Raw genomic sequence first — 56009 nt, 5'->3', positions numbered from 1 at the left:
GGCCGCGGGGGAGGTCACTGACACGATGATCGGGTTGCGCGGCGGGGGCGACGCGTCCTAGAAAGCGGTCGGGTGGAGATATGCATCGCGGTGGCGGACTGGGCGAGGGGACTGACGGCCTGGGTCCTCGACGTGCCCGGCGGGGAAGGCACCGACGCGACGCTGAGGAAGCGAGCGAAGCAGGCCAGGCACGGGATGTACCGGGTGAGTCCGAGCGGAGCGACCGGCGGGGCGACCGCCGGGCCGAGCTGCTGGGGGCAGGGAGCGGGAATGGTGGTCGGGTGGGGGTGACGTACAAGTATTTCGGCGCGCCCGACGGCGCGACGGCGGCCCGCGTCCCGATCTCGATGCGCCCCGAGGAACTCGGTGGCGACGAACTCGGCATGGGCGGCATGTTCACCAAGATCAAGCCGGAGACGATGGCCGCCATGGTGCTGACCGGCATCGAGGGCGTGCCGCTGCACAAGGTGCCGCCGCTCGAGCTGGTCGTCCTGCACCCCGACTACGCGGTCGTGAAACTCCCGACGACCGCGGTGGACCCCCTGCGCGACATCGGCGAGGAAGCGGTCGGCGCGGCCGCCTTCATCTGGTCCACGGTCCCGGACCGCGGCGGCCCCCGCGACGCCTTCAACGTGTACCAGCTACTGCACGAGTGGCAGGACTTCTCGCACCGGCTGCATGAGGCGGGGCACCAGCCGTACTGCCTGGTGTGGCCCTGACCTGGGGTTTTATGCGGTTCGGGCGGGGCTTTCGGGTCCCGCCCTCGTCATGTGCCGGCGGGGGCCGTGAGGCGGCCAGGGCACATCGAGGGCACATCGGTTTCGGCGGGGGCACTGATGTGCCCTGGGTGACGGGCGCGTCCGGCGTCCGGCCGTCGTCTTCCTCTTCCGCCTCGACCTCGGCCTCGGCTTCGGCTTCGGCTTCGGTGAAGGCGTCGTCGATCGCCTTGCGGGTGCGGGTCTCGCTGGACGGCAGCAGGTGCGTGTACGTCCGCAGCGCGAAGCCCGGGTCCGAGTGACCGAGGTACTCCGAGAACGCCTTGATGCTCTCCCCCCGCATGGCAGGCCCGACGTTTCTCGTCGACGAAGAGCAGGCGGAAGATCTTCGGCTCACCGTCGGGCTTGGCCCAGGGCAGCGTGACCTCCACCGGTGAGAACTCCTTCATGTGGGCCTTGAGGGCGGCGGCAAGCTGACCGGGCAGAGGGACTGACCGGTGGAACGATTCCCGTGGACGGCGGCAACACCGCCAGGAAGGCGGCCACGCCTCCCGCCGTGCACAGCGCGCCCACCGCCTCCCTGCGGGTGAGTCGCTTCCTGCGGCGCCAGGCGACCATGGGCAGTGCGAAGACGAGGTCCAGCGCGGCCAGCGGCAGCACGAGCACGAGCGAACCGAACGCCAGGGCGACGCCCTGGATGACGTAGGAGAGGACCGACATCGCGGCCCCGCCGGCCACAGCGGTCTGCGCATCAGGTCCAGGAACAGGCGCGGGCGCAGGGACGCGCTCTCGGGCCCCGAGGCCGCGGCGGCCTGCTGCATGACGGCTGCGACGGCGAAGCAGCAGGCGGCTGCCAGTGCCGCAACCACCGCCACGACAGTCGCCATGAACCCGGCATGCCGCCTCGCACCGCCCCGGCACGCGCACGCCACCAGCGCGGCAGAAGAACCGGGGCGCCCGGCTCGTCACCCGAACGGCCGACGCGCAGGGCCTCGGTGACGGCACCGCGACGGAGGCCGTCGGCGGAAATCCGGTGCGGAGGGGCTTCTCCCGGGGCCCTCCGGAGCGGAGCGATAGCACGCGTGCGGGACATGCCGCACGCCGAATCCCAGCCACGTTCCGTCAGTCACCCGAAGGGGCTACTCCAAGGGAGCAACGGAGCACAGGTGCGGGTCGTATGGGGGCGGGGCGCCGTCACCCAAGAGGCCCCCAAAAGGAGGACATCGTGTTCCGCCATTCGACACGTACGTTCGTAGTGGGTCTGTGCGCGCTGGCCGCGGCGGCGCCGGCGGCGCCGGCCCTGGCCGGGGGTGATCCGGCCGGGGCGTCCTCAGCACCGCACGCCGCCGCCCGGGCTCTCCACGCGCAGACTCTCGCCGACCTGAACGCCGCCATGCGTGGCGAGGCGTACGCCTACGCCGCCTACAGTCTCTTCGCCGCCGAGGCCGACCGCCAGGGCCTCCCGGCCGTCGGCCGGCTCCTCCGCTCCACGGCGCGGACCGAGCTGAACGAGCACCTGCGCGAGGCGGCCACCCTCGCCGGCCTGGTCGGCGGCAACGCGGCCAACCTGCGCCAGGCCATCAACGGCGAGACCTACGAGCACCAGGTCATGTACCGCCGCTTCGCCGAGCAGGCCCGCGCGGACGGGGACCTGGAGGCCGCGAAGCTGTTCAGCGAGATCGCCGCGGACGAGGGACGCCACCGCGACGCCTTCAGCACAGCCCTCACCGCCGTGACCACCGGCCGCGGCACCATCCCGGCACCGCCGAAGGCCGATACGGTGCCGGTGCCCGCCCGGCTGCCGAAGGTGAAGGCCGCCCGCACCAAGGCCAACCTGGACACGGCCCTGCACGGCGAGGCCCTCGCCCACGCCAAGTACATGCTCTTCGCCGCCCACGCCCGGCAGACCGGCAACGCCGCGCTGGCCCGCCTGTTCGAGGGCACGGCCAAGGTCGAGCAGCAGGAGCACCTCGCCGGCGAGGCGGTGCTGGCCGGTCTGGTGCGCAGCACCAGGGACGACCTGCGCAAGGCCATCACCGGTGAGCACAACGAGGCGACCGCCCTGTACCCGGGGTTCGCCAGTCGGGCCACCGCCGTCGGCGACACCGCCGCCGCCCGCTACTTCCGCGACACCGCCGCAGACGAGGCCAAGCACGCCGCCGCCTTCCAGAAGGCACTCGACCAGCTGCGCTGACCACCCCGCACCCGCCCACCCGCCCCGCGCCGGGCAGGCCGCCCGTGCAGCATGACCGGCCGGGCGAACCGCGAACCGCCCGGCCGGTCCGGGTCACTCCTTGCCGCGGACCACGGTGACGGGGCAGTGCGCGTGGTGCAGCAAAGCCTGGCTGACGGAGCCGAGCAGGAGGCCCGTGAAGCCTCCGCGGCCGCGGGCACCGGTCACCAGCAGCTGTGCCTCCTGGCTGGCCTCGATCAGGGCCGGGCGGATCCGGGAACGCACCAGGCGCCGCTCCACGGTGACCTCGGGATGGCGCGCCTGCCAGGAAGCCACCGTCTCGTCCAGCAGCCGCTGCTCCTCCTCCTGGAGCCGTTCGACGTCGGCCACCATGTTCAGAGGATCACCGGGACCCTCGTAGGCGTGCTCGCTCCAGGTGTTCCACACGTGGAGCGCCACCAGGTCGGCGCCGCGCAGCGACGCCTCGGCGAAGGCGAACTCGACGGCTGCCTCGCCCGCAGGCGAGCCGTCCACCGTGAGCAGTACGGGACCGGCCGGGTCCGGCCTGCCGCGCACCACCAGCACCGGGCAGTGGCCGTGGGCGGCGAGGTGCACGGCGGTGGACCCCAGCAGCAGGCTGCCGAACCCGCCCAGCCCACGGCTGCCCACCACGACCAGCGAGGCGGTGCGCGACTCGATCTCCAGCACCATCAGCGGCTCGCCGACGGCGACCTCGCGCGTGATCTCCACGTCCGGTGCGGCGTCACGCGCCCGCCGCTCGGCCTCGGCCAGGGTGCCGTCCACCAGCTCGCGCAGCCCCGCCGTGTTCGGGTTCCACGGGTGCATACCGGGCGGGACGTGCAGCGACGGCCATCCGAAGGCGTGCACCAGCCGCAGCCCGGCCCCGCGCAGCGCGGCCTCGCGCGCCGCGGTCTCCACCGCCTCCAGACTCGAGGACGAGCCGTCCACTCCCACGACCACCGGATTCACCATGAAACACCCTTCCCTCGCACACCGTGACTGCCGCACGGCCGGCCGGCCACCGGCCCGCAACCGCGTCCTTGAGTCCCTCCAGCCTCCCCCACCATGCGGCGCGGCGCATCGGGCCGAACGGCCCCTGCCCGTCCCCCCGGGCGACGACGCATTGGTCGTGGAGGACGACCGCGGCATCGCGGAATCCCTGGTGCGCGGTCTGCGGCAGGCCGGATACACGGTCGAGGGCGTCCGCACGCCTACGTCTCCAGTGAGTCGACCTCACTGGTCCGCTGGCTCAACGGGGGCCCGGCCCGCCCGCAGGGCAGCCCACCGCGCACCCGCGAACGCGGCGTCGCCCGGCGCCCCACGCTCGTGAACAATGCCGAGACCCTCGCCCACCTCGCCCTCATCGCCCGCTACGGGCCCGACTGGTTCCGGCAGGCGGGGACCCCTGACGAGCCCGGCACCACCCTCGTCACCGTCTCCGGCGCCGTCGCCGCTCCGGGTGTCCTGGAGGCCGCGCTCGGCACGCCGCTCACCACGGTCCTCGACCGGGCCGGCGGGCCCACGGAACCCCCGACCGTGCCGTGCCCGACCACCTGCGCGTCCACGCCCGCCAAGCCGTTGCCGCCTGCCCCCGCCTGGCCCTCCACACCGACCGGGGCCGACCAGGCCGACCATGACCAGCACGCGCACGCACCGTCCGTCCGGCCCTGAAGCAGGGCCGGCCGTCCCCTGCCACACCCACCCGGTGATGCGATGCGATGGATGGGGACCGGCCCCACGATCGCCGCGCCGGACGCACCGAGGTACGCCATGACCCACCGCACCCGCACAACACGGCCGCGCCGCCCGACCGCGGCGGTCGTGTCCCCACGGCTCGAACCCGTCCTCCTGGCCATCACCGCGGCGGCCCTGACCGCCGGCGGTATCGCCTGGCTCACGGGTACCGGCGGTCTGGCCGACCTCCTCTGGGGGCTGGGCACCCTCTCCGCCATCGTCCCCGCGGTGGCATGGGTGCTCGCCGCACTGCGGCACGGACACGCGGGTGTGGACCTCATCGCGGTACTCGCACTCGGCGGCACCCTGGCCGTCCACGAGTACCTGGCCGGTGCCCTGATCGCGCTGATGCTGGCCACCGGCCGCACCCTGGAGGCGGCGGCCCAGCGGCGGGCCTCCCACGATCTGCGTGCCCTGCTGGAACACGCACCACGTTCCGCGCGCCGCCGCACCGATGCCGGAGTGGCCACGGTGCCGCTGGCCGAGGTCACCGTCGGTGACCTTCTCGTCGTCGGCCCCGGCGAGGTGGTTCCCGTCGACGGCCGTGTGGAGAGCTCCGCCGCCGTTCTCGACGAGTCGGTGCTCACCGGTGAGCCCCTCCAGGTCGAGCGGGCCCAGGACGAGACGGTGCGCAGCGGCGTGGTCAACGCCGGAGGCGCGTTCGAGCTGCGTGCCACGGCCACCGAGCGGGACAGCACGTACGCCGGGATCGTGCGGCTGGCACGGCAGGCCGGGGCCGAGTCCGCGCCCGTCGTGCGGCTGGCCGACCGGTACGCGGTCTGGTTCCTGCCCCTGTCCCTGGTGGTGGCGGGACTGGCCTGGCTGATCAGCGGCTCCGCGGTACGCGCGGTCGCCGTCCTGGTGGTCGCCACTCCGTGCCCCCTGCTGCTGGCCGCCCCGGTCGCCATCGTCTCCGGCCTCTCCCGCGCCTCCCGCCTCGGCGTCGTCATCCGCGACGGCGGCGCGCTGGAGAACCTCGGCCGCGCCCGCACCCTCCTGCTCGACAAGACCGGCACCCTCACCGGGGGACGCCCCCGCGTCGTCGACGTCACCGCCGCCCCCGGCCTCAAGCCCACCGAGGTCCTCCGCCTGGCGGCCTCGCTCGACCAGTACTCGCCGCACGTCCTGGCCCGGGCCATCGTCGACGCCGCCCGGGAACGCGGGCTGGATCTGTCGATCCCTTCCGACGTCACCGAGGAACCCGGCCGGGGCCCCACCGGGAAGGTGGACGGGCACCGGGTCTCCGTCGGCCGTCCGAACACCGCGGACGCACGGCCGGCCTGGGCCAGGGCGGTCGACAACCGCGCCCTCCTCGACGGCGCGGCCGTCGCCTGGCTCACTGTCGACGGACACCTGGCCGGCGCCGTCCTGCTGCGCGACCCCCTCCGCCACGACGCGCCGCGCACCCTGCGCCACCTGCGCGCGGCAGGCATCGCACGACTGCTGATGCTCACCGGCGACCGCGCCGCACCCGCCGACGAAGTCGCCGCCGTCCTCGGCCTGGACGACGTACGCGCCGAACTCAGCCCCGCCGACAAGGTCGCCGCCGTCCGCGCCGAACGCGAACGCGCCGTCACCGTCATGGTCGGCGACGGAGTCAACGACGCCCCCGCCCTCGCCGCCGCCGACATCGGCGTCGCCATGGGCGCCCACGGCTCCACCGCCTCCTCCGAAGCCGCCGACATTGTGCTGACCACCGATCGCCTCGACCGCCTCGCCGACGCCGTCACCATCGCCCAGCGCGCCCGGCGCATCGCCGTCCAAAGCGCCCTCGGCGGCATGCTGATGTCCCTGGCCGCCATGGCCGCAGCCGCAGCCGGCCTCCTCCCGCCCGCAGTCGGAGCCCTGCTCCAGGAGGGCATCGACGTCGCCGTCATCCTCAACGCCCTGCGCGCCCTGCGGGTCGACCAGACCGCACGGCCGGCCCTCACCCCCGCCGCCGAAGCCCTCGTCCACCGCTTCGCCGCCGAACACGACGACCTCCAGGACGTCCTCGAATCCGTACGCGACGCCGCCGACCGCCTCTCCGACAGCCCCGGCCCCGAGGCACTCGCCGCGGTGGAGGAGACCCACCGGCTGCTGACCGAACGGCTGCTGCCTCACGAGTACGCCGAGGAACACGAGCTCTACCCCGCCCTCGCACCGACGCTCGGCGGGCCCGAGGCGACCGCCACCATGAGCCGCGCCCACACCGAGATCGAACGCCTCTCCCGCCGCGTCGCCACCCACCTGCAACTGGCCCACACAGGCGGGGGCCTCTCCTCCGAGCAACTCGACGACCTGCGCTCGTGCCTCTACGGCCTGAACACCGTGCTGCGCCTCCACTTCACCCAGGAAGAAGAGAACTACTTCTCCCTCGCCCCATGAACGACGGCATGAGAAGGACTGCCGCACGCGGGGGTCCCGGCCGGGATCCTCGGACCCCTCACCCGACGTTCGCCGGCGTCCGTACTCCGCGCTGGGCCCCACCCGGCCAACGGCGGGTCCATCCCCTGCCGGGGGCAGAGGGCAGGTGCTGTTCGAAACCTCGCCGAACGGAGGTGGACACCGTGATGTACTGGAATCGCGGCCGGGCCTGGATCACAGAGGTCGACACGGACACCTGCACCGAGGCGCGCGAACGGCTCGCCGCCCACCGGCCGGGTTCGGGCGGGGCTTTCGGGTCCCGCCCTCGTCATGTGCCGGTGTTCCCGCCTCCTGACGGCGGCCGTCGCATTCCCCCGCCCCTCGTGCCGCATCCCGTGGCGACCTCGTCGCACGGGGCGGACAGTGGAACCAGTGGCATCAGGGAAGCGAGATGATCATGGATCGTTACCCGCCCATTGCCGACCACGGCCTCGTCGGCGACCTGCAGACCGCCGCTCTGGTCTCGTCCCACGGGGTGGTCGACTGGTTCGCGGCTCCCCGGTTCGACTCGCCCACCGTCTTCGCCGCCCTGCTCGACCACGACCGCGGCGGCCACTTCCTGTTCGCGCCGGAAAGCCGGAACACCGTTTACAAGCAGCTCTACTACCCGGACACCGCGGTCCTGGTCACACGGTTCATGTCGCCGGACGGGGTCGGCGAGGTCTTCGACTGCATGCCACCGGATCGCACCGGCACCCCCACGGACAGGCATGTGCTGATACGCGGCGTGCGGGCGGTGCGCGGCACGGTGCACTTCGCTCTGGAGTGCCGTCCGCGCTTCGACTACGGCCGTGCCACCCACCGTCTCGATGTGCGGGACGGTACCGCCACGTTCCACGCGCCGAACGTCACCGCCCATCTGCAAAGCACCTTCCCCCTGCGGCAGGACGGCAGGGACGTGCGGGGTGCGGTGACCTTGAGGCCGGGTGAAGTGGCCGCGGCGGTGTTCACCGTCGGTGGGCCCGATGGTGACCCCCCGCCGCCGGTCACCCCGGACCGGGCGGTGGAACGGTTCTGGGACGTGGTGGATTTCTGGCACGGCTGGTTGCGCCACTCCCGGTACCGCGGCCGGTGGCCGGGGGTGGTTCACCGCTCGGCGATCACGCTCAAGCTGCTCACCTACGCCCCCACAGGTGCTCCCGTCGCCGCCGCCACCATGGGTCTGCCCGAGCAGATCGGGGGCGAACGCAACTGGGACTACCGCTACACCTGGGTCCGCGACGGCTCCCTGTCCGTGCGCGCCCTCCTCGACCTCGGGTTCGCCGAGGAGGCGGCGCAGTTCACGCGCTGGATGGGCGACCGCCTCCAGGCCCGGGAGGGCGTCGACGGCGAGCCGCTGCAGATCATGTACCGCGTCGACGGGGATCCCGAGCTGCCGGAGGAGGTCCTCTCGCACTTCGAGGGCTACCGGGGTTCGTATCCGGTGCGGGTGGGGAACGCCGCGGCCGATCAGCTGCAGCTGGACGTCTACGGGGAGGCCCTCTATGCCTTGTCGGAGGGCCATGATGTCGCCATGGGAGGCAGCTACCACGGCTGGAAGAACATCGCGCGGACGCTGGACTGGCTGGCCGATTCCTGGGATCGCCCCGACGAGGGCGTCTGGGAGACCCGTGGCGGGCGCCAGGACTTCACCTTCAGCCGGGTGATGTCCTGGGTGGCATTCGACCGGGGACTGCGCCTGGCGAGAGAGTACAGCCGTCCCGCCGACGCCCCTCGTTGGACCGCGGCTCGCGACGCGATCCTCGAACAGGTGATGGAGCGGGGCTGGAACGAGAAGGAGCAGGCCCTCGTCCAGCACTACGGAAGCGATGTCCTCGACGCCTCGCTGCTGCTGGTTCCGCGCGCCGGGTTCCTGGCTCCCAGGACGGTGAGCTGGCTGTCGACCCTGGACGCGATGGAGCGCAGGCTCGTGTCGGACAGCCTCGTCCACCGCTACGACCCCGCGGCCTCCCCGGACGGTCTGCGGGGCTCCGAAGGCACGTTCAGTCTCTGCACCTTCCTCTATGTGGACGCTCTCGCCCGCGCCGGGCGGATTCGTCCGGCGCGCTACGCCTTCGAGAAGATGCAGACCTATGCAAACCACGTCGGCCTGTTCGCCGAGGAGATCGGCCCCAGTGGGGAGCAACTGGGCAACTTCCCGCAGGCTTTCACGCATCTGTCGCTGATCATGGCCGCCACCACGCTGGACGACGCCCTCGACCAGCAGCGCGACTGGGGGTGAGGAGCGAGCGGTTCAGCCGCCGGTGGCGAAGCCCGGGAAGAGGGTCATGCCGCCGTCCACGTAGAGAGTGGTGCCCACCACGTAGTCCATGAGGTCCGAGGCGAGCCCGACGACCGCGTGGGCGATGTCCTCCGGATCACCGACGCGCCCGTACGGAATCAGCCCCAGCAGATCCTTCTCGGCGTCGGGAGTGTCCCAGGCGGCGCGGTTGATGGGCGTCCTGATGGCTCCCGGAGCAACGGCGTTGACCCTGATCCTGCGGGGTGCGAGCTCCTGGGCGAGCGTCTCCATCATCATCCGCACGCCACCTTTGGAGGCCGCGTAGTTGACGTGCCCGGCCCACGGGATGAGCTGGTGCACCGAGCTCATGCAGATGATCTTCCCGGCTGCTCGCGACACCTCGGGGACGACCCCCCTTCTCAGGAACTCCTTCGTCGCCTCCCGAGCGCACAGGAACTGGCCGGTGAGGTTGACGTCCAGCACCTTCTGCCACTGGGCCGTCGTCATCTCGGTGAACGAAGCGTCGCGCTGCAGCCCGGCGTTGGCCACCAGGATGTCGATGGTCCCGAGCTCCCGAACCATCCGTTCGACCATCGCGACGACCTGGTCCTCCTCGGACACATCGGCCTCGTACGCCATCGCGCGCACTCCGAACGCGGAGATCTCCTCGACCACCCGCTCGGCCTCCTCGCGCCCGGCGACGTAGTTGACGACCACGTCGGCTCCGGCGCGTCCCAGGCCGATGGCCGTCGCCTTGCCGATGCCCGAGTTGGCGCCGGTGACGAGTGCCTTCTGGCCTTTCAGCAGATGCGCGGGGATGACACCCCGAGGGGCTCCCTGGGACACGCTCACGCCGGTTCTCCTCCTCGACAGGTCCGGTCAGAGCTCGTCAGAGCTGGTCAGAGCTGAACGGGCAGGTGGCGCGGACCGCGGAGCATGGCGCTCTGCCGGTAGGGGGGCGGGTCCTCGAGCAGGCGCGCCGTGCCCAGGTGGGGGATGAGCGCGCCGAGCGCCGCCTGGGCCTCCAGACGGGCCAGGGGGCCGCCGAAGCACAGGTGAATGCCACCGCCGAAGCCGAGGTGCTCGACGTCCGGGCGTGCGGGGTCGAACCGGTCGGGGTCGGGAAACCGTTTGGGGTCGCGGTTGCCCGAGGCCAGCGCGAGGACGACGGACGTGCCCTTGGGGAGCACGGTGCCCGCCATGTCGATGTCGTCGCGGGGGATGCGCTCGCGCATGTGGACCGGAGGTTCGTAACGCAGTAGTTCCTCCACCGCTCGCGGCAGCAGGCCGGGGTCGCCGCGCAGGCGGTCCAGATGCTCGGTGTGGCGCAGAAGGGTGAGCACACCGTTGGTGATCAGGTTGACCGTGGTCTCGTGTCCCGCGATGAGGAGCAGCACCGCCGTCTCCGCGAGTTCCTCCTGGGTGAGCCGCAGGGCCGGATCCGGCTCGTTGGCGAAGGCGGAGAGCATGTCGTCACCCGGGTGGCCACGGCGCTGCTCGGCGAGGTTCACCAGGTACCCGCCCATCTCGAGCCGCGCCTGCTCGCCCGCCTTGTCCGCCTCGGTGGTGTCCTCCCCGGGCCTGACGTCGGCGGCTGTGACCAGAGCGTCGGACCAGGCCCGGAACAGCGGCTCGTCCTCGCGCGGCACGCCCAGCAGGTGGCAGATCACCGCGACGGGCAGTGGGTAGGCGAAATCGTCGACGATGTCGATCTGCCGGCCGGCCTCCAAGGGCTCCGTCAGTTCCTTGGTGATCCGATCGATCTCACCGCGCATGCCGTCGACCCGGTCCGGGCTGTGCGGCGGTCCGAACGGCCGCATGGCCAGGGTGCGGAGCCTGTGGTGCTCCGGGTCGTCGAGCCGCAGGAAGGGCGGCTTGTGTGTCGCCTCGCCACGGAGGCGGGGATCGACACTCATCCGCGGGTCGTGGAGCAGAGCGGCGATCTCGTGGTAGGTGCCGACCAGGTAGCTGCCGTCCGCCTGCCGCACCGCGGGTCCGGACTCGCGGAGTTCCGCGTACAGCGGATAGGGGTCGGGGCGGCTGGCGTAGTCGGTGATCCGTGCCAGCAAGGTCTCGGAGTCCATGATGGCTCCTCGTCGTTGGACGGGACGTGCGTCAGCCCGTGGCTACACCACGGTCAGCCGGCGGTCGGGAAGGTAGCCGGTGAGCGCCACGGTGGGGCCGTGGGAGAGCCCCTTCGGGTCCGGCACGTCGGACGGAATCGGGACGTCGGCCGCGATCGCACGGTCCTGCGCACCGGGCGGGGGCGGGAAGGGAGCAGCCGTCTCGATCAGGTGCCGGTAGTAGTCGAGCGACTTGGCCATGTCGACGGTGACCGCGGCGGTGACCCGGCCCTGGTAGCCGTAGACCATCGCCAGACGACGCGCCTCCAGGGAGCCCTGGGCGATGACCACGTGGTCGGAGTAGGTCGGTACGCCCACCGACTTGATGTTGAGCCCGAACTGGGTCGACCAGAACGTCGGGACGGCCAGGTGCGGGCGCCGCAGAGGCCCGGGACTGACCATGTTGTGGGCCGCCACCCCGGCCTGCTCGACCGCGTTTCCCCAGTGCTCCAGGGAGAGCAGCTGGTAGCCGAACAGGGGGTGCGGGAAGCGGGAGACGTCGCCGGCCACGAAGATGTCGTCGGTGACGATTCCGTACATGTTGAAGGCGCGGCATCCGGCGTCGCAGGCGATCCCGCGCGGGCCCGCCGCCAGCCCGGACTCCGCCAGCCACTCGATGTTGCGGATTGCCCCCAGCGCGACGACGCACACGTCCGCGTCGACACGCGTGCCGTCGGACAGGTCCGCACCGGTGAAGCTGCCGTTTCCGCGCAGGGCGGTGACCGTCACTCCGGTGCGCAGGTCCACGCCGTGGTTGCGGTGCATGACGGCCGCGAGTTTCGACAGCGTGCCGCCGAGGGCGCCCACCAGCGGCGCGGGGCCGCGTTCCGCGACCGTCACCTCGATGCCCCGCTCCCGGCAGGCCGAGGCGATCTCCGAGCCGGTGAAGCCGGCGCCGATCACCAGCACCCGCTCCGGCCCGGCGGCCAGCCGCTCGGCCAGTCCCGCGGCGTCCTCACGCGTGCGCAGGGTGAACACCCCGTCCAGGGCGCCCTCGGCCGGATTGGGCCAGGGCCGCGCCCGGGTCCCGGTGGCGATCAGCAGCCGGTCGTACGGCAACGACTCCCCGTCGGCCAGCAGTACCCGCTTCTCCAGAGGGTCCAGGCCGGTGGCGGCCACTCCCAGCCGCCACTCGGCGTCCGGGTTCCGGCGCATCGGCAGCTCGGTGGTGTCCGCCGTCGCCTGGCCGAGCAGTACCTGCTTCGACAGTGGTGGCCGGTCGTAGGGTGGATGGGGCTCGTCCCCGACCACGGTGAGTGAGCCGGTGAAGCCCTCCTCGCGCAGCGTCTCCGCGGCCCTCAGCCCGGCCAGCGAAGCACCGACGACGACGATGCGGCCGTCCCGGAGATCACCGGCGGCCATCAGGGCTCACCTCCTCGCCCACGAGGATGGCCTGGACCGGACAGGCCGCCGCGGCCTGGCGCACGCGATCGGCCTGGTCGTCGGGGATGGCCGTGGTGTACAGCAGTCCTTCCTCGCCGTGCAGCTCGAACATCCTGGGTGCGAGGAAGACGCACTGTGCGTAGCCCTGACAGCGCGTGAGGTCCACAACGGTTCGCATCCCCACCACTCCCTCTGTCGCGGCACCCCCTCCCATACAGCATGGGCCGGGCACCGCGGCCCCGCACGGTGACCGCTCGCGCGGTGGCGGGATCGAGGTCCGCATCGAGACACTGGTCGCCGGGATCGACGGCCGGCGGGAGGCGCCGTACTAGGTGGCGGAGCCCCGGCGCTCGGAGCCCCGGCCGCCGGTGCCGGACGAGCCGCGCGTGTTCCCGCCGGCTGCCGGGCGGCGGCCGGAACCGCGGGCCGGCGTACCGGAGGCGGAACCCGAGCCTGAGCCGGCCGCGGTCCGGCGGTCGGAACCGCGGCCGCCGGTGGCGGAGGAACCGCGGCCGCCCGTACCGGCGGCGCCGCCCTTGGCCGCGCCCGCTCCCGCCCGGCGGCCGGCGCCACCGCGCCCGCCCGACCCCGACGCGGAGCCACCACCGGCCGCACCGGCCGAGGCACGGCCGCCCGCACCGCCGGCACCGCCCGCACCGCCCCGGCCCGACCCGCTCCCGCCGCCGTTGCGGCGTCGGCGGCTGGGCCGTCTGCCGGGTTCCGTGGCGGTCTTGCGGTCGGCGCCGGACGCCGGTGTCGTGGGCTGGGGGATCTCGATGGTGACGGCCACGCCGGACGGCTCGCGGGCGCCCGTGAGGGTGGCCAGCTCCGCGTCGCTCGACCTGAGGCTCGCCGTCCGGGGGCGGATGCCCGCGTCCGACATGAGCCGGGTGACATCCCGCTTCTGGTCGGGCAGGACCAGCGTGACCACGCTGCCGGAACCGCCGGCGCGAGCCGTGCGGCCGCCCCGGTGGAGGTAGTCCTTGTGGTCGGTCGGGGGATCGACGTTCACCACGAGGTCGAGGTCGTCGACGTGTATGCCCCGGGCCGCGACGTTCGTCGCCACCAACGCGGTGACCTGGCCGTTCTTGAACTGCTCCAGGGTGCGGTTGCGCTGCGGCTGGGAGCGTCCGCCGTGCAGTGCCGCCGCGCGGACACCGACGGCGAGGAGACGCTTGGCCAGCCGGTCGGCGGACCTCTTGGTGTCGAGGAAGAGGATGACCCGGCCGTCACGGGCCGCGATGCGCGTGGTGACCGCCTTCTTGTCGGTCTCGTCCTGGACGTGGAGCACGTGGTGCTCCATGGTCGTCACCGCGCCCGCGGACGGGTCCACGGAGTGCACCACCGGGTCGGTCAGGAACCGCTGCACCAGGCGGTCGATGTTGCGGTCCAGGGTGGCCGAGAAGAGCATGCGCTGCCCGTCGGGCCGTACCTGCTGGATCAGCTTGGTGATCTGCGGCAGGAAGCCCATGTCGGTCATCTGGTCGGCCTCGTCCAGCACGGTGATGCGTACGCCGTCGAGTACGCAGTCCCCGCGCTCCACGAGGTCGTTGAGCCGGCCGGGGGTCGCCACGAGCACCTCCGCGCCGCGCCGCAGCGCACCGGCCTGCTTCGTGATGGACAGCCCGCCGACCACGGTGGCGAGCCGGACGTCGACCGCCGCCGCGTAGGGGGTCAGCGCGTCCGTGACCTGCTGGGCGAGTTCACGGGTGGGCACCAGCACGAGCGCGAGGGGCGCCTTGGGCTCCGCGCGCAGTCCGGCCGTACGCCCGAGGAGCGCCAGCCCGAACGCGAGCGTCTTGCCGGATCCGGTACGCCCACGCCCCAGCAGGTCACGTCCCGCGAGGGAGTTGGGGAGCGTGGCGGCCTGGATGGGGAAGGGCGCGGTCACGCCCTGCGCGGTGAGGGTCTTCAGCAGCTCCTCGGGCATGTCCAGAGCGGCGAAGTCCTCGACGGCGGGAAGAGCGGGTGTCGTACTCTCCGGCAGCCGGAACTCCCTCGGCGCGGACGGCGACGAGGGCGACGACGGACGGGACGAGGCGCGCCGGTTGTTCGGCTTCTGGGGTCTGCGGGACATGCGGTGGAGTCTGCCTTCCTCGAAACAGCACAAACCGGGGTCCGCACCATGTCGGTGCCGACCCCGGTGAGCAGATACGCGCCCGGCGATCAGGCGGGGACGATGTTCTCCGCCTGCGGGCCCTTCTGGCCCTGCGTGACGTCGAACGAGACCCGCTGACCCTCCTGGAGCTCACGGAAGCCCTGGGTCGCGATGTTCGAGTAGTGGGCGAAGACGTCGGGGCCGCCGCCGTCCTGCTGGATGAAGCCGAAACCCTTTTCGGCGTTGAACCACTTCACGGTTCCCTGTGCCATGACTTTCTCCTTCTGTAGGCAGAGGCCCCATCCGGAGATGCCGGTAAAACAAATAATGCGCCTGTGAGAGAGAAACATTCCCGTCAGGCGCACATAGGTTCATGGGTACCACAACTGCAACACCAAAAAGGTAGCACAGTCCGGCGGCCCCCGTCCGGAGCAGCGGGGCACGACCGAAGGTGACGATGGCGTTGCGGCCGGACACGGCCGGTGACCGAACGGGTTTCCCTCCGGCAGCGGCCCTACGTACTGTAGGGGGTCGGCTCGCCATTCAACCATCGACGGGGGACCCATGCAGGAAGCACGCGCTACGGGACGGCCCGGTGCTTCGCCCGGGGAGAACGCGCAGGGCGGGCTCGGGCCGACCGTCGTCCTGCTCGTCGTCAGTCTCACCGCCGCCGCCGTCGGGGTCTACCTGCTGTGCGGCTTCGGGCTGCACAGCCTCAACCCGCGGCCGCGGCTGTTCCGGGCCGGTTTCGCCACGGCCGGGGTGATCGTCGCCACGGTGGCGGCCGGTGCGGCGGTGGGCAACCTGGCCTGGTCGCTGACGGCGTCCCGCAGACGCGCGGCCGCGGGCGGCGGACCGCGCCGCGCTCCCGCCGAGGGCCGGCGCACACGGGCCTCGCTCCCCACCGACTAGGGTCTCGCGTCTTCGTTCCCTTTCCTTACCTTTTCCGTACGCACAACGGACAAGAAGCCGACCCGGCCCCGTTACCCTACAGACCGTAGGGTCGACGCCATCGCCTGGACGTACGGCCGCTCGTCCGTCCGGCTGTCCCCCACGGGTCTTCTGGCCCCCGCCGGTTCCGTACCCGCCGGTTTGCCCGGCCCGCTCCGAGGTGACGTGTCACCCATGCCCGCACAGCAACCGCAGCCTCCCGTCGTTCCCACCCAGCGTGCCGCCGACGCCTCCGCACGTTCCTCGCCGGGCCTGCGGCCACGGGCGCGGGCCGCCGCCGCCACCGTCTGGTACCTGCGGCTGCTCGCGGTGCTCAACATCGTCGCGGTGCTCTCGCTGCCGTTCCGCGAGGAGGTCCACGAGCACAACGGCGGTGAGTTCTTCACCCCGTACCTGGCCACCGCCGGCCTGGTCTCCGCGGCCCTCGCGCTGTTCCTCGCCGTGGTGATGCGGCGCCGCAAACGGGCCGCCTGGGCGTTCAACCTGATTCTCGCCGGGCCCCTGTTCGCCCTCTACGTCCTCGCGCTGACCCAGGACCGGTTCAACGACCACGTCTTCAACTGGGTCTCCGCGGCGCTCACCGGCCTCTTCGTGACCGCGCTGCTGATCGGCCGGCGCGAGTTCCACGCCGTCGGCGACCGCTCCAACCCGAGACTCGCCCTCGCCGTCGGCGCCTGCGGCCTCCTCGTCAGCGCGGGCCTCGGCACCTTGCTGGTGGACGTCACCAACAAGGCACACGGCGGCGCGTCCCTGGCCCAGCGGATCGTCTACGTCCTGCTGCGCGGCGTCAGCGTCGGCCCGCTCGCCGAGCGCGTCCCGGCCGTGCACGTGCCCCACTGGGTCGACATCACCCTCAACGTCTCGATGGCGGCGACCTTCCTGCTCGTCCTGTACGCCTGCTTCCGCTCCCCGCGCGGCCGTGCCCTGCTCGGCGAGGAGGACGAGAAGCGGCTGCGCGAACTGCTCGACAGGCACGGCGAACGGGACTCCCTCGGCTACTTCGCGCTCCGCCGCGACAAGGCCGCGATCTTCTCCCCCACCGGCAAGGCCGCCGTCGCCTACCGCGTCGTCGGCGGGGTCAGCCTGGCCTCCGGCGATCCCATCGGCGACCCGGAGGCATGGCCCGGCGCCATCGACGCCTGGCTGGCCGAGGCCCGCCGGCACGCCTGGACGCCCGCCGTGATGGGCGCGAGCGAGGAGGCCGGCACGATCTACGCCCGGCACGGCCTGGACGCCCTCGAACTCGGCGACGAGGCCGTCGTCGACGTCGCCGACTTCAGCCTGGAGGGCCGCGCCATGCGCGTCGTGCGGCAGGCCCACAACCGGGTCCGCCGGGCCGGCTACACCGTGTGCGTCCGCCGGCACGAGGACATCCCCGACGAGGAGATGGCCCTGCTCGTCGAGCGCGCCGACCGCTGGCGCGACGGCGCCACCGAGCGCGGCTTCTCCATGGCGCTCGGACGGCTGGGCGATCCGGCCGACGGCCGCTGCGTGATGCTGGAGTGCCGGGACGCCGACGGGGTGCCGCGGGCGCTGCTGAGCTTCGTCCCGTGGGGCGAGCACGGGCTTTCGCTGGACCTGATGCGACGCGACCGCGACGGCGAGAACGGCCTGATGGAGTTCATGGTGGTCGAACTGCTGCTGCGCGCCGGGGAGTTCGGGGTGCGGCGGGTGTCGCTGAATTTCGCCATGTTCCGCTCGGTCTTCGAACGCGGGGCGCGGCTGGGTGCCGGGCCGGTGCTGCGGCTGTGGCGCTCGGTGCTCACCTTCTTCTCCCGCTGGTGGCAGATCGAGTCGCTGTACCGCGCCAACGCCAAGTACCGGCCGGTCTGGGAGCCCCGCTTCCTGCTGTTCGCCAAGAGCAGCGACATCCCGCGCATCGGCCTCGCCAGCGCCCGCGCCGAGGGCTTCCTCACCCCGCCCGCCCTGCCGTCCCTCACCCGCCGCGGGGAGTCCCGGCCCACCGGGGAGTACGCCGGCACGCCTTCCTAGCAGACACGCCTTCCCGGCCGACACGACTTCCCGGGCGGCGCGCCTTCCGGAGGTCGGATCCCGTCGGCTGTCCCCGTCCTCCGCGGGTGTCCCGTCTCAGGCCCCGCGGCCCCCGTCCCGGCCCGGGCCATGGGACCCGGTCGCCGTGCCGCCCCTGTCCTGGTGGCCCCGTTCCGCTCCCGCCGTGAACCCGATCACCGATCCGCCGCCCTCACGGCGGAAGGCGAACGGCGCGCCGCCGTGGGCCAGAGCCACCTCGCGGACGATGGACAGACCGAGGCCGGAGCCGGGCAGGGAACGGGCGTCGGCGGCGCGGTAGAAACGGTCGAAGACACGTATCAGATCGCCCGCGGCGATACCGGGCCCGCGGTCGAGGACCTCGACGCGGACCAGGCCCAGGGGGGTCCCCCCTGCTCGAGCGAAGCCGAGAGCTTGGGGGAGGGCGGGCCCGGCGACGACGATCTCGATGGGCGCCTTGCCCTCGCTGTCGAACTTGGTGGCGTTCTCCACGAGGTTGGAGATGGCCCGCTGGAGCATGCCCGGCCGGCCCTGGATCGTGGTGTCGCCGCTGGAGCGGACCACGATGTCGCGTCCGCTGCGCCGACGCGCCAGTCCCGCGACGTCCCAGGCGATGTCGGCGACGTCGACCCGCTGCACGGGCTCGGTGTCGGACTGACCGGCCGCGAGATCGACCAGTTCGTTGACCAGGTCGGTCAGCTCGCGGGCCTCCTGGCTCAGGTCGGCGACCAGTTCCTCGCGGGTGGCGGGTGGCAGTTCGTCGATGCGGCGCAGCAGGGAGATGTTCGTGCGCAGGGAGGTCAGCGGGGTCCGCAGCTCGTGGCCCGCGTCCTGGACCAGACGGCGCTGGTCCTCCTCGGACTGGGCGAGCCGGCCCAGCATGCGGTCGAAGGAGCGGCCGAGGCGGCCCACCTCGTCGTAGCCGGTGACGGGCACCTCGACGCCGAGCCGCCGGGTGCGGGCGACGCCCTCGGCGGCGGAGGTGAGGATCACCAGCCGGCGTGTGATGCGGCGGGCCAGCCACCAGCCGCACAGACCGGCCGCGACCACCACGGCGACCATCAGGATCAGCGTGCGCTGCTGGAGCGCGCGCAGCAGGTCCTCGGTGTCGCTGAACTCCTGGGCGACCTGCACGGCGCCGTGTCCGCTGCCGAGGGCGACCGTCGCGACCCGGTACACCTCGCCCCCGACGTGCACGTCCTTGTACTCGACGGCCTTGCCGGCCTTCGCGGCGGCGGCGACGGACTTGTCCCCGGCGGTCACGGGCAGCGGCGGAGTGCCGTGGTCGACGATCTCGCCGTGGGCGCCGAGCACCTGCACGTTGGTGCGGTGGGGCCGTACCAGCTCGTGCCCGGGACGGGATGAGGTGAAGTCCGCGGGCATCAGCTGGTAGCGCCGCACCTCGTCCCGTACGTCCTGCACGACCTGCGTGAACACCGACTGCTGGTCCACCCGCACCAGCCGGGCGGCGGAGTTGTACGACAGGATGCCGACGAGGACGGTGACAGCCGCGGTCACCACGGCGAACGACACCGCGAACGTGGTCCGCAGCGACGACAGCCGGGGCCGCGGTCTGTCCAGCAGCCGCGCGAGGCGGCCCACTCAGTCCTCCCGGAGCACGTAGCCCACGCCTCGGACGGTGTGGATGAGCTGCGGCGCGTTCGGCTCGTCGAGCTTGCGGCGCAGGTAGCCGACGTAGACGGCGAGGTTCTTGGAGCCGGGGCCGAAGTCGTAGCCCCAGATGCGGTCGTAGATGGTGGAGTGGTCCAGCACGATCCCGGCGTTGCGGACGAGCAGTTCGAGGAGCTCGAACTCGGTGCGGGTCAGCTCCAGCTCGCGCGTGCCCCGCCACACCCGGCGGGCCTGGAGGTCCATGCGGATCCCGGCCGCCTCGATCTGCCGCTCGGGCACCTGCGGCTCCTTCGCCGGTACGTCCCCCGCGCCACCCGCGCCCACAGCGACCGGGCTGGTGCGGCGCAGCAGGGCGCGCAGCCGGGCGAAGACCTCCTCGACGTCGAACGGCTTGACGACGTAGTCGTCGGCGCCGGCGTCCAGGCCGGCGATCCGGTCGGCGGTCTCCACCAGGGCGGTGAGCATGAGGATCGGGGTGCGGTCGCCCTCGGCGCGCAGCACCCGGCAGACCTGGAGTCCGTCGATGCCCGGCATCATCACGTCGAGGAGGAGGACGTCCGGCGGGCTCTTGTGGGCGTGGGCGAGTGCCTCGACGCCGTCGGCGACCGCCGTCACGTCGTAGCCCTCCAGCGTCAGGGCACGCTCCAGGGCGTGACGGATGGCACGGTCGTCTTCGGCGAGGAGAACAGTCTGAGGCACCCGTCCAGTCTGCCAAGGCCGCGGGCCCGCGATCGAGACGAATGGGCCTACGATCACCCTTTTTACCCGCCTCTCACCGACTCGGAGGCAACGCGACGGGCCGCCTACCGTCCTCTCACCCGTCGTCCCCGTCGCCGGCGGGCCCGTCCGGCCGCGGCCCTCGCGAGCACCGGATACGTGTCACCTCCGCAGTGCGGCCAGCTGCTCCTCGAACGGCACGACCGTGAAACCGCCGGCCTGCGCGGGCGCGGCCTGCGGGGGCGCGGCCTGCTCCGGCACGGCGATCTGCTCCGGCCGCCGTACCGCCGACAGCCCCGTCATCAGCGCCGCCAGCTCCTTCGCCGCCCGCCCGATCCGCTCGGGCAGGCCCTCGGCGCCCCAGTCCTCCGAGGCGGCGTAGACGCCGGTGGGGACGACGACGGCCTTCAGGTACGCGAAGAGCGGGCGCAGCGCGTGGTCGAGGACCAGGGAGTGCCGGGCGGTGCCGCCGGTCGCGGCGATCAGCACCGGCTTGCCGGCCGGCGCGTTCGCGTCCCGTACCCCGAGCACGTCGAAGAAGGACTTGAACAGTCCGCTGTAGGAGGCGGAGAAGACCGGCGTGACGACGATCAGTCCGTCCGCCTCGGCGACAGCGTCCAGCGCGTCCGCCAGGGCCGGGCCGGGGAAGCCGCCCGTGAAGTTGTGCGCGATCTCCACGGCCAGGTCCCGCAGTTCGATCACGCGCGTGTCCACCGCGGCGTGCTCGGCGGTCGCGGCCGCCAACCGGTCGGCCAGCAGCCGCGTGGAGGACGGGACGCTCAGTCCCGCCGAGACGACGACGAGCTTCATGCGGTGCCCGTTCACGCGGTGGTCACCTCTTCCTCGTTCCCGGAGCGGTGGGCGGCCGAAAGGGAGCCGTGGTTCGGCGCGTCCGGCACGTCCGCCGGGCGGCCCTTGGCGAACTCCTCGCGCAGCACCGGCACGACCTCCTCGCCGAGCATGTCGATCTGCTCCAGCACGGTCTTCAGGGGCAGGCCCGCGTGGTCCATCAGGAACAGCTGGCGCTGGTAGTCGCCGGCGTACTCGCGGAAGGACAGCGTCTTCTCGATGACCTGCTGCGGGGAGCCGACGGTCAGCGGGGTCTGGGCGGTGAAGTCCTCCAGGGAGGGCCCGTGGCCGTAGACCGGCGCGTTGTCGAAGTAGGGGCGGAACTCGCGCACCGCGTCCTGGGAGTTCCTCCGCATGAACACCTGACCGCCGAGCCCGACGATCGCCTGCTCGGGCGTGCCGTGCCCGTAGTGGGCGTACCGGGACCGGTACAGCTCGACCATCCGCTTGGTGTGGTCGGCCGGCCAGAAGATGTTGTTGTGGAAGAAGCCGTCGCCGTAGTACGCGGCCTGCTCCGCGATCTCCGGGGAGCGGATGGAGCCGTGCCAGACGAAGGGCGGTACGCCGTCCAGCGGGCGGGGCGTGGAGGTGAAGCCCTGCAGCGGCGTGCGGAACTTTCCTTCCCAGTCGACGACGTCCTCGCGCCACAGGCGGTGCAGCAGGGCGTAGTTCTCGATGGCGAGGTTGATGCCCTGGCGGATGTCCTGTCCGAACCAGGGGTAGACCGGTCCGGTGTTGCCGCGGCCCATCATCAGGTCCACCCGGCCGTCGGCCAGGTGCTGGAGCATCGCGAAGTCCTCGGCGATCTTCACCGGGTCGTTGGTGGTGATCAGGGTGGTGGAGGTGGACAGGATCAGCCGCTCCGTCCGCGCGGCTATGTAGCCGAGCATGGTGGTCGGGGACGACGGCACGAACGGCGGGTTGTGGTGCTCACCGGTCGCGAAGACGTCCAGGCCGGCCTCCTCGGCCTTCAGAGCGATGGCGACCATGGCCTTGATCCGCTCGCGCTCGGTCGGCGTACGCCCCGTGGTGGGGTCCGGCGTGACGTCACCGACGCTGAAGATCCCGAACTGCATGGCCACTCACCCTCCAATTTGTTGACGCTTCAACTATACCCGCCCAACGGTCCCCGCCGCGGAAGTATTCCGCCGGCCCGGCCCCCTCCGCACGGAGCGGGTGGAGGGGGCCGTGCGAGGCTGCCCCCATGCTGATCCTTCGCTCCGCCGCCCTCTTCGTCGTCGCCGCGCTGTTCGAGATCGGCGGCGCCTGGCTGGTCTGGCAGGGCGTGCGCGAGCACCGCGGCTGGATGTGGGCCGCGGGCGGCGTCCTCGCGCTGGGCGCGTACGGCTTCGTCGCCACCTTCCAGCCCGACGCCCACTTCGGCCGCGTCCTCGCCGCCTACGGCGGGATCTTCGTCGCCGGCTCGATCCTGTGGGGGATGGCCGCCGACGGCTACCGGCCCGACCGCTGGGACGTGACCGGCGTGCTGATCTGCCTGGCGGGCATGGCCGTGATCATGTGGGCGCCACGGAACGGCGGCTGACGTTCACCTAGGCTGGGGGCGAACGCGAACGCATCACATCTGCGCCCCGAGGAGCAGTCATGGCCACCGCCGCCCCGTCCGCCGCCTCCCGCATCGCCGTCGTGACCGGTGCGAGCAGCGGCATCGGCGCCGCCACGGCCCGGCAGCTCGCGGCCGCCGGGTACCGGGTCGTCCTGACCGCCCGCCGCAAGGACCGTATCGAGGCACTGGCCGAGGAGATCAACGCGGCGGGCCACTCCGCCACCGCCTACCAGCTCGACGTCACCGACCGCGCGGCGGTGGACGAGTTCGCCACGGCCTTCAGGGCCGTCGGCGTCCTGGTCAACAACGCGGGCGGGGCACTGGGCGCCGACCCCGTCGCCACCGGCGACCCGGCCGACTGGCGCACGATGTACGAGACGAACGTCCTCGGCACCCTCAACCTCACCCAGGCCCTGCTGCCCAAGCTGGAGGCCAGTGGCGACGGCACGGTGGTCGTGGTCTCCTCCACCGCGGGCCACGGCACCTATGAAGGCGGCGGTGGCTACGTCGCCGCCAAGCACGGCGCCCATGTGCTCGCCGAGACCCTCCGCCTGGAGATCGTCGGCAGGCCGGTCCGGGTCATCGAGGTCGCCCCCGGCATGGTCAGGACGGAGGAGTTCGCCCTCACCCGCTTCGGCGGCGACCGGGAGAAGGCCGACAAGGTCTACGCCGGTGTGGCCGACCCCCTGACGGCCGACGACGTGGCCGACACCATCACCTGGGCGGTCACCCGCCCCAGCCACGTCAACATCGACCTCCTGGTCGTCCGCCCCCGCGCCCAGGCGTCGAACACCAAGGTCCACCGGGAGCACCTGTGACCGACGACGGCGACCAGGACCCGGAGCGCGCCCGCCTCGCCCTGGAGAAGAAGCGCGAACGCTACGTCTGGTACTACCTCGGCTACTTCCTCTTCGGCATCCACGTGGTCGCCTTCGTCATGATCTACGCGGTCCGGCACGCGAAGTAGCCGTACGGCCGCGCCTCAGCCCTTCACGCAGACGACCTGCTTCAGCTTCGCGACGACCTCCACGAGGTCCCTCTGCTGATCCATGACCTGCTCGATCGGCTTGTAGGCGCCAGGGATCTCATCCACGACGCCGGAATCCTTGCGGCACTCCACTCCCTGCGTCTGCTCCTCCAGGTCCCTCGTGGAGAAGCGGCGCTTGGCGGCGTTGCGGCTCATGCGCCGGCCGGCGCCGTGCGAAGCGGAGTTGAACGCCTTCTCGTTACCGAGCCCTTTCACGATGTACGTGGCCGTACCCATCGAGCCCGGGATGATGCCGAGATCGCCGGCACCCGCCCTGATCGCGCCCTTGCGGGTGACCAGGAGGTCCATCCCCTCGTAGCGCTCCTCGGCCACGTAGTTGTGGTGACAGCTGACCTCCATCTCGAAGGTCGGCTTCGCCTTCTTGAACTCCTTGCGGATCACGTCCTTGAGGAGGGCCATCATGATCGAGCGGTTGTATTTCGCGTACTCCTGCGCCCAGTAGAGGTCGTGCCGGTACGCGGCCATCTGCGGGGTGTCCGAGACGAAGACGGCGAGGTCACGGTCGACGAGACCCTGGTTGTGCGGGAGTTTCCGGGCGACACCGATGTGGTGTTCGGCGAGTTCCTTGCCGATGTTGCGCGAACCGGAGTGCAGGGTCAGCCAGACCGCGTTCTCCGAGTCGACCGACACCTCCAGATGGTGGTTGCCGCTGCCCAGCGTGCCCATCTGCCTCAGAGCACGCTCCTCGCGGAAGCGCACCGCCTCCGCCACCCCGTCGAACCGCCCCCAGAACCCGTCCCAGCCCGCGGTCGGCAGGCCGTGGAAGCGGCCCGGGTCGACGGGGTCGTCGTGCATGCCGCGGCCCACCGGGATCGCCTGCTCGATCTTCGAGCGGAGGCGGGAGAGGTCGCCGGGGAGGTCGTTCGCCGTCAGTGACGTCTTCACCGCCGACATTCCGCAGCCGATGTCCACGCCCACCGCCGCCGGGCAGACCGCGCCCCGCATCGCGATGACCGAGCCGACCGTCGCGCCCTTGCCGTAGTGCACGTCCGGCATGACGGCGAGGCCCTTGATCCAGGGAAGGGTCGCGACGTTCCGGAGCTGCTGCATCGCCACGTTCTCGACCGTCGCCGGATCGGTCCACATACGGATCGGGACCTTCGCGCCCGGCATCTCCACATACGACATATCGCCCTCATCCCCCGGAAAACAGCATGGAAGTACGGAAACGCAATACCGGCGCCAAGGTCTACGAAACAGGGCAACGGACCGGCGTCCACGGCAGTGCGTGCGATACACATTGTCTCCGGAGTGCGCCCCCGCCCGGCAAGCGAATAACCAGCGGGGCCGTCGAGAACGAGAGGAGCCTGACCGTGCTGCGGAAGGCGTACGTACCCGGCGCTGCCGCGCTCGCGGCGCTGCTGCTGGGCGGCTGCACCGGTGGTTCGTCGAGTGACGGCGGGGCGGACAACGCCAACCCCGGCGGCTCCGAGGCGACGACCGCGGCGGCCCAGCCCGGCCGGTACCGGACGCTTCCGGAGGCCTGCCGCGCGGTCGGCCACAACACCCTCGACTCGCTGCTGCCCGGCATCAAGCAGATCATGGACGTGGACCAGCGGGACAAGGCCTACGAGGGCCAGGCGACGCTCACGTACGACACCGACCGCAAGGTCGGATGCCGGTGGAAGGTGGACTCCTCGGACGCCACCGACCACCTCTACGTCGACTTCGAGCGCGTCGTCTCCTACGACAACACCGTCAGCGACGACGACCAGGCGCAGTCGGTGTTCGCCGCCAAGCGGGACGCCGCGCACCTTCCCGAGCCGACCGCCACCGAGAGCTCCGCCTCCACGACCGGGTCCCAGTCCGGCTCCGACGCCGGCTCCGGCAGCACCCCGTCGTCCTCCTCGCCGTCCCCGTCGTCCTCGGCGTCGTCGGCGTCCTCGGCGTCCTCGTCGTCGGCCCCCGATTCCCCCTCCTCCTCCACGTCCGCCTCAGGCGATGCCACCCCGCCCGATCTCCAGCCCCGGGTCCTGAGCGACCTCGGCGACGAGGCGTTCGTCGACGACGCGCTCGGCAACGCCGGTTCGACCGCCAGGCAGCGCACCGTGACTGTGGCGTTCCGCACGTCCAACGTGGTCGTGACCATCGTCTACGAGGAGCAGCCGGCGACCGCCGGAATCGTCCCGGACAGCAAGGAAATGCAGGACAACGCAAGGAAACTGGCGGCTCGGCTGGCCGATTCTCTGGGTGGTTGACGACTCTCGTGGGGCATGCGGTGCCGCCGCGCTCAGTGGGACAAGTGGGACCGTACGGCTGTCCTACCGCGTACGGTGGCCCCTCGGACCGATCCGACCGCAGGAACCACGAGCGTCATGAGCGAAGGAACCATGCAGCGAGCAGCCCAGCGAGAAGACCGAGCCCCGCGTACCCCGCGAGGAGGGCGTCCGCACCGTGCCCTTGTCTGCGCGATGGCAGTCCCCGTGATGCTGCTCGCCGCGGCCTGCTCCTCCTCGGACTCCGGTTCCGGTGGGGATGCCGGGAAGACCACGGCGGGCGACGTGAACGCCTCCGCGAGCGCGAGCGCCAGCCCGTCGCCGACGGTGCGGGCCGCGGCGTACGGGAAGCTGCCCCAGCCGTGCAAGGTGCTGTCGGACAAGACCCTCGGTGAACTGGTCCCGAAGGACGCGAAGGGCAAGGAGAGCGCGTCGAGCGACCTCTCCACCCGGGCCGGCTGCGCCTGGAACAGCCTGGACAACAACGGGGTGAAGGGCTCTCAGTTCCGCTGGCTGAACGTCTCGCTGCTGCGTTTCGAGTCCGACGTCACCCGCGGCTCGGGCGAGAAGCAGGCGCAGGAGTTCTATCAGCGGCAGGTGCGGGACACGCAGCACGCGGAGGGCGCGCGGAACGTCAAGTCGGAGCCGGCGGGCGGGACGGGCGACGAGGCCACGCTGGTGCGCTACGACCTGAAGAAGAAGGAAGGCGACTTCAAGCAGCAGACGGTCGTGGCGCGGGTGGAGAACGTGGTCGTCACCCTCGACTACAACGGCGCGGGTCTGGCCGGTGACAAGACCCCGGACGCCGACGGCCTGGCGAAGGCCGCGGCGAAGGCCGCCAAGGAGGCGGTGACCGCGGTGTCGGCGGCGAACGGCGCGTCCGGCGGCGCGGCACCGAGCACTTCGCCCTCCTCCTCTTCCCCGTCCTCCTCTTCCCCCTCGGAGTCCGACTCCCCCGCGAAGTCGGCCTCGCCGTCCAAGTCCGCGTCCAACGGCTGACCCACGGACGGCCCACGGACGGCCCACGGACGGCCCGTAGGGCAAGCAACCGGACCGGTACCCCATCCCTCGCACAGATGTGCCACCCTGTTGCGCGCAACAACACGCAAGGGGAGGGAGTTACGGGTGGCCACGCCACAGCTGACCCGGATGCACCGCGTTCTCATCGGCGTGGTCGTCGCCGGCGCCATGATCATCGCCGGTATCGGCTTCGCGGGTTCGTACGCGGCCGTCCGTGAACTCGCCATCAAGAAGGGCTTCGGGAACTTCAGCTATGTGTTCCCGATCGGCATCGACGCGGGCATCTGTGTGCTGCTCGCCCTGGATCTGCTGCTGACCTGGATCCGGATCCCCTTCCCGCTGCTGCGTCAGACCGCGTGGCTGCTGACGCTGGCCACGATCGCCTTCAACGGCGCCGCCGCCTGGCCGGACCCGCTAGGCGTGGGCATGCACGCGGTGATCCCGGTGCTGTTCGTGGTCGCCGTGGAGGCGGCCCGGCACGCGATCGGCCGGATCGCGGACATCACCGCGGACAAGCACATGGAGGGCGTGCGCCTCACCCGCTGGCTGCTCTCCCCCGTGCCCACCTTCCTGCTGTGGCGGCGCATGAAGCTGTGGGAGCTGCGCTCCTACGACGAGGTCATCAAGCTGGAGCAGGAACGCCTCGTCTACCAGGCCCGGTTGCGCTCCCGCTTCGGCCGCGCCTGGCGCCGCAAGGCCCCGGTGGAGTCCCTGATGCCGCTGCGCCTCGCCCGGTACGGCGTCCCGCTGTCGGCCACGGCCCCGGAGGGCCTGGCGGCGGCGGGCATAGAACTCCCGGTGCTCCTGCCGGCTCCCGCTCCCGCCCCTGCCCCCGCCCCGGCGGCGCCTCAGAGCGAGCAGCGCCCCGAGTTGGCCCCCGCTCCCCGCGCCGAACAGCCGGCACCCGCACCGGTGCCGGTGCCGGCACCCGATCCGGAGGCGAACCCCTGGCTGCACGCCAGGAACCCCCAGCAGATCGAGTACCAGGGCGACTACGACCCCACCTACGAGCCGCCCTTCGACCCTCATTACGCCGAGGAGCACTACGGGGCCTGGTACGAGCAGGAGCAGTACCAACAGGACCAGTTCCCCCAGGACCAGTTCCCCCAGGACCAGTTCCCCGAGGAGCGGCAGCCCTTCCCCGAGGAATCCCCGTCGGAGACAACCGGCAGCTTCCCCATCCCCTCGGGCCCGGGTCGCACCCGTGAGCTCGGAGAGGGCGGCGGCGCCCCGGAGCCGACCGAGGAGGACTTCTACCTGGTCTTCAAGAAGTCGATAGACGGCAGCTACCCCACCTCGGGCCAGCTGAAGGACGACGTGGAGGCGACGTACGGCGTCACACTCACGCAGCGCGACGCGGACCGCATGGTCAATCGCTTCACGAACCGCCACACGGCGGAACTGCAGGACGACCACATCGCCTGAACCGCGAACAGTGGAACACGAACGAGGGGCCCTCGCATGAGGGCCCCTCGTCGTGTCGTTCCGCGGCGCTCCGCTACTGCCCGAGCAGGGCCCGCACCCGCTCCTGCCCCACCGCGAGCAGCAGCGTGGGCAGGCGCGGACCGGTGTCGCGGCCGACGAGCAGGTGGTAGAGCAGCGCGAAGAAGGACCGCTGGGCGGTCTTGATCTCCGGCGGCAGCTCCTTGGGCGTGGCGTCGGCGGAGAAGCCGGCCTGGACCTTGGGCACGCCGTAGACGAGGTGGGTGAGCCCGTCGAGCGACCAGTGGTCCCCGAGTCCGTCGAGCAGCAGCCCGACGGACTGCCGGGAGGGCTCGTCGAGGGACTTCAGCAGGTCGGTGTCGGGCTCCTCGCGGACGATGGTGCGCTGGTCGGCGGGGACATGGGTGTTGATCCACGCCTCGGCCTTGTCGTACCGCGGGCGGGCCTCGTCCAGCGAGCCCAGCGGGTTGGCCGGGTCGAGTTCGGACAGGATGCGCAGCGCCTGGTCCTGGTGGCCGGCGGTGATGTCGGCGACGGACGCGAGCGTGCGGTACGGCAGCGGGCGCGGCGTCCTCGGCAGCTGCGCGGCGGCGGTGCCCACGGCCCGCGTGTACGCGGCGACGTCACCGGGCAGGGCGGAGCTGTCGGCAACCTTGGCGGCGAGTTTGTCCCACTCGTCGTACAGGCGCTGGATCTCCTGGTCGAACGCGATCTTGAATGACTGGTTCGGCCTGCGCCGGGCGTACAGCCACCGCAGGAGCTGCGGCTCCATGATCTGCAGCGCGTCGGCCGGGGTGGGCACGCCGCCGCGCGAGGACGACATCTTGGCCATGCCGGAGATGCCCACGAAGGCGTACATCGGGCCGATCGGCTGCTTGCCGCCGAAGATCCCGACGATCTGCCCGCCGACCTGGAACGAGGACCCGGGCGAGGAGTGGTCGACACCGCTCGGCTCGAAGATCACGCCCTCGTACGCCCACCGCATCGGCCAGTCGACCTTCCAGACCAGCTTGCCGCGGTTGAACTCGCTGAGCCGGACCGTCTCCGAGAATCCGCACGCGGTGCAGGCGTAGGTCAGCTCGGTGGAGTCGTCGTCGTAGGCGGTGACGGTGGTGAGGTCCTTCTCGCAGTTGCCGCAGTACGGCTTGTACGGGAAGTACCCGGCGGAGCCGGAGCTGCCGTCGTCCTCGGAAGCGGCGCCCGAGCCCTCCTCGGCCTCCAGCTCGGCCTCGTCGACGGGCTTCTGCTGCTTCTTGGCCGCCTTGGGCTTGGTGCGGTACTGGGCGAGGATCGCGTCGATGTCGCCGCGGTGCCTCATCGCGTGCAGGATCTGCTCGCGGTACACGCCCGAGGTGTACTGCTCGGTCTGGCTGATGCCGTCGAACTCCACGCCCAGCTCGGCGAGCGAGGTGACCATGGCGGCCTTGAAGTGCTCGGCCCAGTTGGCGTGCTCCGAGCCCTTGGGCGCCGGGACGGAGGTCAGCGGCTTGCCGATGTGCTCGGCCCACGACTCGTCGACGCCGGTGACACCGGCCGGGACCTTGCGGTACCGGTCGTAGTCGTCCCAGGAGATCAGGTGCCGTACCTCGTGGCCCCGGCGGCGGATCTCGTCGGCGACGAGGTGCGGGGTCATGACCTCACGCAGGTTGCCCAGGTGGATGGGGCCGGACGGCGACAGGCCGGACGCGACGACGACCGGTTTGCCCGGGGCCCGACGCTCCGACTCCTCGATGACGTCGTCCGCGAAACGGGAGACCCAGTCGGCGGTCTCGGTGCTCTGAGCCACGATCGGCACGTCCTCTTTCCCTGAAGTTTCTCTGAAGGTTCTCCGTGGGCAGCCGCTACGGTCGCACGGCTGACCGCTCCATTGTCCCAGGCGGGTCGGCATCCGTGAAAACGCCTTTTCAACGCGTTGGACGGGCGCGTGCGGCCCGGGGTTCGCCCGGCGGCCGGAAAATTCGCTTTACCCCGCGTGGGATACTGGGCCTGTCTATCCATCCCCACGAGGAGAACGGCACCCTTTCCTATGGCCTCGGTCACGTCCCTCACCGCTTCGGTCCACCAGCGCCTCGCGTCCGCCCTCTCGGCCACCCTGCCGGAGACCGGCGCCGCGGACCCGCTGCTGCGACGAAGCGACCGGGCGGACTTCCAGGCCAACGGGATCCTGGCGCTGGCGAAGCGGGCGAAGGCGAACCCGCGGGAGCTGGCGGCGCAGGTCGTCGGGCACGTGGTCACCGGTGACGTGATCAAGGACGTCGAGGTCTCCGGACCCGGCTTCCTCAACGTCACGGTCACCGACCGGGCGATCACGGAGAACCTCGCGGCGCGGGCGGCCGACCCCGAGGGCCGCCTCGGCGTGCCGTACGCGGAGCAGCCGGGCACGACGGTGATCGACTACGCCCAGCCGAACGTGGCGAAGGAGATGCACGTCGGCCACCTGCGGTCCGCGGTGATCGGCGACTCCGTCGTCCAGCTGCTGGAGTTCACCGGCGAGAACGTGGTCCGCCGGCACCACATCGGCGACTGGGGCACCCAGTTCGGCATGCTCATCCAGTACCTGGACGAGCACCCGCACGAGCTGGACCACAAGGCGTCCGAGGTGAGCGGCGAGGAGGCGATGTCGAACCTCGACCGCCTCTACAAGGCCGCGCGCAGGCTGTTCGACTCCGACGAGGAGTTCAAGACGCGGGCCCGGCGCCGGGTGGTGGACCTCCAGGCCGGTGACGCGCACACGGTCGCCATGTGGCAGAAGTTCGTGGACGAGTCGAAGATCTACTTCTTCTCCGTCTTCGAGAAGCTGGACATGGACGTCCGGGACGCGGACATCGTCGGCGAGTCCGGCTACAACGACATGCTCGCGGAGACCTGCCGCCTGCTGGAGGAGTCCGGCGTGGCGGTCCGCTCGGAGGGCGCCCTGTGCGTCTTCTTCGACGACGTCAAGGGCCCGGACGGCAACAAGGTCCCGCTGATCGTCCAGAAGTCCGACGGCGGCTACGGCTACGCGGCCACCGACCTGTCGGCGATCCGGGACAGGGTCTTCAACCTCAAGGCGAACAACCTGCTGTACGTGGTGGACGCCCGCCAGTCCCTGCACTTCAAGATGGTCTTCGAGACCGCGCGGCGGGCCGGCTGGCTGAACGACGACGTGACGGCGTACCAGTTGGCGTTCGGCACGGTGCTCGGCAAGGACGGCAAGCCGTTCAAGACCCGTGAGGGCGAGACGGTCCGCCTGGTCGACCTGCTCGACGAGGCGATCGAGCGCGCCTCCGCGGTCGTCCGGGAGAAGGCGCAGGACCTCACGGAGGAGGAGATCGCCGAGCGGGGTGCCCAGGTGGGCATCGGCGCGGTGAAGTACGCGGACCTGTCGACCTCGGCGAACCGGGACTACAAGTTCGACCTGGACCAGATGGTCTCGCTGAACGGCGACACGTCGGTCTACCTCCAGTACGCCTACGCCCGGATCCAGTCGATCCTGCGCAAGGCCCAAGAGGTGCGGCCCGCTGCCCACCCGGAGCTGGAACTGACGCAGGCGGAGCGTGCGTTGGGGCTGCACGCCGACGCCTTCGCGGAGACGGTGCGGGAGTCCGCCGAGGAGTACGCCCCGCACAAGCTGGCCGCGTACCTCTACCAGCTGGCGTCCCTGTACACGTCCTTCTACGACAAGTGCCCGGTGCTGAAGGCCGAGACGCCTGAGCAGGTGGAGAACCGCCTGTTCCTGTGCGACGTCACGGCCCGCACCCTGCACCAGGGCATGGCCCTGCTGGGCATCCGGACGCCCGAGCGCCTCTGACGGCTCCGCCGGTCCGTCCGCCGCAGGCCCCGCCCCGTGTCCGACGGGCCGGGGCCTGCGCGTGTTCCGGCGGACAGCCGCGGGCCGCCCGTGCGGAAGCAGGGCGGCCCGGCGGGGTGGCAGGGGTCAGCGCAGCTTCCGCGCGACCTCGGTGGCCCAGTAGGTCAGGATGGTGCGCGCCCCGGCCCGCTTGATGCCGGTCAGGGCTTCCAGGATGGCCCGGTCGCGGTCGATCCAGCCCTTCTCGGCGGCGGCCTCGATCATCGCGTACTCGCCGGAGATCTGGTAGGCGGCGACCGGCACGTCCACGGCGTCGGCGACGCGGGCGAGGATGTCGAGGTAGGGGCCGGCCGGCTTGACCATCACCATGTCGGCGCCCTCCTCCAGGTCGAGGGCCAGCTCCCGCAGCGACTCCCGCAGGTTCGCCGGGTCCTGCTGGTAGGTCTTGCGATCACCCTCAAGGGAGGAGCCGACCGCCTCCCGGAAGGGCCCGTAGAACGCGGACGAGTACTTGACGGTGTAGGCGAGGACGGCCACGTCGTCCCGCCCGATCTGGTCGAGCGCGTCCCGGACGACGCCGATCTGCCCGTCCATCATGCCGCTGGGGCCCACGACATGGGCGCCGGCGTCGGCCTGGACCTGGGCCATCTCGGCGTACCGCTCGAGCGTGGCGTCGTTGTCGACCCGTCCCCCGGCGTCGAGGACGCCGCAGTGGCCGTGGTCGGTGAACTCGTCGAGGCACAGGTCGGACATGACGAGCAGTTCGTCGCCGACCTCGGCGCGCACATCGCGCAGCGCGACCTGGAGGATCCCGTCCGGGTCCGTACCCGCCGTGCCGAGGGCGTCCTTCTTGTCCTCCTCGGGCACCCCGAACAGCATGATCCCGGAGACCCCGGCCTCCACCGCCTCGGCGGCCGCCTTCTTCAGGCTGTCGCGCGTGTGCTGGACCACGCCGGGCATCGCCGAGACCGGCACGGGCTCGCTCACGCCCTCGCGGACGAACGCGGGCAGGATGAAGTCCGCCGGGTGCAGCCGGGTCTCGGCGACCATGCGCCGCATGGCGGGGGTGGTGCGCAGCCGGCGAGGACGCGTACCGGGAAATGATCCGTACTTCGTCATGCCCTCTACGCTACGCCCGCCGTCCTGGTGCCTTTGCCGACGGGGAGTCGGCCGGGACGGCGGGCGCCGCAGTGCCGTCGCCCGGCGTCCCCGCGTGTCGTGTCAGGAGGTTTTCAGGGCGCCGGGTGCCGGTCCGAGTCCGGCCTCGGCGACGGCGCCGGCCGGCCTCGGGCCGCTGCTCGGGCCGTCCGGTGCGCGCCGGCCCCGTCGTCGCCGTCGACCTGCTCGACCTCGCCGACCTGGCGAAACGTATCCTCGGCTGCAACCACGGCTCCAGCGTCGGGGAGATCGACATCCCCGGACCGGCCCACCTCCACCTGGCGGGCCGGCCGCCGCTGGACGACCTGATCGGCAGGCCCCGGCCGCTGCGGGAGACGGCGGAGGCGTTCGCCGACCCCAGGTCGAACACCGGGGTCCGAACGATCCTGACGCCCTGAGCCGCCCCGAGTCCGACAACCGACCCCGGCCCGACAGCCGCCCCGCACCCGACCGCCTTCCGGAGGCCTGATGTACGCCGTCACCGACCCCACCACCGGTGAAGTCGCCGAGACCTACCCGACCGCCACCGACGCCGAGATCGAGGCGGCCGTCGCCGCCGCCCACGCTGCCACCGCCTGGGGCCGTGGCAGCACCGTGGCCGAGCGCTCCGCGCTGCTGCGCCGGCTCGGCGATCTGCACACCGAGCACCAGGCCGAACTGGCCGCGAGCATCGTGCGCGAGATGGGCAAGCCGCTCGCGGAGGCGGAGGGCGAGATCGGCTTCTGCGCCGACATCTACCACTACTACGCCGACCACGCCGAGCAGTTCCTCGCCGACGAGCCGCTCGACGTCACCTCCGGCCCCGGCAGCGCCGTCGTCCGGCGCAGCCCGGTCGGCGTCCTGCTCGGCATCATGCCGTGGAACTTCCCGGCCTACCAGGTGGCCCGCTTCGCCGCCCCGAACCTCGCGCTCGGCAACACCATCGTCCTCAAGCACGCCCCCCAGTGCCCGGCCACCGCCGCGCTCCTTGAGAAGCTGTTCGCGGACGCCGGCTTCCCGGCCGGCGCGTACGTCAACGTGTACGCCACCAACGAGCAGATCGCCGAGGTGATCGCCGACCCGCGGGTCCAGGGCGTCTCGCTCACCGGCTCCGAGCGCGCCGGTGCCGCCGTCGCCGAGATCGCCGGACGGAACCTGAAGCGCGTCGTCCTCGAACTCGGCGGCTCCGACCCGTTCATCGTGCTGTCCACCGACGACCTCGACGCGGTCGTCGAGGCCGCCGTCGCCGCGCGGCTCGACAACACCGGTCAGGCCTGCAACGCCGCCAAGCGGTTCGTCGTCGTCCAGGACCTCTACGACGCGTTCGTCGAGAAGTTCACCGCCCGGCTGCTCGCGGGCGAGACCGGTGCCCCGCTGTCGTCGGTCGCCGCCGCCGAGAACCTCGCCCGGCAGGTCGACGAGGCGGTCGCCCAGGGCGCCACGCTCCACAGCGAGGGCGAGCGGCGCGGGGCGTACTTCCCGGCCGGGGTCCTCACCGGGCTCACCACCGAACACGCCGCCGCCCGCCAGGAACTCTTCGGACCGGTCGCGATGGTCTTCCCGGCCGCCGACGAGGACGACGCCCTGCGCATCGCCAACGACACCCCCTACGGCCTCGGGTCCTACCTCTTCACCACCGACCCCGCGCAGGCCGAACGCGTCGCCGACCGCATCGAGGCCGGCATGGTCTTCGTCAACGGCGTCGGCGCCGAGGGCGCGGAACTGCCCTTCGGCGGCATCAAGCGCTCCGGCTTCGGCCGCGAACTCGGCCGCCTCGGCATCGAGGAGTTCGTCAACAAGAAGCTCATCCGCACCGTGGCGTAACCGCTCGTGAAGGGGTCCGGGCCTCCGGCAGGAGCCCGGACCTCCGCACCGGCACGCACGGCCCGGCCGATGGCAGGATGCCGTGCATGGCCGATGTGTGGAGCATGACCCGCCGTCCCCACTGGAGACGTGTCCTGTGGCCCTTCGTCCGGGTGAGCGCCAACGCCCGCGGTCTGCGCCTGCGGACGCCGCTGCGCCGCCGGAGTGTGCCGTGGGGCGACATCGCCGAACTGCGCGTGAGCCGGAAATCCGCGCGAACCGCCTGTCGCGTCAGCCTGCTGCTGCACGACGGACGCGAACGGCTCCTGCCCCTGCCGCGCGGCCGCTCGTCCGGCGACCCGGACTTCGACGCCGAGGTGGAAGCGCTCCGCGCGCTGCACCGCCGCTACGCGGCCACGGATCCGGCCAAGGTCCCCACGGTGTCGTACCGCACCCCCCGGCGCGGCTGGGCAGGGCTGCTGGTCGTGTGCCCTGTGCTGCTCGCGTGCGCGGCCGCGGCCGCGGGGTCCGTGTCCGGGACCGCGTCGGACGAACGGGCGTGGAAGTCGGCCACCGCGTGCACCGCCCGGACGCCCGCCGCGGAGCGCCGCGAGTGCCTGACCACGACGCCGGCCGTGATCTCGCGGACCGAGGCCGACCTTCCCAGGCGGAGCAGCTGGCTGTACTTCATCGACGGCCGGCCGGTGGAGCGGCTCGCGGTCCCGCACGAGGCCGCCCTGGAATTCGAGGGCGGCGGCAGTGTCGAACTGACCTTCTGGCGCGACCGGTTGATGAAGGTCTCCGGAAAGAACCACGTGTGGCGCCAGGACATCACCACGGCCGGGGGCACGGCGGCCTGGGCGGCCGCGTTCCTCCTCGCCGCGGGCTGCCCCGCGGCCCACTCACTGCTGAGCCTGCTCGGGCGCCGGCTGCGCGACGACAGAGAGCTCCCGCCGGTCATCCCGTTCGCGTGCGCGCTCGCCGCCACCGCCCTGTGGCTCCTGCCGCTCTGCTACCTCCACCCCACGACCCTGTTCTCCTCGCCCGTGGCGATCACGTGGCTGGCCGTGGGCTCGCTGGTCACGCTGGGGCTGCTGGCCGGGGCCTGGCACACCACCTGTGCCCCCGTGCCAGGAGCGGCGACCGAGAAGTCCGCCGCCGAAGAGGACGAGGAGGAGTTCCTGCCCGCCCGCTTCCTGGAGGACACCGACTACAACCCGCGCGGCTTCGGCACCCACATCGTCCTGGACGGCGGGCCTCCCGCGGTGGCGCCCGGTCCCGGCCGGTTCGCGGCGAAACGGATACCGGTCGAGCGCCTCACCCTAAGGAACGTACGGCGTGCCCGGAACTCGGACCCCGTGGACAGACGCTGGGACGTCGCCGAACTCGACGACGCCGGCACCCCGGTCCGCCTCGCGGCCGAACCCGCCGACCTGGCCCGCATACTCCGCGAACTGGCCCGCGCGAAGACCTCCGTGAACACCGAGCCGTGAACGCGCTCAGGCCGCTCCTGCCAACGCGGCCGTTGCCATCGAAGCGGTTCGGCACTCGCGGCAGCGGCCTGGCTCGGGGGCGCGGAACGCCCGCTCACACCCGTCGCAGTTCTGGAGCGGGTAGGGCCGGTGGCGGGTCCCGGCGGCCGCTGATGTCGGCGGAGAAGGCGTGGGGACGGGAGGAAGCGGCGGGGGCAGGAGTTCACGAAGACGGTGGGCCACCAGGCCGGCCGGGTGCCGCAGGTCTGCCGGCACGTCGGTGGTCAGGGCCCGGTGGACGACGGCGGCCGTGGCACCCGCCTTGAACCAGGCGAGGACAGTCGGAGCCAGTCTGTTCACGTCTCGCAGGGAAAGGGTGAGGCGGATGTCGGTGCGGCGAAGCCCCGCGAGAAGGGCGACGGCCTCGTCGTGGCGCCGATCGCGTGGCGTGCTCTCGCCTTCCGGCGGTGCGGGCGGGTTGGGCGCTTCAGGTCCTTCGGGACGGTCCGCGCGTACGTCCGGGGGCGTGGGCTCGGTCGGCGGGGGCGGTGGCGGCTGCTGCCGGGCCCGGTCGTCCTCCTGGGGCGGCCCCTGGGCGCCCGCCCGGGGGCGGGCCGCCGCGGTACGGCCGCGGACGGTGTCCGTGTCTGTCCGGGCCGGCGTGTGATGGGCGTACGTCCGCGTGAACAGACGCCCCGCGTCCGTCCGTTCGCGCACCCGCTCCAGATAGCCCTGGGCCTCCAATTCCCGCAGCGCGAACGCGATCCGGTCCCGTCCCTCGGGGAAGCGGTCCGCAAGGCTGCGGATGTCGACCGGTGCGCCCTCGGGCAGCGACAGGACGTGCGTGGCCAGTCCGATCGCGGTCAGGGACAGCTCACGGTGCTGGGCGAGGTGGTTGCCCACGACCACGTACCGGCCGGACTGGTACGTGCGTACGTGCGTGACACCGGAGTGGGTGGCGGTTCGCCGAACACCCTGATTCGGGCGCGGAGCAGCGTTAGGCTTCTCGTCAGCCATGCGGAAGGTATCGCTTCCTCGTTGGTCAGGCCCTCGCACTGGGATGCCAGTCCCGGCGGGGGCCGATGCATGTGTGGGGTTGTGGCGGCGACATGCGGTCGCCTCGGCCCGAGACTGCCCGCCCGAACCACCCGAACGCCACCCGTACCGCCCGGTTTCACCCACCCGAGTGATCGCGGCGAGGTTTGGTTGGTTGGGTGGGTTTTATCCCACGGTTCTTTGGTCTTTTACCGCCCGCAGCCCCGACACCCGAACCACCGACTCCCGCTTTTCCGGGTTCCAGTGCGCCGAGATGAGCAGCGGATGAACTCAGGTGTCCGTGCGGAAGGTGATCGTCCGGACCCGGTCCGGTTTCCGTCCGGCTCGTCCGCGGTGACTGCCCGCGTACGGCTGGAGTTGAGCACAGAGGCGCGGCGAAGGGTGGTGGCGGACGTGAGCGACTGGAACGCGGAGCCGGAGGACGACGAGGCCGGGGCGGTCATGCGTGCGGTCATCCGGCAGTTGAAGCTGTGGCGCGAGGCCGCAGGCATGGCCCAGGCGGAGTTCGGGACGGCGATCGGGTACGGGCAGGAGCTGGTCTCGTCCGTGGAACGAGGGCGGCGCATCCCCCGGCCCGAGTACCTCGACGCGGCGGACGCGGCCCTGGGCGCGGGCGGCAGGATCTCGGCGATGAAGGGGGACGTGGCGGAGGCCCGGTACCCGAAAAAGGTACGGGACCTGAAGAAGCTGGAGGGGGAGGCAGTCGAACTGTGCGCCTACAACAACTCCGTGATTCATGGGTTGTTGCAGACGGAGGAGTACGTGCGAGCGGTGCACTCCGGGAGCCGACCGCCCTTCCTGGAGGACCAGTTGGAGCAGCGCGTGGCAGCCCGTATGGCCCGTCAAGAGATCGTGAGTGAGTCAGCCGGGCGGCCCCTCTTCAGCTTTGTCCAATGCGAGTCGACGCTGCGCCGCCCTGTCGGGGGCAAGATGGTGATGCGAGCGCAACTCGAACGATTGTTGGAGGTCGGTCAGTTCCGCAACGTGGATCTGCAAGTCCTTCCGCTGGGTCGCGAGGAGAACTCTGGCCTTGGGGGCTCGTTCAGGCTCCTCAGGCTCAAGGACGGGACGTCCGTGGGACATGCGGAGGTCCAGGAGATCAGCCGTGTGATCACCGACCCGAAACACGTTCAAGTCCTGGATATGCGCTACGGGATCATCCGGGCACAGGCTCTCACCCCACGAGAGTCGATGGCCTTCATCGAGAAAGTGCTGGGAGAGACATGACTCAAAAGCCCGCTACCGGGGACGGGGCAGCGCTGGAGTGGATAAAGAGCAGCTACAGCACTGCTGAGGGACCGGACTGCGTCGAGGTGGCCGCCGTACCCGACCACATCCTCGTCCGCGACTCCAAGAACCCGGACGGCCCCCGCCTCGCCCTGCCCCCCGCCACCTGGGCGGCCTTCCTGCCGTACGCCTCCGGTCACTGACCGGACGAACGCACGCGGCCCGCACCCGGCTTCCCGGGTGCGGGCCGCGCTGACGCGATCACGTCGACGAGCGGCGCCTCCGCGCTCCCGGGCGCCGTTCGCTCGGCCGGGTCACGGGGTCGCCCGCGTCCAGGGCCGCGAGGCGGCGCCGTGCGCCGAAGTCGGCGAGGGCCTCGGCCAGCTTGTGGACGGACGGCTCGGGGGCCATCACGTCCACCCGCAGGCCGTGCTCCTCGGCGGTCTTCGCCGTGGCCGGGCCGATGCAGGCGATCACCGTCACGTTGTGCGGCTTGCCCGCGATGCCGACCAGGTTCCGCACCGTGGACGACGACGTGAACATCACCGCGTCGAAGCCGCCGCCCTTGATGGCCTCGCGGGTCTCCGCCGGGGGCGGGGAGGCGCGGACCGTGCGGTAGGCCGTGACGTCGTCGACCTCCCAGCCCAGTTCGATCAGGCCCGCCACGAGGGTCTCCGTGGCGATGTCCGCGCGGGGCAGGAAGACGCGGTCGATCGGGTCGAAGACCGGGTCGTACGGCGGCCAGTCCTCCAGCAGGCCCGCGGCCGACTGCTCACCGCTCGGCACCAGGTCCGGCTTCACGCCGAAGGCGATCAGCGCCTTCGCGGTCTGGTCGCCGACCGCGGCCACCTTTATGCCGGCGAACGCACGGGCGTCCAGGCCGTACTCCTCGAACTTCTCCCGCACCGCCTTCACCGCGTTGACCGAGGTGAACGCGATCCACTCGTAGCGGCCGGTCACCAGGCCCTTGACCGCGCGCTCCATCTGCTGGGGCGTGCGCGGCGGCTCGACGGCGATCGTCGGGACCTCGTGCGGCACGGCCCCGTAGGAGCGGAGCTGGTCGGAGAGCGAGGCCGCCTGCTCCTTGGTGCGCGGCACGAGGACCTTCCACCCGAACAGCGGCTTGGACTCGAACCACGAGAGCTGGTCGCGATGGGCGGTCGCGCTGCGCTCGCCGACCACGGCTATCACCGGGCGCCCGCCGTCCGGGGACGGCAGCACCTTGGCCTGCTTCAGGGTCTGCGCGATCGTGCCGAGCGTCGCCGTCCAGGTGCGCTGGCGGGTGGTCGTACCGGCGACCGTCACCGACAGCGGGGTGTCGGGCTTGCGGCCGGCCGAGACCAGCTCGCCGGCCGCCGCGGCGACCGAGTCGAGCGTGGTCGACACCACGACCGTGCCGTCCGAGGCGCCGACCTCCGTCCAGCAGCGGTCGGAGGCGGTACGCGCGTCGACGAACCGTACGTCGGTGCCATGGGCGTCACGCAGCGGCACCCCGGCGTACGCGGGCACGCCGACGGCGGCCGCGATGCCGGGGACGACCTCGAAGGGGACGCCCGCGGCGGCGCAGGCGAGCATCTCCTCCGCGGCGTACGTGTCGAGTCCCGGGTCCCCGGACACCGCACGGACGACCCGCCTGCCGCCCCGCGCGGCCTCCATGACAAGATGTGCGGCATCCCGCACCGCGGGGATCCCAGCGGTTGTTGACGTGCCGTCAACAACCGTGAGCTGGGGCGTGCCCGTGCCCGGATGCGAGTCCGCCGAAGGGCCCGGGTCCGTGTGCACGACGGCCACGCCCTGCCTGGCGTGCGTGCGCACGACGTCGAGCACCTCGTGCTCGGCGACGAGGACATCCGCGTTGGCCAGCGCCTCCACGGCGCGCAGTGTGAGCAGTCCCGGATCTCCGGGTCCGGCACCGAGGAAGGTGACGTGCCCGTGTTCGGGACAGGCGGGAAGGGTGGTGGGGCTCACTGTGCTCGCTCCCCCATCAGACCGGCCGCGCCCTGGGCGAGCATCTCGGTGGCGAGTTCGCGACCGAGTGCCATCGCCTGCTCGTGCGTCTGGGGCACGGGACCAGTGGTGGACAGCTGCACCAGCGCGGAGCCGTCGGGCCTGCCGACGACGCCCCGCAGGCGCATTTCCTTGACAATCTGCCCGTCGCCCAGCATGTCGGCCAGCGCGCCCACAGGGGCGCTGCAGCCGGCCTCCAGGGCGGCGAGCAGTGACCGCTCGGCGGTCACGGCGGCCCGCGTGTGCGGGTCGTCGAGCGCGGCGAGCTCGGCGGCGAGGGCAGCGTTGGCCGCGGTGCACTCGACCGCCAGGGCCCCCTGGCCGGGGGCCGGCAGAATCGTGTCGACCGACAGGAAGTCGGTCACCTCTTCGCTCCGGCCGACCCGGTTCAGCCCGGCGGCGGCCAGGACCACCGCGTCGAGCTCGCCGTTCTTGACGAAGCCGATGCGGGTGTCGACGTTGCCCCGGATCGGGACCGTCTCGATGTCCAGGCCGTGGGCGCGGGCGTACGCGTTCAGCTGGGCCATGCGGCGCGGCGAGCCCGTACCGACGCGCGCCCCGCGGGGCAGGTCGGTGAACTTCAGCGCGTCCCGGGCGACGAGCACGTCACGCGGGTCCTCGCGCTCGGGCACGGCGGCCAGGACGAGGTCCTCGGGCTGCGTGGTGGGCAGGTCCTTGAGCGAGTGAACCGCGAAGTCCACCTCGTCCCGCTGCAGCGCCTCGCGCAGCGCGGCCACGAAAACGCCCGTGCCGCCGATCTGTGCGAGGTGCTCACGGGAGATGTCCCCGTAGGTGGTGACCGGGACGAGCTCGACAGGCCGTCCGGTCACCTGGCTCACGGCGTCCGCCACCAACCCGGACTGGGCCATGGCGAGCTTGCTCCGCCTGGTCCCGAGCCTCAGTGCCTTCTCAGTCATGCTGGCCCTCGGTTCTTGCTGTGCATCTCGAAGTCGTCGTGCTTCTCGGAGTCGTCGGAATCGCGGTCGGCCCGGGAGACGGAGGCGACCGTCTCGGGGTCCAGGTCGAACAGGGTCCGCAGCGCGTCCGCGTACCCGGCGCCGCCGGGCTCGGCCGCGAGCTGCTTGACCCTGACCGTCGGCGCGTGCAGCAGCTTGTCCACGACCCGCCGGACGGTCTGGGTGATCTCCGCCCGGTGCTTGTCGTCGAGGCTGGGCAGCCGCCCTTCCAGGCGGGCGATCTCGCTGCTCACGACGTCGGCGGCCATGGTGCGCAGCGCGACGACGGTGGGCGTGATGTGCGCCGCCCTCAGGGCCGCTCCGAAAGCGGTGACCTCGTCGGAGACGATGCGGCGGACCTGGTCGACGTCGGCGGCCATCGGAGCGTCGGCGGAGGCCTCGGCGAGTGACTCGATGTCCACCAGGCGCACCCCGGCGAGCCGGTGTGCGGCCGCGTCGACGTCGCGCGGCATGGCGAGGTCCAGTACGAAGAGGACCGGCTCGGGGCGGGGCGCGACGGCGACCGGCTCGGGCCTGCGGTGCTCGGGCACCCGGCCGGCGCTGGCCGCGGTCGCGGCGAGCGCGGTGATCAGCTCGGCGTCGGTCTCCGGATCGGCCCCGGCACGGGCGGACTCGCGGCGGTCGACGGTCCCGTTGTCCACCCAGGTGCCGTGCTGCTCCAGGGTCGCGGCGTCGATGCCGGCCACGGCGGACTCGCCCATCAGGGAGAATCCGGGCTCCGCGAGGTCCAGCGGGCGGTTCTCGTCGGCATGGGCGGCGCCCACGAGCGGCACGGGCGTCTCACGGACGTCCGTCCGCACCGCCGTACGAGCGCTGCCCTGCTCTTCTCCGGTGGCCTGCCCGACGGTGACGGGCGCTCCGGTACGGCCCTCGACCGCGGCGGTGACCGTCTCGGCGGTCAGCACGAGTCCCGTCGCGCCGGTGCAGGAGACGGCGACATCTGCACGTGTCAGCTCGAGCGGCACCGCGTCCATCGGTACCGCGCGGGCCGACACGTCCGTGTCGTCGCCCTCGGTGAGGATCTGGACGAGGCGCTCGGCCCGGTCCTGCGTACGGTTGGCGATCACTATCTCGCCGACGCCGATCCGGGCGAGCGTGGCCGCGGCCAGCGACGACATCGAACCGGCGCCAATGACCAGGGCCTTCTTGCCACGCGCCCAGGTCCGCACGTCCGCGCCCGCGGACAGCTGCTCGAGGCCGAAGGTGACCAGGGACTGCCCGGCGCGGTCGATGCCGGTCTCGGAGTGGGCGCGCTTGCCCACCCGCAGGGCCTGCTGGAACAGGTCGTTCAGCAGACGCCCGGCGGTGTGCAGTTCCTGGGCACGGGCCAGGGAGTTCTTGATCTGGCCGAGGATCTGGCCCTCGCCGACGACCATCGAGTCCAGGCCGCAGGCCACCGAGAACAGGTGGTGGACGGCCCGGTCCTCGTAGTGCACGTAGAGGTACGGGGTGAGCTCCTCGAGACCCACCCCGCTGTGCTGGGCGAGCAGCGTGGACAGCTCGGCGACACCGGCGTGGAACTTGTCCACGTCGGCGTACAGCTCGATGCGGTTGCAGGTGGCGAGCACGGCGGCCTCGGTGGCCGGCTCGGCGGCGACCGTGTCCTGGAGCAGCTTGTCCTGGCCGTCCGCGCTCAGCGAGGCGCGCTCCAGAAGGCTGACCGGGGCGCTGCGGTGGCTCAGTCCGACGACGAGAAGACTCATGCCGGCATCACGGCGGGGACATCCCCGTCCGGGCCCTGGTCGGTGGACTCGTCACGGACCGCGGCTGCGGCCGGGAGCGCGCGGTCGGCCACGGCTTCCTCACCGGCCTTGCGCTGCTCGTGGAAGGCGAGGATCTGCAGCTCGATGGAGAGGTCGACCTTGCGCACGTCGACGCCGTCCGGGACGGACAGCACGGTCGGCGCGAAGTTCAGGATGGAGGTGACACCGGCGGCCACCAGCCGGTCGCAGACCTGCTGGGCGGCGCCCGCGGGGGTCGAGATCACGCCGATCGAGACGCCGTTGTCGCGGATGATCCGCTCCAGCTCGTCGGCGTGCTGGACCGGGATGCCGGCGACGGGCCGCCCGGCCATCGCGGGGTCGGCGTCGATGAGCGCGGCGACGCGGAAGCCACGGGAGGCGAAGCCGCCGTAGTTGGCGAGGGCGGCACCGAGATTTCCGATGCCGACGATCACAACCGGCCAGTCCTGGGTGAGGCCGAGTTCACGCGAGATCTGGTACACGAGATACTCGACGTCGTAACCCACCCCGCGGGTCCCGTAGGAGCCGAGGTAGGAGAAGTCCTTGCGCAGCTTGGCGGAATTGACCCCCGCCGCGGCCGCGAGCTCCTCGGAGGAGACCGTGGGCACCGAGCGCTCCGACAGTGCGGTCAGGGCTCGGAGGTACAGCGGAAGCCTGGCGACGGTGGCCTCGGGAATCCCTCGGCTACGGGTCGCCGGTCGGTGAGTTCGGCCAGTTGCCACGGTGCTCCTGCGGGTAGAGCGGGGCTGCGGGCGGTCATATGTCCCCAGACCGCCCCGTCGACAGCAGGCTATGTCTTTGTGAACGTGTGCACAAAGATGGTGTCCGATTTGCCCGGCCAACGTGACCGGGGTCACGCATGCCCGACGCGGACGCCCGGAGCCGGCGCATCCACACCGCCACGCCTTTCTTGTTGGGGGCAAAACCGCACACTCTCCTCTACGATCCCCGCCCCCGAGACCAAGACGCCATCGATCCTAGGCGACTTCCGGCCACTTTGAACTCATCGGTCAGTCTTCGATCAACCCCCGAGCTCCTTGCGCAGTCGCTCCTCGTTCACACGCCAGAAGGTGTGCTGTTCACCGTCGACGAGTACGACAGGGATCTGCTCCCAGTACCGGTCGTACAGCTCCCGGTCCTGGGTGATGTCCTTCTGTTCCCAGACGACGCCGAGATCGGCGCAGACCTTCTCTACGACGGCCTGCGCGTCGTCGCACAGATGGCAGCCCGGCTTGCGGACCAGGGTGACGAGCCGCCCCTGGGGCCCGGGGGACTTGCGGCGGAAGATGGGACTCATGTCGGCCATTGTCGCTCCGGCACGCCGCCTCGGAACCCCGTCGGCGCGGGGCGGTGGGACCCGGTCGGCGCGGGCCGGCGCAACGCCGCCGTCGCGAAGAGTTCACGGCCCGCGAAACCTCTCGACTCCGGAACCACCCCGCCAACTGGCTATGCTCACGCCATGGCCGCTCTCGGATGGCTCACTTCCCGTAGGCGCTCCGCCACGGCGCGAAGCGTGTTGGCAGGCGAGGCCTCGGCGGAGGCAGCGCGCAAATCCTCGCAGGAAGCGGGCGTCCCGCCCTCCGCGCAGGAGGTCTCGGAGTTCCCGGTGCACGGGGACGAGAGGGCCGCGGCCTTCTTCGACCTGGACAACACCGTCATGCAGGGCGCCGCGCTGTTCCACTTCGGCCGGGGCCTGTACAAGCGGAAGTTCTTCGACACGCGCGACCTCGCCAAGTTCGCCTGGCAGCAGGCGTGGTTCCGGCTGGCCGGGGTCGAGGACCCCGAGCACATGCAGGACGCCCGCGACTCGGCGCTGTCGATCGTGAAGGGCCATCGGGTCGCCGAGCTGAAGTCGATCGGCGAGGAGATCTACGACGAGTACATGGCCGAGCGGATCTGGCCGGGCACGCGCGCGCTCGCCCAGGCCCATCTGGACGCCGGCCAGAAGGTGTGGTTGGTCACAGCCGCGCCGGTGGAGATCGCGCAGGTCATCGCCCGCCGCCTGGACCTGACCGGCGCGCTCGGCACGGTGGCGGAGTCCGTCGACGGCGTCTACACCGGCCGCCTGGTCGGCGAGCCGCTGCACGGCCCGGCGAAGGCGGAGGCGGTACGCGCCCTGGCCGCGGCCGAGGCCCTGGACCTGAGCCGCTGCGCCGCCTACAGCGACTCCCACAACGACATCCCCATGCTGTCCCTGGTCGGCCACCCCTACGCCATCAACCCCGACGCGAAACTCCGCCGCCATGCCCGCGAGATGGACTGGCGTCTGCGCGACTACCGCACCGGCCGCAAGGCGGCCAAGGTCGGCATCCCCGCGGCGGCCGGCGTCGGCGCCGTGGCCGGCGGCACCGCGGCGGCCATCGCCCTGCACCGCCGCCGCCGCTGACACCGGCACGCCGCCGGCTCTCCCGCCCCCCGGATTCCCCGGATCCCAGGATCCCCGCACGCACCCGTGCCGCCCAATGGCCGCACGGGCCTTCGGCGATCGCGTTCGTGCGGCGCACCGGAACCGCGGGCAATTGACCGAACGTACGCCCATACCGTTCCGGCCATTCGACTTGGCGGTGCATCGCCAGGAAACACCCCCGACATGAGCCGAAGACGGAACGGACTGGTCAGCAAACGGTCACTCTGCGACACCCGAAGGCATGCAAATCGGTTAGGGAAGCGACGGAATCGATGATTTGAGCAACTCGGTGTAGCAGTGCCTGTACGAAGCGTTATTCTCCTCAGACGCAAACCGGTCCCCCATCGTCGCTACGACGGGTGAACGGTTCCGCACTGCACGTGATGGAAGCTCTGCCTCTGGGAGTCCCGTGTACCCACACGTCGGGGTTGACGCCTCGGGCCTGGCTACGCTCCGCGCCACGGTCCTGGACCTGCTGCGCGGTCTCGTCCCCACCGCGTACGCCGGCCCCGCATTCGCCACCGCCGCGCCGGTCGGCCCGTGCTACGCGCTGGCCGACGGCATGGAGCAGGTGCCGACTCGCAGCGCCGTGGTCGAGGGGCGGCGGACGGGCGACGCGCGGGCGACCGGCAGGCGGGGACGATCGGCCTCGGCGGCCGCTGTCCGCCGCCCGGCCGCGGACAGCGACAGCGCCCGGATGATGGAGCTCGTCGAGCGCGCCCAGGCCGGCGAGGCCGACGCCTTCGGACGGCTCTACGACCAGTACAGCGACACCGTGTACCGGTACATCTACTACCGCGTCGGCGGCAAGGCGACGGCCGAGGACCTCACCAGTGAGACCTTCCTGCGCGCCCTGCGCCGCATCGGGACCTTCACCTGGCAGGGCCGCGACTTCGGCGCCTGGCTGGTCACCATCGCCCGCAACCTCGTGGCCGACCACTTCAAGTCCAGCCGGTTCCGGCTCGAGGTCACCACCGGCGAGATGCTCGACGCCAACGAGGTCGAGCGCTCCCCCGAGGACTCCGTCCTCGAATCCCTGTCCAACGCCGCCCTCCTGGACGCCGTACGACGACTCAACCCGCAGCAGCAGGAGTGCGTCACGCTCCGCTTCCTCCAGGGCCTGTCCGTCGCGGAGACCGCCCGGGTGATGGGCAAGAACGAGGGTGCGATCAAGACCCTCCAGTACCGGGCCGTGCGCACCCTGGCCCGGCTTCTCCCCGACGACGCGCGCTGAGCGCACACACGCTCCGCGACCTTCAACTCACCCTCCGTCGAAGCGTTTTGACTTCTCGATCCGATCCGCCGGGGTCCGTAACCCAAGTGCCGCGCCGCTCGTTGTGCGGGATAGAGGCTCCCTGTGGTCACGCCCTGGCCAATCCTGATCGACCGATCGGGAGAAGCGGCTGGGGACGTGCACCCTCAGGACCCCCGGGGAGTCGACCGTGATGACGAGAGGAGGTGCCGCCAGTGATCGCGAAAGTATCGGCGCACCGGCGGGCGAACGCCTTCGCCCAGGCCCTGGAAGAGCTGTCCGACCGGGGCACGGCGGCCGAACAGGCCGAAGGACCGGCACCGGCCCCGGCTGCCGCGGAACAGACCGAGCAGGGCCGCATGCTGGCCCTCGCCACCGGTCTGGACGCGCTGCCGCGGCCGGAGCTGGACCCCGAGGTCAAGGTCGTCCAGCGGGCCCGCCTGGTGGCCGCGATGGAGGCCATGGTCCAGGAGAGCACCGCGGCGGGCGGGGCGAGTGACCCACCGGTGCCCAGGCAACGCGGCGCACACCGGGCGAGCGGCCTGGGGAAACTGCGGCCGCGCACGCGGCTGAGCAAGTCGCTGGCCGCCGGCGGACTCAGCGTGGGTGTGGCCGCGGGAGCCTTCGGCGGAGTGGCCGCCGCAAGCTCCGGCGCCCTCCCCGGTGACTCGCTGTACGGGCTCAAGCGCGGCATCGAGGACTTCAAGCTCACCTACCTGACCGACGGCGCCGACGAGCAGGGCCAGGCCTACCTCGATCTGGCCTCGACCCGCTTGAGCGAGGCCCGCCGGCTGATGGAGCGCGACCGCGGCGGACAGCTCGACCACGAGTCGATCGGCGAGATCCGCCGCACCCTGTCCGGGATGCAGCACGACGCCGCCGAGGGCCACCGGCTGCTGCACCAGGCGTACGAACGCGACCCCGATTCCCTGCGTCCCATCCAGGCCCTCTCCACCTTCTCGCGGTCCCACCGCGAGGCCTGGGGCGCGCTCCGGGACCGGCTGCCCGTGCAGCTCGGTGACGTCAGCCGGCAGGTGTCGTCGGTGTTCGACGCCATAGACGACGAGGTCGCCCCGCTGCAGTCGATGCTCCCCCAGCCCTCCGCCCCGGCCGGCGACGGCAAGCAGCACGTCCCCCGGCCGACGCCGTCCGCCGGCTCGCCCGGCGCCGCCCACTCGGCCCAGCCCGGCATCGGCGCCGACGCATCCTCCGGCAGCCCCCACTCGGGTGGAGCCGACGAGCCCAGCGCCTCGGCCGGCTCCGGCAGCGAGGGCGACGGGTTCCTCGGCGGCTCCACCGGCGACCTGCTCGACCCGCCGAAGCCCAGCGGCAGCGCCTCGCCGTCCGCGGCCAAGTCGCCGCCCAGCGGCCCGGACGTGACGATCCCGCCGCTCCTTCCGGGCCTGCTGCCCGGCCTCGGCATCAACGCGGAGGACACGAAGTAGGCGGTGCCGGCCCCACGGCGGCGGGGGCGTCCCTTGGTGAGGGACGCCCCCGCCGCCGTGGCACCGTCAGAAGAACTCAGAAGTCCCCTTCCGCGCCGTGCCGCGGAAGGTCCGTCCCCTCAGAAGCACACAGACCTGCGCTGCACCAGCAGCTTGGCCCCTCTCGTCTGCCGTCCTCGCACTGCTCCGCAGGCTTCGGCCGACTGCGCCGAACTCCGTCCGTCGGCTCAGAAGAACACAGACCTGCGCTGCACCAGCAGCTTGTACAGGGTGTGCTGGATCTGCTCGCGGACCTGGTCGGTCAGGTTGAACATCAGCATCGGGTCCTCGGCCGCCTCCGGCGGATACCCGTCCGTCGCGATGGGCTCGCCGAACTGGATCGTCCACTTCGTCGGCAGCGGGATCGCGCCCAGCGGACCCAGCCACGGGAAAGTCGGCGTCAGCGGGAAGTACGGGATGCCCAGCAGCCGCGCCAGGGTCTTGGCGTTGCCGATCATCGGATAGATCTCCTCGGCCCCGACGACCGAGCACGGGATGATCGGCACGCCCTGGCGCAGCGCGGTCGACACGAAGCCGCCCCGGCCGAACCGCTGCAGCTTGTAGCGCTCGCTGAACGGCTTGCCGATGCCCTTGAAGCCCTCCGGCATCACCCCGACCAGCTCGCCCTGCCCGAGCAGCCGCTCGGCGTCCTCGGTGCAGGCGAGGGTGTGGCCGAGCTTGCGGGCGAGTTCGTTGACCACCGGCAGCACGAACACCAGGTCGGCCGCGAGCAGCCGCAGATGCCGGCCCGCGGGATGCCGGTCGTGGACGGCGACCTGCATCATCAGCCCGTCCAGCGGCAGCGTGCCGGAGTGGTTGGCGACGATCAGGGCGCCACCCTCGGCGGGGATGTTCTCGATGCCCTTCACATCGACCCGGAAGTACTTCTCGTACAGCGGCCGCAGCAGGGACATCAGGAACTGGTCGGTGAGCTCGGCGTCGTAGCCGAAGTCGTCGACGTCGTAGTCCCCGGTGAGACGGCGGCGCAGGAACGCCAGACCACTCGCGATGCGCCGCTCCAGGCCGCCGTCCTCCGCCGGCCCGCTCGGCGGCTGCTCCTCACCGGTCACAGGGACGTCCTCCTGCGCGGCCTCCATGCCGGGCAGGGGCTGCACCTCGCCGACCGACGCTGGCTCGGCGCCGGTGCGGCGGCTCCCCGTGCCCCGGCGCCGCGACGGCCGCTGTCCGGCGCTCCCACGGGACCGGTCGTCGTCGAACGGAATGACCTTGGCGTCCGCCATGGTGCTGCGCTCCTCAGTTGGCGCTCTGCGTCTGGGGGTGGCCGCTGCCCGGGTGGGACAGCGCGGCGATCCGGTCGACGGCCCCCGCGAGGGCCTCCGGCGGCAGCAGCCCGGGGCCGTGGCTGCGGGCGAACTCCGCGAAGGTCTCCGCGGTCGTGTACTTGGGTGCGAAGCCGAGTGTCTCGCGCATCTGGTCCGTCGCCACGACCCGGCCGTGGGTCAGCAGGCGGATCTGCTCGGGTGAGAAGTCCGTCATTCCCAGCGTACGCACCAGCGAGCCCGCCCACGTCACGGCGGGCAGCAGCAGCGGCACCGTGGGGCGCCCCAGCCGCCGGGAGCACTGCGAGAGCAGCAGCACGCCGTCGCCGGCGACGTTGAACGTGCCGCTGTTGAGGGTGGCGCGGCGCGGCTCGTGCGAGGCGATCCGCAGCACCTCGATCACGTCGTCCTCGTGCACGAACTGCAACCGCGGGTCGTATCCGAACACCGTCGGCAGCACCGGCAGCGAGAAGTAGGAGGCGAGCGGGGTGTCCGCCGTCGGGCCGAGGATGTTGGCGAACCTGAGCACGCACACGGCGACGTCCGGCCGCCGCCTGGCGAAGCCCCGCACATACCCCTCGACCTCGACCGTGTCCTTCGCGAAGCCGCCGGACGGCAGGGACTTGGGCGGGGTGGTCTCGGTGAACACCGCCGGGTCGCGGGGAGCGGAGCCGTAGACGTTGGTGCTGGACTTGACCACCAGCCGCTTGACCGACGGGGACTTCTGGCAGGCGCCCAGCAGCTGCATGGTGCCGATGACGTTGGTCTCCTTGACCAGGGCCCGGCTGCCGCTGGCCAGCGCGGTGCCGGTCACGTCCATGTGCACCACGGTGTCGGCGGACGTCTCGGCGAGCACCCGCGCGATCGTGGGCTGCCGGATGTCCGCCTGGACGAAGTCGGCGCCGCCCAGATGGTGCTCGGGCGGCACCGCGTCCACGGCGACCACCCGGTCGACCTGCGGATCACGCTGGATACGGCGCACGAACCGGCCCGCGAGCTGGCGGGCCACTCCGGTCACGAGCACGACCTGTCCCAAGATCAGCGCCTTCCTTCCGGCCCGGATTCCCGCCGGGTTCCCCATGTGCGGCCAACCTATCGGGTCGGGACCGCGCCACGGCGGGGCTCGATGCGCACGTGCCGGAAGGTACGTGCGTGCGAACGGGATCGAGCCACCACCGCGGCATGCCCCGGACGCACGCGACCCCCCACCGGATGGTGGGGGGTCACAGACACGCTTTCGCGTTGGCGCGTACCGCGCGCGACCGGCGTCTACTTCTTGTTGCGACGCTGGACGCGGGTGCGCTTGAGCAGCTTGCGGTGCTTCTTCTTGGCCATCCGCTTGCGCCGCTTCTTGATAACAGAGCCCACGACTACCCTCGCTCACTTCTCATCACTCGGTGTTTGGGCGCCATGGGCCCACACGACCTACGAGGGGCTAGCCTACCCGCCCGAGGGCTGAGGTCGTAATCGAGGTGTCCGGAGGGATCCGGAAGTGTTCCGTACTGTCCTTCACGGACCCCTCCCGGTCGTCGTCAGGCGGTGTCCACCCCCACGTAGCTCTCGCGGAGGTACTCGTGAACCGCTTGCTCCGGGACGCGGAAGGACCGCCCCACCCGGATCGCGGGCAGATGACCGCTGTGCACCAGGCGGTACACGGTCATCTTCGACACTCGCATGACCGAGGCGACTTCCGCCACGGTAAGGAACTGAACCTCGTTCAGAGGCCTTTCGCCAGCTGCAGCCATGACACACCTGAACCTTCCGCACTCGACGGCCACCGGCTTCCCCTTCCGGTGACTCTTCGTCGCTGCGTGCTCACTCCCCAGGGTAGGGGCGTGTGATGCGAGTGGGGAAGAGGTGGACCATCGGCGGCCTACTGTGACAGACAGGCGCGATTGAGTACGTAGCGGGCCAGCGGGCGGTAGTAGGCGGGCCGTACGCCGTCATCAAGTGGAACGACGACGGACACGCACCCCTCCGCCTGCCCGACGAAGAGCGCGGGGTCGTTCGTGTCGGCCGGGCCCATCGCCTCGAACCCCAGCTGACCTGCGCCGCAGACCCAGCCGTGATCCCCGATCACCAGGCCGGGCAGCGGTCCGCCGGCGTCGGCCGCCGCCGCGAGCGCCAGCCGAACCGGCAGCGGTGAATGCGTGTGCGCGCCGGGCTCACCACCGGAGCGTTCGGCGCCCTGCGGCCGGACCAGGGCGACTCCCCGGACGTACTCGAGGAGGTACGTGCGTAGACCGAACCGGGTCGTTATGTCGACAGAACGACCCTGCGCGGGAGTGAGGACGGTACATCCCGCCGCCGACAGGGCGTCCGCCAGCGCGGCGTAGAAACCGAGCAGCCGGTGCGGGTGCCCGGTGCCCAGGAGCACGGGGGCACCCCGCCGCGCCGCCGCACCGAGCCGGTCCGCGAAGGCGTCCAGCGCGGCCAGCGTCAGATCCGGGTCGATGACATCCGGGCCGAGAGTGTGCAGCGGATCGGCCGAAACGCCGCACCTGCGTGCCATCAGCTCGATCAAGTCCCGCTGCTGCCATGACCCTTCGGGGTCGATTCCGATCAGCACCCGGGGATCCCGGGCCGCGAACAGCCGGTAGCTGCGCAGACCGGCCTCCCGCGTCGTGGCCACCACCCCGGCGAGACGGGCCCTCACCAGATGGGCGCGGAGCGCCGCGATGCTCAACACCCGAGCGATGCTGACGCACGGCCTCCGCGGTCGTCCCGGGAACCCGGGAACACCGCACAGTCGGCCTAATCGAAAAACCCGGCCTGTGCTACGGCAGCAGACCCCGCAGCGGGAACACCGCCCGCCGGGTCGCCAGGATCGTCTGGTCCAGCCGGTCCGCCGGGTCGTACCCCGCCTCCCAGTCCGCCCAGGACACCGGCCACCGTCCGTCGGTCATCCGCATCGGGCCCAACCGCCGCGTCCGCGCGTACACCGCCTGCCGCCAGCTCTCCGGAATCACCGTCTCCGGCTCCACCGGGCGCCCCACGGCGATCCCCACAAGATGCGTCCACGACCGGGGGACGACGTCCACCACCTCGTATCCGCCGCCGCCCAGCGCGATCCACCGTCCTTCGGCATGCTCGTGGGCCAGTTCGTGGCACGCCAGCTGCACCGCCCGCTGCGCGTCCAGCGACACCGTCAGATGCGCCAGCGGATCCTCGAAGTGCGTGTCGGCCCCGTGCTGGGTGACCAGCACCTGCGGCCGGAAGTCGGCGACGAGTTCCGGCACCACCGCGTGGAACGCCCGCAGCCACCCGGCGTCCCCGGTCCCCGCCGGCAGCGCCACGTTCACGGCCGATCCCTCGGCGGACGGCGCCCCGGTCTCCTGCGGCCATCCCGTCTGCGGGAACAGCGTCCGGGGATGCTCGTGCAGCGAGATCGTCAGTACCCGCGGGTCCTCCCAGAACGCGGTCTGCACCCCGTCCCCGTGGTGCACGTCGGTGTCGACGTACACGACCCGCTCGGCCCCCAGCTCCAGCAGCCGGGCGATGGCCAGCGCGGCGTCGTTGTAGACGCAGAAGCCCGAAGCGGCGCCCGGCATCGCGTGGTGCAGTCCGCCCGCGAAGTTCACCGCGTGCAGGGCGTCCCCGTGCCACACGGCCTCCGCCGCCGCCACCGACTGGCCCGCGATCAGCGCGGACACCTCGTGCATCCCGGCGAACGCCGGATCGTCCAGCGTCCCCAGGCCGTACGCCGCGTCCGCCGATGCCGGATCCGCCGACGCGGCCTTCACCGCGGCGATGTAGTCGTCCCGGTGGACCAGCCGCAGCGTCGAGTCGCCGGCCGGCCTGGCCGCCACCAGCCGCGCCTCCCGGTCGAGTCCGAGCGCGTCGACCAGTTTCCGGGTCAGGACGAGGCGGATCGGGTCCATCGGGTGGTCCCGGCCGAAGTCATAGCCCGTTACTGCCTCGTCCCACATCAGCTGTGCGCGGCCGCTCATGCCCGTCACCGTATCGGTCCGCCCGCGGCGCGAACGACCCGGCGCACACCGACGTCACCAGCACCAGAGCCATGGGCACCAGCATCGCCCCGCGGTAGCTCCACGCGTCGCCGAGCGCGCCCACCAGCGGGGAGCCGACCAGGAAACCCACGTAGTTGAAGATGTTGAGCCGTGCGACGGCCTGGTCCGACGCCCCCGGGCCGTAGTTGTCAAAAGCGTGCCGCCCGGCCGCGGCGAAGGTCTGGGGCACCAGCACGCACAGCCCCAGCCCCAGCAGCGTGAACCCGAGCATGCCCACCCAGGGACCGGGTGCCCCGGCGACCACCGCGAACCCCAGCGCCGCCACCAGCGCGCCCAGCCGTACGACGGCCACGGCGCCGAACCGCCGCACCCCGGTGTCCCCGAGGGCCCGCCCCAGCAGGGTGGTGACCATGTAGACGTTGTACGGCACCGTCGCGAGCTGCTCGGAGCTGCCCAGCGTGTCCTGAAGGTACTTCGCGCTCCAGTTGGAGACGGTCGAGTCGCCTATGTACGCGAAGGTCATCACCAGGCAGAGCGGCAGCAGCAGCCGGAACACGACGGTCCCGCCGCCTTCGCCACCGGCCTTCCCGTCGGCCTTTTCCGGTGCGGCGGGGGAGTCCGCGTCGACGTACCACCGGCTGCCCACGAGGGCCGCCGGCAGCAGCACCGCCACCACCGGCAGGTACGACACCCACAGGGCCAGGTGCCAGTGCGCCCCGGCCCAGGCCAGCGAGGCACCCAGGATCCCGCCGAGGCTGTAGACGGCGTGGAAGCCGAGCATGATGCTGCGGCCGTACGCCCGCTGGAGGCTCACTCCGAGCATGTTCATCGAGGCGTCCAGCATCCCCACGGCCAGCCCGAACGCGGCCAGAGCGACGGCCAGTTCGGCGACCCGGTCGCCCGCCCCGACACCGAGCAGGGACAGGAGGACGACGGGCTGGGACCAGCGCAGCAGCCGGCTGGGCCGGACGCGTTTCACCAGTCGCCCGGTGGTCGTGCTGCCGGCACCGGCGAGGATCGGCACGGCGGCCAGGAAGACCGGCAGCAGCGCGTCGGAGACCCCGTACCGGCCCTGGATGGCCGGGATGCGCGTCACGAGGAGAGCGAAGGCGACGCCCTGCGTGAAGAAGCTGAACGCCAGCGAGGCCCTACCGCGCCGCAGCACATCAGTCATGGCGGCGAGCGTAGGGCCCTGGTCTACCTGTGGGTAGGTCCGGTGAAAGATGAATTCCGCTCAGCTTCCGGCGAGGGCAAGTCCGTTCGGGGACTTCGCATGACAATCGTCAGTGCCACGGCGGTGGCCGGCGTCATGTCAGCAGGCCGGCCAACTCCTCCATGCGTGAGAAGAGTTGGGTGGCATCCGCGAGCCTGGTAGCCGGGGTCATCGCCGTGAAGCCGTAGACGTCCATCCCGGCCGCGACGGCGGCCTGGACGCCCAGCGGGGAGTCCTCGACGACGACGCACTTCTCTGGGGCCGCTCCCATCCGGTCGGCCGCGTGGAGGAACAGGTCCGGCGCCGGCTTGCCCCGGCCCACGTCCTGCGAACTGAAGATCCGTTCCTCGTCGAACCACCGGTCCAGGCCGGTCGCCCGGTGTCCCACCCGGATCCGCTCGTGACTTCCCGAGGACGCGACACAGTACGGCGTCCCGTCCACCGCGAGCTTCTCCAGTACGTCGGCGGCACCGGCCACCGGCTTCAACTCGCGCTGGAACGCGGCGAACACACGGGCGTGGAAGACGTCGTCGAAGTCGTCCGGCAGCCGCTTCCCCGTCCGCTCCAGGACCAGGTCGTGGATTCGGTGCATCGCCGACCCCATGTAGTCACGGATGGAGTCCTCGTAGGAGGTGGGGTGCCCCAACTCGGTGAGGTAGGCGGCGAGGAGCCGGTTGGAGATGGGCTCACTGTCGACGAGGACGCCGTCGTTGTCGAAGATGACGAGGTCGTAGCGCATGAGTACGAGCCTAAACGAGCGCCGGCCGGCCGTGAACGCAGAAAACCCCCGTGCAACGGCACGGGGGTTTTCTCACAATTTGTTCGGCGGCGTCCTACTCTCCCACAGGGTCCCCCCTGCAGTACCA

Annotated in this window: 51 protein-coding genes and 1 pseudogene; 23 read left to right on the top strand and 29 right to left on the bottom strand. The window is 71.7% G+C overall.

The window, feature by feature from the left end:
• Positions 1–80: 80 nt before the first annotated feature.
• On the top strand, positions 81–719 hold the full coding sequence (locus ACIOWN_RS23405; protein ID WP_362355829.1) for a hypothetical protein: 639 nt from the start codon (positions 81–83) through the stop codon (positions 717–719).
• A gap of 70 nt (positions 720–789) precedes the next feature.
• Here ACIOWN_RS23405 and ACIOWN_RS23400 read toward each other — a convergent pair.
• Positions 790–1231, bottom strand: a pseudogene (locus ACIOWN_RS23400) (site-specific integrase); the annotation flags it as partial.
• Between ACIOWN_RS23400 and ACIOWN_RS23395 the strand changes: the two are divergent.
• Positions 1228–1422, top strand: a complete 195-nt coding sequence (locus ACIOWN_RS23395; protein ID WP_401983327.1) for a hypothetical protein — start codon at positions 1228–1230, stop codon at positions 1420–1422. The pseudogene ACIOWN_RS23400 and the gene ACIOWN_RS23395 sit on opposite strands and share 4 nt — an antisense overlap.
• Before the next feature lie 519 nt (positions 1423–1941).
• On the top strand, positions 1942–2910 hold the full coding sequence (locus tag ACIOWN_RS23390; protein WP_362355827.1) for a ferritin family protein: 969 nt from the start codon (positions 1942–1944) through the stop codon (positions 2908–2910).
• A gap of 93 nt (positions 2911–3003) precedes the next feature.
• Here ACIOWN_RS23390 and ACIOWN_RS23385 read toward each other — a convergent pair whose 3' ends face one another.
• Positions 3004–3882 carry a universal stress protein gene (locus ACIOWN_RS23385; protein WP_362355825.1) on the bottom strand — a complete coding sequence of 293 codons (879 nt, stop codon included), beginning with the start codon at positions 3880–3882 and terminating at the stop codon, positions 3004–3006.
• Between the two features lie 354 nt (positions 3883–4236).
• Between ACIOWN_RS23385 and ACIOWN_RS23380 the strand changes: the two genes are divergently transcribed.
• The 3 genes from ACIOWN_RS23380 to ACIOWN_RS23370 all read left to right on the top strand — a co-directional run bounded on the left by ACIOWN_RS23380 (position 4237) and on the right by ACIOWN_RS23370 (position 9271).
• Positions 4237–4581, top strand: a complete 345-nt coding sequence (locus tag ACIOWN_RS23380; protein ID WP_362355823.1) for an SLBB domain-containing protein — start codon at positions 4237–4239, stop codon at positions 4579–4581.
• A 99-nt stretch (positions 4582–4680) separates the two neighbouring features.
• On the top strand, positions 4681–7011 hold the full coding sequence (locus tag ACIOWN_RS23375; protein WP_401983322.1) for a heavy metal translocating P-type ATPase: 2331 nt from the start codon (positions 4681–4683) through the stop codon (positions 7009–7011).
• 436 nt (positions 7012–7447) lie between these two features.
• Positions 7448–9271: a glycoside hydrolase family 15 protein gene (locus tag ACIOWN_RS23370; protein ID WP_362355896.1), complete on the top strand. Its 1824-nt coding sequence runs from the start codon at positions 7448–7450 to the stop codon at positions 9269–9271.
• 12 nt (positions 9272–9283) lie between these two features.
• Here the strand turns inward: ACIOWN_RS23370 and ACIOWN_RS23365 are convergent, their stop codons facing one another.
• The 6 genes from ACIOWN_RS23365 to ACIOWN_RS23340 form a co-directional block, all read right to left on the bottom strand.
• Entirely contained in the window at positions 9284–10123 is an 840-nt protein-coding gene (locus ACIOWN_RS23365) for an SDR family oxidoreductase (protein WP_362355821.1), read from the bottom strand.
• Between the two features lie 47 nt (positions 10124–10170).
• The gene (locus ACIOWN_RS23360; RefSeq protein WP_362355819.1) at positions 10171–11355 is read right to left on the bottom strand and encodes a cytochrome P450; all 1185 of its coding nucleotides are present in this window, start codon (positions 11353–11355) and stop codon (positions 10171–10173) included.
• A 42-nt stretch (positions 11356–11397) separates the two neighbouring features.
• The gene (locus ACIOWN_RS23355) at positions 11398–12756 is read right to left on the bottom strand and encodes an FAD-dependent oxidoreductase (RefSeq protein WP_362355817.1); all 1359 of its coding nucleotides are present in this window, start codon (positions 12754–12756) and stop codon (positions 11398–11400) included.
• On the bottom strand, positions 12743–12955 hold the full coding sequence (locus ACIOWN_RS23350) for a ferredoxin (protein ID WP_362355815.1): 213 nt from the start codon (positions 12953–12955) through the stop codon (positions 12743–12745). Before ACIOWN_RS23350 ends, ACIOWN_RS23355 begins: the two co-directional genes overlap by 14 nt.
• Before the next feature lie 150 nt (positions 12956–13105).
• Entirely contained in the window at positions 13106–14854 is a 1749-nt protein-coding gene (locus ACIOWN_RS23345) for a DEAD/DEAH box helicase (protein ID WP_401983276.1), read from the bottom strand.
• A gap of 89 nt (positions 14855–14943) precedes the next feature.
• Positions 14944–15147 (bottom strand): cold-shock protein, encoded by a 204-nt coding sequence (locus tag ACIOWN_RS23340; RefSeq protein WP_023544341.1) that lies wholly within the window; start codon positions 15145–15147, stop codon positions 14944–14946.
• Between the two features lie 292 nt (positions 15148–15439).
• Between ACIOWN_RS23340 and ACIOWN_RS23335 the strand changes: the two genes are divergently transcribed.
• Together ACIOWN_RS23335 and ACIOWN_RS23330 are read left to right on the top strand one after the other, a co-directional pair.
• Positions 15440–15787, top strand: coding sequence for a hypothetical protein (locus ACIOWN_RS23335; protein ID WP_362355811.1), 348 nt, complete (start codon positions 15440–15442; stop codon positions 15785–15787).
• 213 nt (positions 15788–16000) lie between these two features.
• On the top strand, positions 16001–17818 hold the full coding sequence (locus ACIOWN_RS23330) for a phosphatidylglycerol lysyltransferase domain-containing protein (RefSeq protein ID WP_401983275.1): 1818 nt from the start codon (positions 16001–16003) through the stop codon (positions 17816–17818).
• A gap of 96 nt (positions 17819–17914) precedes the next feature.
• On the opposite strand, the gene ACIOWN_RS23325 is transcribed toward ACIOWN_RS23330, so the two are convergent.
• From ACIOWN_RS23325 to ACIOWN_RS23310, 4 genes are all read right to left on the bottom strand, one after another.
• Positions 17915–19438 carry an ATP-binding protein gene (locus ACIOWN_RS23325; protein WP_401983274.1) on the bottom strand — a complete coding sequence of 508 codons (1524 nt, stop codon included), beginning with the start codon at positions 19436–19438 and terminating at the stop codon, positions 17915–17917.
• Positions 19439–20167: a response regulator transcription factor gene (locus ACIOWN_RS23320; RefSeq protein ID WP_100572391.1), complete on the bottom strand. Its 729-nt coding sequence runs from the start codon at positions 20165–20167 to the stop codon at positions 19439–19441.
• 180 nt (positions 20168–20347) lie between these two features.
• A complete protein-coding gene (locus ACIOWN_RS23315; protein WP_362355894.1) occupies positions 20348–20995 on the bottom strand; it encodes a CE1759 family FMN reductase in 648 nt (215 codons plus the stop codon).
• An 11-nt stretch (positions 20996–21006) separates the two neighbouring features.
• Positions 21007–22110, bottom strand: a complete 1104-nt coding sequence (locus tag ACIOWN_RS23310; RefSeq protein WP_398146893.1) for an LLM class flavin-dependent oxidoreductase — start codon at positions 22108–22110, stop codon at positions 21007–21009.
• Between the two features lie 128 nt (positions 22111–22238).
• Here ACIOWN_RS23310 and ACIOWN_RS23305 point away from each other — a divergent pair, with 128 nt between their 5' ends.
• The 3 genes from ACIOWN_RS23305 to ACIOWN_RS23295 are packed head-to-tail and all read left to right on the top strand — an operon-like array spanning position 22239 to position 23565.
• Complete coding sequence (locus tag ACIOWN_RS23305; protein ID WP_100572389.1) at positions 22239–22577, top strand: YnfA family protein; 339 nt, start codon at positions 22239–22241, stop codon at positions 22575–22577.
• A gap of 59 nt (positions 22578–22636) precedes the next feature.
• Entirely contained in the window at positions 22637–23416 is a 780-nt protein-coding gene (locus ACIOWN_RS23300) for an SDR family NAD(P)-dependent oxidoreductase (RefSeq protein ID WP_362355803.1), read from the top strand.
• Positions 23413–23565 carry a hypothetical protein gene (locus tag ACIOWN_RS23295; RefSeq protein ID WP_362355801.1) on the top strand — a complete coding sequence of 51 codons (153 nt, stop codon included), beginning with the start codon at positions 23413–23415 and terminating at the stop codon, positions 23563–23565. The genes ACIOWN_RS23300 and ACIOWN_RS23295 overlap by 4 nt, the downstream gene beginning before the upstream one ends.
• 15 nt (positions 23566–23580) lie before the next feature.
• Here the strand turns inward: ACIOWN_RS23295 and ACIOWN_RS23290 are convergent, their stop codons facing one another.
• A complete protein-coding gene (locus ACIOWN_RS23290; RefSeq protein ID WP_362355799.1) occupies positions 23581–24774 on the bottom strand; it encodes an RtcB family protein in 1194 nt (397 codons plus the stop codon).
• A gap of 185 nt (positions 24775–24959) precedes the next feature.
• On the opposite strand from ACIOWN_RS23290, the gene ACIOWN_RS23285 reads away from it, so the two are divergent.
• From ACIOWN_RS23285 to ACIOWN_RS23275, 3 genes are all read left to right on the top strand, one after another.
• The gene (locus ACIOWN_RS23285; protein ID WP_401983273.1) at positions 24960–25844 is read left to right on the top strand and encodes a DUF3558 domain-containing protein; all 885 of its coding nucleotides are present in this window, start codon (positions 24960–24962) and stop codon (positions 25842–25844) included.
• Between the two features lie 117 nt (positions 25845–25961).
• Positions 25962–26861 carry a DUF3558 family protein gene (locus ACIOWN_RS23280; RefSeq protein ID WP_362355795.1) on the top strand — a complete coding sequence of 300 codons (900 nt, stop codon included), beginning with the start codon at positions 25962–25964 and terminating at the stop codon, positions 26859–26861.
• Positions 26862–27011: 150 nt separating this feature from the next.
• Entirely contained in the window at positions 27012–28307 is a 1296-nt protein-coding gene (locus tag ACIOWN_RS23275; protein WP_362355892.1) for a DUF2637 domain-containing protein, read from the top strand.
• A 73-nt stretch (positions 28308–28380) separates the two neighbouring features.
• On the opposite strand, the gene lysS is transcribed toward ACIOWN_RS23275, so the two are convergent.
• Positions 28381–30120 (bottom strand): lysine--tRNA ligase, encoded by a 1740-nt coding sequence (gene lysS / locus ACIOWN_RS23270; RefSeq protein ID WP_401983272.1) that lies wholly within the window; start codon positions 30118–30120, stop codon positions 28381–28383.
• Between the two features lie 231 nt (positions 30121–30351).
• On the opposite strand from lysS, the gene argS reads away from it, so the two are divergent.
• Positions 30352–32115 (top strand): arginine--tRNA ligase, encoded by a 1764-nt coding sequence (argS, locus tag ACIOWN_RS23265; RefSeq protein WP_401983271.1) that lies wholly within the window; start codon positions 30352–30354, stop codon positions 32113–32115.
• Between the two features lie 126 nt (positions 32116–32241).
• Here the strand turns inward: argS and hemB are convergent, their stop codons facing one another.
• The gene (gene hemB / locus ACIOWN_RS23260) at positions 32242–33234 is read right to left on the bottom strand and encodes a porphobilinogen synthase (RefSeq protein WP_362355789.1); all 993 of its coding nucleotides are present in this window, start codon (positions 33232–33234) and stop codon (positions 32242–32244) included.
• 191 nt (positions 33235–33425) lie between these two features.
• Here hemB and ACIOWN_RS23255 point away from each other — a divergent pair, with 191 nt between their 5' ends.
• From ACIOWN_RS23255 to ACIOWN_RS23245, 3 genes are all read left to right on the top strand, one after another.
• Complete coding sequence (locus ACIOWN_RS23255; protein ID WP_362355787.1) at positions 33426–33671, top strand: hypothetical protein; 246 nt, start codon at positions 33426–33428, stop codon at positions 33669–33671.
• A gap of 70 nt (positions 33672–33741) precedes the next feature.
• Positions 33742–35076 (top strand): NAD-dependent succinate-semialdehyde dehydrogenase, encoded by a 1335-nt coding sequence (locus ACIOWN_RS23250; protein ID WP_362355785.1) that lies wholly within the window; start codon positions 33742–33744, stop codon positions 35074–35076.
• 86 nt (positions 35077–35162) lie between these two features.
• Complete coding sequence (locus tag ACIOWN_RS23245; RefSeq protein ID WP_401983270.1) at positions 35163–36548, top strand: PH domain-containing protein; 1386 nt, start codon at positions 35163–35165, stop codon at positions 36546–36548.
• A 6-nt stretch (positions 36549–36554) separates the two neighbouring features.
• On the opposite strand, the gene ACIOWN_RS23240 is transcribed toward ACIOWN_RS23245, so the two are convergent.
• Complete coding sequence (locus ACIOWN_RS23240) at positions 36555–37544, bottom strand: helix-turn-helix domain-containing protein (RefSeq protein WP_401983269.1); 990 nt, start codon at positions 37542–37544, stop codon at positions 36555–36557.
• A gap of 480 nt (positions 37545–38024) precedes the next feature.
• On the opposite strand from ACIOWN_RS23240, the gene ACIOWN_RS23235 reads away from it, so the two are divergent.
• On the top strand, positions 38025–38810 hold the full coding sequence (locus tag ACIOWN_RS23235) for a helix-turn-helix transcriptional regulator (RefSeq protein ID WP_401983321.1): 786 nt from the start codon (positions 38025–38027) through the stop codon (positions 38808–38810).
• Positions 38807–39013 carry a DUF397 domain-containing protein gene (locus tag ACIOWN_RS23230; RefSeq protein ID WP_401983268.1) on the top strand — a complete coding sequence of 69 codons (207 nt, stop codon included), beginning with the start codon at positions 38807–38809 and terminating at the stop codon, positions 39011–39013. Before ACIOWN_RS23235 ends, ACIOWN_RS23230 begins: the two co-directional genes overlap by 4 nt.
• A 58-nt stretch (positions 39014–39071) precedes the next feature.
• On the opposite strand, the gene ACIOWN_RS23225 is transcribed toward ACIOWN_RS23230, so the two are convergent.
• The 5 genes from ACIOWN_RS23225 to ACIOWN_RS23205 all read right to left on the bottom strand — a co-directional run bounded on the left by ACIOWN_RS23225 (position 39072) and on the right by ACIOWN_RS23205 (position 44842).
• Entirely contained in the window at positions 39072–40778 is a 1707-nt protein-coding gene (locus tag ACIOWN_RS23225; RefSeq protein WP_362355775.1) for a bifunctional uroporphyrinogen-III C-methyltransferase/uroporphyrinogen-III synthase, read from the bottom strand.
• Positions 40775–41734, bottom strand: coding sequence for a hydroxymethylbilane synthase (gene hemC / locus ACIOWN_RS23220; RefSeq protein ID WP_401983267.1), 960 nt, complete (start codon positions 41732–41734; stop codon positions 40775–40777). The genes ACIOWN_RS23225 and hemC overlap by 4 nt, the downstream gene beginning before the upstream one ends.
• Entirely contained in the window at positions 41731–43497 is a 1767-nt protein-coding gene (locus tag ACIOWN_RS23215; RefSeq protein WP_401983266.1) for a glutamyl-tRNA reductase, read from the bottom strand. Before ACIOWN_RS23215 ends, hemC begins: the two co-directional genes overlap by 4 nt.
• Positions 43494–44258, bottom strand: a complete 765-nt coding sequence (locus ACIOWN_RS23210) for a redox-sensing transcriptional repressor Rex (protein WP_362355769.1) — start codon at positions 44256–44258, stop codon at positions 43494–43496. Before ACIOWN_RS23210 ends, ACIOWN_RS23215 begins: the two co-directional genes overlap by 4 nt.
• Before the next feature lie 299 nt (positions 44259–44557).
• A complete protein-coding gene (locus tag ACIOWN_RS23205) occupies positions 44558–44842 on the bottom strand; it encodes a glutaredoxin family protein (protein WP_362355767.1) in 285 nt (94 codons plus the stop codon).
• Between the two features lie 153 nt (positions 44843–44995).
• Here ACIOWN_RS23205 and ACIOWN_RS23200 point away from each other — a divergent pair, with 153 nt between their 5' ends.
• The 3 genes from ACIOWN_RS23200 to ACIOWN_RS23190 all read left to right on the top strand — a co-directional run bounded on the left by ACIOWN_RS23200 (position 44996) and on the right by ACIOWN_RS23190 (position 48640).
• Positions 44996–45922, top strand: coding sequence for an HAD-IB family hydrolase (locus ACIOWN_RS23200; RefSeq protein ID WP_362355765.1), 927 nt, complete (start codon positions 44996–44998; stop codon positions 45920–45922).
• Between the two features lie 430 nt (positions 45923–46352).
• Positions 46353–47177: an ECF subfamily RNA polymerase sigma factor, BldN family gene (locus ACIOWN_RS23195; RefSeq protein WP_362355763.1), complete on the top strand. Its 825-nt coding sequence runs from the start codon at positions 46353–46355 to the stop codon at positions 47175–47177.
• A 233-nt stretch (positions 47178–47410) separates the two neighbouring features.
• Complete coding sequence (locus ACIOWN_RS23190) at positions 47411–48640, top strand: DUF5667 domain-containing protein (protein ID WP_362355761.1); 1230 nt, start codon at positions 47411–47413, stop codon at positions 48638–48640.
• 227 nt (positions 48641–48867) lie between these two features.
• On the opposite strand, the gene ACIOWN_RS23185 is transcribed toward ACIOWN_RS23190, so the two are convergent.
• The 8 genes from ACIOWN_RS23185 to ACIOWN_RS23150 form a co-directional block, all read right to left on the bottom strand.
• The gene (locus ACIOWN_RS23185) at positions 48868–49920 is read right to left on the bottom strand and encodes a lysophospholipid acyltransferase family protein (RefSeq protein WP_362355759.1); all 1053 of its coding nucleotides are present in this window, start codon (positions 49918–49920) and stop codon (positions 48868–48870) included.
• Positions 49921–49933: 13 nt separating this feature from the next.
• Positions 49934–50995 carry an NAD-dependent epimerase/dehydratase family protein gene (locus ACIOWN_RS23180; protein ID WP_362355757.1) on the bottom strand — a complete coding sequence of 354 codons (1062 nt, stop codon included), beginning with the start codon at positions 50993–50995 and terminating at the stop codon, positions 49934–49936.
• A gap of 233 nt (positions 50996–51228) precedes the next feature.
• A complete protein-coding gene (locus ACIOWN_RS23175) occupies positions 51229–51327 on the bottom strand; it encodes a 30S ribosomal protein bS22 (protein ID WP_003948845.1) in 99 nt (32 codons plus the stop codon).
• A 164-nt stretch (positions 51328–51491) separates the two neighbouring features.
• Positions 51492–51704: a helix-turn-helix domain-containing protein gene (locus ACIOWN_RS23170; RefSeq protein WP_157842153.1), complete on the bottom strand. Its 213-nt coding sequence runs from the start codon at positions 51702–51704 to the stop codon at positions 51492–51494.
• A 128-nt stretch (positions 51705–51832) separates the two neighbouring features.
• Positions 51833–52648 (bottom strand): phosphatase, encoded by an 816-nt coding sequence (locus ACIOWN_RS23165; RefSeq protein WP_362355755.1) that lies wholly within the window; start codon positions 52646–52648, stop codon positions 51833–51835.
• 88 nt (positions 52649–52736) lie between these two features.
• Positions 52737–53909: an acetoin utilization protein AcuC gene (locus ACIOWN_RS23160; RefSeq protein ID WP_362355753.1), complete on the bottom strand. Its 1173-nt coding sequence runs from the start codon at positions 53907–53909 to the stop codon at positions 52737–52739.
• Positions 53860–55104, bottom strand: a complete 1245-nt coding sequence (locus ACIOWN_RS23155; protein ID WP_401983265.1) for an MFS transporter — start codon at positions 55102–55104, stop codon at positions 53860–53862. The genes ACIOWN_RS23160 and ACIOWN_RS23155 overlap by 50 nt, the downstream gene beginning before the upstream one ends.
• A gap of 133 nt (positions 55105–55237) precedes the next feature.
• The gene (locus ACIOWN_RS23150) at positions 55238–55882 is read right to left on the bottom strand and encodes an HAD family hydrolase (protein WP_362355749.1); all 645 of its coding nucleotides are present in this window, start codon (positions 55880–55882) and stop codon (positions 55238–55240) included.
• Positions 55883–56009: the final 127 nt, after the last annotated feature.

It is taken from the genome of Streptomyces sp. NPDC087787 (genome assembly GCF_044743035.1).
GTDB lineage: Bacteria > Actinomycetota > Actinomycetes > Streptomycetales > Streptomycetaceae > Streptomyces.
The sequence above is the reverse complement of the archived record's forward strand: the minus strand, read 5'-3'. Positions and strand labels throughout refer to the sequence as shown.

Excerpts from the sequence above, each read along its gene's own strand:
- ACIOWN_RS23350 (WP_362355815.1), bottom strand. The coding sequence starts at position 12,955 with ATGCGAACCGTTGTGGACCTCACGCGCTGTCAGGGCTACGCACAGTGC.
- ACIOWN_RS23385 (WP_362355825.1), bottom strand. The coding sequence starts at position 3,882 with ATGGTGAATCCGGTGGTCGTGGGAGTGGACGGCTCGTCCTCGAGTCTG.
- ACIOWN_RS23315 (WP_362355894.1), bottom strand. The coding sequence starts at position 20,995 with ATGAAGCTCGTCGTCGTCTCGGCGGGACTGAGCGTCCCGTCCTCCACG.
- ACIOWN_RS23230 (WP_401983268.1), top strand. The coding sequence starts at position 38,807 with ATGACTCAAAAGCCCGCTACCGGGGACGGGGCAGCGCTGGAGTGGATA.
- ACIOWN_RS23305 (WP_100572389.1), top strand. The coding sequence starts at position 22,239 with ATGCTGATCCTTCGCTCCGCCGCCCTCTTCGTCGTCGCCGCGCTGTTC.
- ACIOWN_RS23240 (WP_401983269.1), bottom strand. The coding sequence starts at position 37,544 with ATGGCTGACGAGAAGCCTAACGCTGCTCCGCGCCCGAATCAGGGTGTT.
- ACIOWN_RS23275 (WP_362355892.1), top strand. The coding sequence starts at position 27,012 with ATGCACCGCGTTCTCATCGGCGTGGTCGTCGCCGGCGCCATGATCATC.
- ACIOWN_RS23310 (WP_398146893.1), bottom strand. The coding sequence starts at position 22,110 with ATGCAGTTCGGGATCTTCAGCGTCGGTGACGTCACGCCGGACCCCACC.
- ACIOWN_RS23280 (WP_362355795.1), top strand. The coding sequence starts at position 25,962 with ATGAGCGAAGGAACCATGCAGCGAGCAGCCCAGCGAGAAGACCGAGCC.
- ACIOWN_RS23150 (WP_362355749.1), bottom strand. The coding sequence starts at position 55,882 with ATGCGCTACGACCTCGTCATCTTCGACAACGACGGCGTCCTCGTCGAC.
- ACIOWN_RS23215 (WP_401983266.1), bottom strand. The coding sequence starts at position 43,497 with ATGAGTCTTCTCGTCGTCGGACTGAGCCACCGCAGCGCCCCGGTCAGC.
- ACIOWN_RS23250 (WP_362355785.1), top strand. The coding sequence starts at position 33,742 with ATGTACGCCGTCACCGACCCCACCACCGGTGAAGTCGCCGAGACCTAC.
- ACIOWN_RS23245 (WP_401983270.1), top strand. The coding sequence starts at position 35,163 with ATGGCCGATGTGTGGAGCATGACCCGCCGTCCCCACTGGAGACGTGTC.
- ACIOWN_RS23375 (WP_401983322.1), top strand. The coding sequence starts at position 4,681 with ATGACCCACCGCACCCGCACAACACGGCCGCGCCGCCCGACCGCGGCG.
- ACIOWN_RS23340 (WP_023544341.1), bottom strand. The coding sequence starts at position 15,147 with ATGGCACAGGGAACCGTGAAGTGGTTCAACGCCGAAAAGGGTTTCGGC.
- ACIOWN_RS23370 (WP_362355896.1), top strand. The coding sequence starts at position 7,448 with ATGGATCGTTACCCGCCCATTGCCGACCACGGCCTCGTCGGCGACCTG.
- ACIOWN_RS23205 (WP_362355767.1), bottom strand. The coding sequence starts at position 44,842 with ATGGCCGACATGAGTCCCATCTTCCGCCGCAAGTCCCCCGGGCCCCAG.
- ACIOWN_RS23345 (WP_401983276.1), bottom strand. The coding sequence starts at position 14,854 with ATGTCCCGCAGACCCCAGAAGCCGAACAACCGGCGCGCCTCGTCCCGT.
- ACIOWN_RS23300 (WP_362355803.1), top strand. The coding sequence starts at position 22,637 with ATGGCCACCGCCGCCCCGTCCGCCGCCTCCCGCATCGCCGTCGTGACC.
- ACIOWN_RS23360 (WP_362355819.1), bottom strand. The coding sequence starts at position 11,355 with ATGGACTCCGAGACCTTGCTGGCACGGATCACCGACTACGCCAGCCGC.
- ACIOWN_RS23335 (WP_362355811.1), top strand. The coding sequence starts at position 15,440 with ATGCAGGAAGCACGCGCTACGGGACGGCCCGGTGCTTCGCCCGGGGAG.
- ACIOWN_RS23330 (WP_401983275.1), top strand. The coding sequence starts at position 16,001 with ATGCCCGCACAGCAACCGCAGCCTCCCGTCGTTCCCACCCAGCGTGCC.
- hemC (WP_401983267.1), bottom strand. The coding sequence starts at position 41,734 with ATGACTGAGAAGGCACTGAGGCTCGGGACCAGGCGGAGCAAGCTCGCC.
- ACIOWN_RS23235 (WP_401983321.1), top strand. The coding sequence starts at position 38,025 with ATGCGTGCGGTCATCCGGCAGTTGAAGCTGTGGCGCGAGGCCGCAGGC.
- ACIOWN_RS23170 (WP_157842153.1), bottom strand. The coding sequence starts at position 51,704 with ATGGCTGCAGCTGGCGAAAGGCCTCTGAACGAGGTTCAGTTCCTTACC.
- ACIOWN_RS23155 (WP_401983265.1), bottom strand. The coding sequence starts at position 55,104 with ATGACTGATGTGCTGCGGCGCGGTAGGGCCTCGCTGGCGTTCAGCTTC.
- ACIOWN_RS23200 (WP_362355765.1), top strand. The coding sequence starts at position 44,996 with ATGGCCGCTCTCGGATGGCTCACTTCCCGTAGGCGCTCCGCCACGGCG.
- ACIOWN_RS23290 (WP_362355799.1), bottom strand. The coding sequence starts at position 24,774 with ATGTCGTATGTGGAGATGCCGGGCGCGAAGGTCCCGATCCGTATGTGG.
- ACIOWN_RS23160 (WP_362355753.1), bottom strand. The coding sequence starts at position 53,909 with ATGAGCGGCCGCGCACAGCTGATGTGGGACGAGGCAGTAACGGGCTAT.
- ACIOWN_RS23355 (WP_362355817.1), bottom strand. The coding sequence starts at position 12,756 with ATGGCCGCCGGTGATCTCCGGGACGGCCGCATCGTCGTCGTCGGTGCT.
- ACIOWN_RS23185 (WP_362355759.1), bottom strand. The coding sequence starts at position 49,920 with ATGGCGGACGCCAAGGTCATTCCGTTCGACGACGACCGGTCCCGTGGG.
- ACIOWN_RS23405 (WP_362355829.1), top strand. The coding sequence starts at position 81 with ATGCATCGCGGTGGCGGACTGGGCGAGGGGACTGACGGCCTGGGTCCT.
- hemB (WP_362355789.1), bottom strand. The coding sequence starts at position 33,234 with ATGACGAAGTACGGATCATTTCCCGGTACGCGTCCTCGCCGGCTGCGC.
- argS (WP_401983271.1), top strand. The coding sequence starts at position 30,352 with ATGGCCTCGGTCACGTCCCTCACCGCTTCGGTCCACCAGCGCCTCGCG.